Below are 54025 nucleotides of genomic sequence, written 5' to 3'. Positions count from 1 at the left end.
ATGGCGACCGGCAGGCCCACGTACCCCTGCTGGAAGATCAGCGAGATGAGGAACGACAGCCCCACCACACCCATGAACCGCCCGTCGCGCAGGACCGTCCCCATCCCGACCTCCGGCTCCACGGCCTTCCCGGGAGCGGACGGGGCCTGGGAGGGCCGCGACTCGGGCAGCTTGGCGTAGATCAGGACCGCGCAGGTCAGGGTCAGCACCGCCTCGCCGAGGAATCCCGCGAGGTAGCTGTACTCGGCGATGAACCCGGCGCCCGCGGCGGAGATGGCGAAGCCGAGGTTGATCGCCCAGTAGTTGAGCGAGAACGCCCGCATGCGGTCCTCGGGCCGGACGATGTCCGCCATCATCGCCTGCACGGCGGGCCGCGAGGCGTTGGACGCGGCGCCGACGAGGAAGGCGACGGCCGCGATGGCGGCCGGGTGCTGCATGAAGCCGAGGACGGCGACCGAGACGGCCGTCGACACCTGGGCGATCAGCAGCGTGGGGCGGCGGCCGAGCCGGTCGGTCATCACCCCGCCGGCGACCGACGATATGACGCCGCCCAGCCCGTGCAGGGAGGCGACGAGCCCCGCGTACGAGGCCGAATAGCCGCGGTCCAGGGTCAGGTACAGGGCCATGAAGGTCGCGACGAAGGCGCCGAGCCGGTTGATCAGGGTGCTGGCCCACAGCCACCAGAACGCCCGGGGAAGCCCCGAGACGCTCTCCCTCGCCGCCCGTTTGAGCGTGGTGATGGACATGCGTGACCCCCCGTAAGCGGCTGACCCGGTGATCGAAAATTACGGGCTGCCGAGGCGGGGGGCCACTGAATTGACGGGAGCCGTCAAGTGTCATCGGCGTCCATTAATCTCGTACGCATGGCCGACGCACCGTACAAGCTGATCCTCCTCCGCCACGGCGAGAGCGAATGGAACGCGAAGAACCTGTTCACCGGCTGGGTGGACGTCAACCTCACCGAGAAGGGCGAGAAGGAGGCCGTCCGCGGCGGTGAGCTCCTCAAGGACGCCGGTCTGCTGCCCGACGTGCTGCACACCTCGCTCCAGAAGCGCGCCATCCGCACCGCGCAGCTCGCCCTGGAGGCCGCCGACCGCCACTGGATCCCGGTCCACCGTTCCTGGCGCCTGAACGAGCGGCACTACGGCGCGCTCCAGGGCAAGGACAAGGCGCAGACGCTCGCCGAGTTCGGTGAGGAGCAGTTCATGCTGTGGCGCCGCTCCTACGACACCCCGCCGCCGGTCCTCGCCGACGACAACGAGTTCTCCCAGGCGGGCGACGCCCGGTACGCCACGATCCCGCCGGAGCTGCGCCCGCGCACCGAGTGCCTCAAGGACGTCGTCGTCCGCATGCTGCCGTACTGGTACGACGGCATCGTCCCCGACCTCCTGGCCGGCCGCACGGTCCTGGTCGCCGCCCACGGCAACAGCCTGCGCGCCCTGGTCAAGCACCTGGACGGCATCTCCGACGCCGACATCGCGGGCCTGAACATCCCGACGGGCATCCCGCTGGTCTACGAGCTGGACGCCGACTTCAAGCCGGTCAAGCCGGGCGGCACCTACCTGGACCCCGAGGCGGCCAAGGCGGCCATCGAGGCGGTCAAGAACCAGGGCAAGAAGTAGCCCGGGGCCGACTTCCCCTGTGATCGGGCTCCCTCACCCGCCCGGCCCGGGCGGGGCGAGGGAGCCGTTCGCGTCCGGGCCGTGGCACGGGCCGAGCCCCCTGGCGCGGCGGGCGCCGCCGGGGGCTCGTTCTCCTTTGCGACTTGGCGATTCGCGATTTCGCGACTTATGGCGGGTCGCACCGGTCAGTTGTGGCCGGGCGGTGCGTGGCCCGACGGGTTGCGGTTCTCGCTCTCCTGCACCAGGCCGCCGCCCTTGCAGGACGGCTGCTGGCCGCCGGGCTCCTGGCCGCCACGGTTCTCACAGGAGATGTCCACCTGCTGGATCTTCGCCTCGGCGATGCTCGCGCCGCCGAGCCCAAGGGCGAACGACGCCGCGACCGTGGCGATCGCCGCGCCCACGCGCTTTCTGGTCGAGGTCATATGACGCTCAGCCTCCTCGTTCCGTCTTCATGTGGGACGGACGATGCGGCGTCCGACGCTCACGCTTCCCCGGCCCCGCGGCCCTGTCAACAGCTCCCCATCGGTAACTACAAAATGGGCATTTCTCATGAACCGGGCGGTAGCGGCGCCGGGGTGGCCGCGGAGCGCCGAAGGGCCCCGTCCAGGACATGGACGGGGCCCTTGTGCGAACGCCCGGCGGGTCAGCCGCAGCAGCCGCCGCACTGACACGGCGCGCCCGACTGGCACCCGCAGCCGCAGCCCGAGCCGCAGCCGCAGGCGCCCAGCACGGGCAGGCGGAGCACTTCGACGGGTACTTCCTGCTCGCGGTCGGTCATGGGCGTATCTGCCATGGGTCCCTCCTCGAAGGCGTACGTTCCAAGGCGTACGTCGCCTCTCCCATTGCATGCCCAGCCGACAGGGCGCATCAACGGCGCACAGATGTGCGGGCGCCCGGCCCCGAGCGGGTCACGCGCCCTCGACCGGGGCCTCCGCCTGCTGGAGCTCGTCGGCGTGCTCGCCCGTGACCAGGTACACCACGCGCTTGGCCACCGACACCGCGTGGTCGGCGAAACGCTCGTAGTAGCGGCCCAGCAGGGTCACGTCGACGGCCGTCTCGATGCCGTGCTTCCAGCGGTCGTCCATCAGGTGCTGGAACAGCGTCCGGTGCAGGCGGTCCATCTCGTCGTCGTCGTGTTCGAGCTGGAGCGCCAGGTCGACGTCCTTGGTGATGATGACCTCCGCCGCCTTCGCCATCAGGCGCTGCGCGAGCTGGCCCATCTCCAGGATCGTGGCGTGCAGGTCGCGCGGCACCGCCGTGTCCGGGAAGCGCAGCCGCGCCAGCTTGGCGACGTGCTGGGCCAGGTCGCCGGAACGCTCCAGGTCGGCGCTCATCCGCAGCGAGGTCACCACGATCCGCAGATCCGTCGCGACCGGCTGCTGCCGCGCCAGCAGGGCTATCGCCCGGGCCTCCAGCTCGTGCTGGAGGTCGTCGACCTTCTGGTCGCCCGCGATCACGGCCTCCGCCAGCTTCAGATCCGCGTCGAGCATCGCGGTCGTGGCGCGCCCGACCGCCGACCCGACCAGCCTGGCCATCTCGACCAGACTTTCGCCGATCGAGTCCAGTTCCTCGTGGTACGCGTCCCGCATGGATGTCCCTCTCTCAGTGCGAACCTCAGGGGTCCGGGTGGGCTCGGCCCCCTACGCTCCCACGGTCCGAGTCCAAAAAGTCCGGGGCCTCCCTCACAAGTGAACCGTCACTTTCCCCTCGGTGAACTCTGGGCGACGACTGTTCGAGCACGGCCCCCGATGGCTGGGAGAGTGTCCGAGCACCCGCATAACCTGGATGCATGGACGTGAACGCGGCGGTCGCCGCCTTGGCCGCGATCGCCGGAGCGTGCACCGGTGTCATCGCCATGCTGGCGTTCCGCTGGAGCGAGCGCGACCAGGCCAGACCCACCCGGACCTCCCTCCACACGGACGCGGTACTGCCGCCCGGCGTGGACACGGTCCTGTCGGTCCTGCGCTCCTCGGCCGTGGTCCTCGACGAGAGCGACTCGGTCGTCAAGGCCAGCTCGGCGGCGTACGCGCTCGGACTCGTCCGCGGCGGGAAGCTCGCCGTCGAACCCATGCTCCACATGGCCCGCGACACCCGCCGCGACGGCGAGATACGGCAGGTCGAGCTGGACCTGCCCCGGCGCGGCACCGGCCGCGGCGAGGCCCTCGCCGTCTCCGCCCGGGTCGCCCCCCTCGGCTCCCGCCTGGTGCTGCTGCTGGTCGAGGACCTCACCGAGGCCCGCCGGATAGAGGCGGTACGCCGCGACTTCGTCGCCAACGTCAGCCATGAGCTCAAGACCCCGGTCGGTGCCCTGTCGCTGCTCTCCGAGGCGGTCATGGACGCCTCCGACGACCCCGAGGCGGTCATGCGCTTCGCCGGGCGCATGCAGATAGAGGCCACCCGGCTCACCAACCTCGTCCAGGAGCTCATCGACCTCTCCCGGGTGCAGAACGACGACCCGCTGGACGACGCCGAGCCCGTCCGGGTCGACGAGCTCGTCGCCGAGGCCGTCGACCGCTCCCGGCACACCGCCTCCACCAAGCAGATCACCATGGCCGCCGGCGGCACCGCCGACCTGCATGTGTGGGGCCACCGCGGCCAGCTCGCCGCCGCCCTCGGCAACCTCGTCGAGAACGCCGTGAACTACTCCCCGGCCCACACCCGCGTCGGCATCGCCGCCCGCCGCGTCACCGCGCCCGGTGGCGACCTCATAGAGATCGCGGTCACCGACCAGGGCATAGGCATCCCCGACAAGGACAAGGAGCGCATCTTCGAGCGCTTCTACCGCGTCGACCCCGCCCGCTCCCGCGCCACCGGCGGCACGGGGCTCGGCCTGGCCATCGTCAAGCACGTGGCCGCCTCCCACGGCGGAGAGGTCACCGTCTGGAGCACCGAGGGCCAGGGCTCCACCTTCACCCTCCGGCTTCCCGAGGCCGGCGCCGCACGGGGCCGCTCTTCCCGGGCCCACCACGACCACACCACCATCGAACCGCTCACAGCCCCGGAGGTCCTTCCGTGACCCGAGTGCTCGTCGTCGAGGACGAGGAATCCTTCAGCGACGCCCTGTCCTACATGCTCCGCAAGGAAGGCTTCGAGGTCGCCGTGGCGACCACCGGGCCCGAGGGGCTGGATGAGTTCGAGCGCAACGGCGCCGACCTCGTCCTGCTGGACCTCATGCTGCCCGGCCTGCCCGGCACCGAGGTCTGCCGCCAGCTCCGCGGCCGGTCGAACGTCCCGGTCATCATGGTGACCGCCAAGGACAGTGAGATCGACAAGGTCGTCGGGCTGGAGATAGGAGCGGACGACTACGTCACGAAGCCCTTCTCGTCCCGCGAGCTGGTCGCGCGCATCCGCGCGGTGCTGCGCCGCCGCGGAGAGCCGGAGGAGGTCACCCCGGCCGCCCTGGAGGCCGGGCCGGTCCGGATGGACGTGGACCGTCACGTGGTGACCGTGGCGGGCGGCAAGGTCGACCTGCCGCTGAAGGAGTTCGACCTGCTGGAGATGCTGCTGCGCAACGCGGGCCGGGTGCTGACCCGGATGCAGCTCATCGACCGGGTGTGGGGCGCGGACTACGTCGGCGACACCAAGACCCTCGACGTCCACGTCAAGCGCCTGCGCGCCAAGATCGAGCCCGACCCCGGCGCTCCCCGGTACCTGGTCACGGTCCGTGGGCTGGGCTACAAGTTCGAGCCGTAGGCCGCGGCGCGGACCGCGGCGGTCGCAGCGAAGGGGCGCCCCACGCAGTGCGGGGCGCCCCTTCGCATACGCGTGTGTCAGTGACCCGCGTCGTGCGAGGCCGAGGCGGAGTCGGAGGGGGACGCCGAGGCGTCGCCGCCGCCCGCCGGAGCGGCGGGGGAGTCGGCCGGGGAGGCCGTGGCGCTGTTGGTCGGCTCGCCCGACGGCGGCGCGGGCGGGAGCGACGTCGGGGTCTGCTCGCCCGGCTTCTGCGGGACCTCCTCGGGGCCGTAGCCCGCGAAGTAGCTGGTCGCCGGGACGACGAACGCCTTCATCCGCACGTCGCCGGTCTCGCTGAGCTTGAAGACGACTTCCTGGGCGCTGCCGTCCTTCGCGGCCTCGCGACCCTTGTCGATCACCGCGGAGGCGTTGCCCTTGCCGCCGAGGAGGACCGAGCCGCCCGCCGGGACGGTGATCGGGCCGGAGCCGCCGGCGGCGGTGAGCTTGACCGGGGCGTCGGAGCCGGGCAGCTCGATGGCCTCCAGCGTCTCCGCCTTGGCGCCGTTGTTGAAGAGCATCGCCGAGACGACGGCGGGGCCCTCCGCGTCGGGCTTCGGCTGCGTGACCACCACGGCGTTCTGGATCTTGATGTTGCCGACGGCGGTGGCGGCGTTGTCCGGCTTGACGCCGAGCGTCTGCGCGTCGTTGCCCGCACCGCAGGCGGAGAGCGAGGCGATCGAGAACACGATGGCGGTGGCGGCGAGGGCGCCGCGTCGAAGGCTGCGGCTCACGGCGGCGGCAACTCCTAGGACGTACGGACGGAGGGACGGGCACGGTGGGTGGTACTGGCTGTTCCGGCCTCCCCCGGGGGGCCCGGGGATCAGTCGGCGCGCTCAGGTTACCGACCCCGCAACCCCGCCCCGCACCCGACCCGCCCCACGGGCGGTGTCGGGGTCCCGGCACCCCGGGCGTACGCCGAGCGATCCCGGCGCTTCGTTCCGTGTTCACATAACCGCTCTTGATCAATTCCGGGACGGTCCCGCATTCCGCCGGAAAAGCCCTGCTCGATGAAGCTCCGTGATCACCGAGCGACCCGCACTCGGTCAATTTCGACAATGGTCCGGGGCGGCCGTCCGTACGAGTGAGCGGCCGCCGAACGGAGTACGGGAAGTTCACCTGCTGGAACCCGACAAACCGGGACGATCAGCCTCTTCGAACCACCCGGAGACGGGTGTGACGTACCGGTTTCAGGCCGCCCGCGCAGCCGCTCCGACCTGCGAATACCCCCTTCCGGAACCCCTCCGCAGCACGTTCGTGTCGCTGTTGTCAAGCCCCGAGATATGCCCTGACCTGCGAAAACGCCATTCAGAAGAAGCTGTATCCGTGTTACCCTGGATAGCCACGGAAGGGGTACCTGTCACATGACGTTCAAGGTTGGCGACACCGTGGTCTATCCCCATCACGGGGCCGCGCTGATCGAGGCCATCGAAACTCGCCAGATCAAAGGCGTGGACAAGACCTACTTGGTGCTCAAGGTCGCCCAGGGCGACTTGACGGTTCGTGTGCCAGCGGACAATGCGGAGTTCGTCGGCGTGCGCGATGTGGTCGGTCAGGACGGGCTGGACCGGGTCTTCGAGGTGCTGCGCGCACCGTACGCCGAGGAGCCGACGAACTGGTCGCGTCGCTACAAGGCAAATCTCGAGAAGCTCGCCTCCGGCGACGTCATCAAGGTCGCCGAAGTGGTGCGCGACCTGTGGCGCCGCGAGCGCGAGCGTGGACTGTCCGCCGGTGAGAAGCGCATGCTCGCCAAGGCGCGGCAGATCCTGGTGAGCGAGCTCGCCCTCGCGGAGAACACCAACGAGGACAAGGCCGAGGCCCTGCTGGACGAGGTCCTCGCGTCCTGACGTGTCGCACGACGCGTCTCACACAGAGCGCGTAGCTGATGTGAAGCGATGCCGCGGTGCCCGCTGACATGCTGTGACAGACAGCTTCGTCGCCGGGCGCTGCGGCATGTCCGGCTCCAGTACGCATACGCTGCGCCCGGGGAGCCGGCGCAGTTCGCTCAACCAGTGGTCACGGAAGGGTCCGGTCAAGGCGTACGCCCGCCCCGCTGAGGCCATACCCATGTCGGCCGAGTCAACAAACCTGCCGGAGTGCAATCCGATGTCTGACGCAGCAGCCCCTGCCCGCACCGCCGCGGTGATCCCCGCGGCCGGCCGGGGTGTACGGCTCGGCCCGGGCGCCCCCAAGGCGCTCCGCGCGCTGAACGGCACGCCCATCCTCATCCACGCGGTCCGCGCCATGGCGGCCTCCCGCGCGGTCTCCCTGGTCGTGGTCGTCGCCCCGCCCGACGGCGCCGGCGAGGTCAAGAACCTCCTCGACGCCCACGCCCTGCCCGAGAGGACCGACTACCTCGTCGTCCCGGGCGGCGAGACCCGCCAGGAATCCGTCCGCCTCGGCCTGGAGGCGCTGCCCGACGGCATCACCACCGTCCTCGTCCACGACGCGGCCCGCCCGCTCGTTCCCGTCGACACCGTCGACGCGGTCATCGAGGCCGTCCGCGACGGCGCCGTCGCCGTCGTCCCGGCCGTACCGCTCGCCGACACCGTCAAGCAGGTCGAGCCGCGCGAGAAGGGCGAGCCCGAGCCGGTCGTCACCACGCCCGACCGCGCCACCCTGCGCGCCGTGCAGACCCCCCAGGGCTTCGCCCGCGACACCCTGGTCCGCGCCCACGCCACCGTCACCGACAACGTCACCGACGACGCGAGCATGGTCGAGCAGCTCGGCGAGCCGGTCGTGGTCGTGCCCGGCCACGAGGAGGCGTTCAAGGTGACCCGCCCGCTCGACCTCGTGCTCGCCGAGGCCGTCCTCGCCCGCAGGAGGGCCAACGATGGCTTCTGACCTGCCGAGCGTCGGCATCGGCACCGACGTCCACGCCTTCGAGAAGGGCCGCGAGCTGTGGTGCGCGGGCCTGTTGTGGGAAGGCCCCGACAGCGACGGGTACGGGCTCGCCGGCCACTCCGACGGTGACGTCGCCGCCCACGCCGCCTGCGACGCGCTGTTCTCCGCCGCCGGCGTCGGCGACCTCGGCGCCCACTTCGGGACCTCCCGCCCCGAGTGGTCCGGCGCCTCCGGGGTGACCCTGCTCGCCGAGGCCGCCCGGATCGTGCGCGCCGAGGGCTTCGAGATCGGCAACATCGCCGTCCAGGTCATCGGCGTACGCCCGAAGATCGGCAAGCGGCGCGAGGAGGCGCAGAAGGCCCTGTCGGCGGCGGCCGGCGCGCCCGTGTCCGTCTCCGGCACGACGACCGACGGCCTCGGGCTGACCGGCCGCGCCGAAGGCCTCGCCGCCATCGCCACCGCCCTGCTCGTCCGTCACGGCTGAGACACCGGTTCTTCCGTACGGGCACGGGGCACTGGTACCGGCCCACTACCCTGGAGTGGTGACTATTCGTCTGTACGACACCAGCGCCCGGCAGATCCGCGACTTCACCCCGATCACGCCGGGCTGTGTCTCGATCTACCTGTGTGGCGCCACCGTGCAGGCGGCCCCCCACATCGGGCACATCCGGTCGGGGCTGAACTTCGACATCATGCGCCGCTGGTTCGCGTACCGCGGTTACGACGTCACGTTCGTGCGCAACGTCACGGACATCGACGACAAGATCATCGCCAAGTCCGCCGACCAGGGCCGCCCCTGGTGGTCGATCGGCTACGAGAACGAGCGCGCGTTCAACGACGGGTACCAGGCCCTCGGCTGCCTCCCGCCCACCTACGAGCCCCGCGCCACCGGCCACGTGCCCGAGATGATCGAGATGATGCGCGGCCTCATCGAGCGCGGCCACGCCTACGTCGCCGACGGCAGCGTCTACTTCGACGTCCGCTCCTTCCCCGCGTACCTGGCGCTGTCCAACCAGGACATCGACGACCTCCGCCAGCCCGACGAGGGCGTCGCGGGCAAGCGTGACCCCCGCGACTTCGCCATGTGGAAGGCGACCAAGCCCGGCGAGCCCGACTGGGAGACGCCGTGGGGCCGCGGCCGCCCCGGCTGGCACCTGGAGTGCTCCGCCATGGCGCACAAGTACCTGGGCTCCGCCTTCGACATCCACGGCGGCGGGATCGACCTGATCTTCCCGCACCACGAGAACGAGATCGCCCAGGCCAAGGCGTACGGCGACGAGTTCGCCCGCTACTGGGTGCACAACGCCTGGGTCACCATGAGCGGCGAGAAGATGTCCAAGTCGCTCGGCAACTCGGTCCTCGTCTCCGAGATGGTCAAGCAGTGGCGCCCCATCGTGCTGCGCTACTACCTCGGCACCCCGCACTACCGGTCGATGATCGAGTACAGCGAGGAGGCCCTGCGCGAGGCCGAGTCGGCCTTCGCCCGCATCGAGGGGTTCATCCAGCGGGTCGTCGAGAAGGCGGGCGCCGTCGAGCCCGCCGCCGAGGTGCCGCCGGCCTTCGCCGACGCCATGGACGACGACATGGGCGTCCCGCAGGCGCTGGCGATCATCCACACCACCGTCCGGCAGGGCAACAGCGCGCTCGCCGCCGACGACAAGGAAGCCGCCGTCGCGCGCCTCGCCGAGGTCCGCGCCATGCTCGGCGTCCTCGGCCTGGACCCGCTCGACCCGCACTGGGCGGGCGAGACCGACCGCGGCGAGGACCTCCACGGCGTCGTCGACAGCCTCGTCCGCATGGTCCTCGACCAGCGGGAGGCGGCGCGGTCGCGCAAGGACTGGGCGACCGCGGACGCGATCCGCGACCAGCTCGGCCAGTCCGGGCTCGCCATCGAGGACGGCCCCGAAGGGCCGAGGTGGACGCTCGGCGCGCGCTGAGCACCACGCTGGCACACTTCATATACACGTACGTACGACACGCATCGACAGAGCAGGTAAGTCATGGCCGGGAACAGCCAGCGCAGGAACCGCCGCACGTCCAACAAGAAGGGCGCGACGGTCGGCAGCGGTGGCCAGCGGCGCCGGGGCCTGGAGGGCAAGGGCCCCACGCCGCCCGCGTCCGCCCGCAAGGGCCATGTGAAGAACCGCGTCGCCAACGCCAAGGCCAAGCAGGCGCAGCGCCGCCAGGTCGCCCGGCGCGGCGGCAAGGGCTCCTCCGAGATGGTCGTCGGCCGCAACCCCGTCTTCGAGGCGCTGCGCGACGGCGTCCCGGCGTCGACGCTGTACGTCCAGCAGTTCATCGACAACGACGAGCGGGTCCGCGACGCGCTCAAGCTCGCGGCCGACCGCGGCGGCATCAACCTCATGGAGGCCCCGCGCGCCGAGCTCGACCGCATGACGAACGGCCTCAACCACCAGGGCCTCGTCCTCCAGGTCCCGCCCTACGAGTACGCCCACCCCGAGGACCTCGCGGCCGCCGCCTTCGACGACGGCGAGGACCCGCTGATCGTCGCCCTCGACGGCGTCACCGACCCGCGCAACCTCGGCGCCGTCGTCCGCTCCGTCTCCGCCTTCGGCGGCCACGGCGTCGTCGTGCCCGAGCGCCGCGCGGCCGGGATGACCGCCGGCGCCTGGAAGACCGCCGCGGGCACCGCCGCCCGCACCCCGGTCGCCCGCGCCACCAACCTCACCCGCGCCTTGGAGGCGTACCAGAAGGCCGGCATCACGGTCGTCGGCCTCGCTGCCGACGGCGACATGGAGGTCGGCGAGCTGGAGGCCCTCGGCGGGCCGGTCGTCATCGTCGTCGGCAGCGAGGGCAAGGGCCTGTCCCGCCTCGTCGGCGAGACCTGCGACCACCTGGTGCGCATCCCCATGCCGGGCGGCGCCGAGTCGCTCAACGCCGGCGTCGCCGCCGGTGTGGTGCTGTACGAGGCGGCCCGCCGCCGCGCCTGACCGCACGCGCTCCCCGGGACCCGTCATGATCTTGACGGGTCTCGGACATTTCCCACCCGTCAAGGCAGTGTCCTAAACCCACGTCACTCGGTTAGATGAGTGTGGACACCAGAACGCCCCGGCCCGGTTTCGACGATCAGCCTGCGCTGAGCATGGTCAAGGTGGATTGCGATCCCGCGCAGGTCATCGTGAACCACGCCAGTTTCCGTGTGCAGCTCGCCCCGGTGAACAAGCCCCGGCCGGACACCACCCGCGTGCCCGCCATGAGCGGCGCCGGCGGCACGGCCCGGCGGCGCGCCCCCGTCGTGTGGAGCGGGAAGTCCTCGCCCGGCGACCCCGGCGCGACCGGGCTGCTCCAGGCCGTGCGCGAATCGACCGCCGTCGGCACGCTCGACGCCGGCGCCACCCAGGTCATCCCCCGCGTCGACCTCTCCGACGACACCATGCCGACCCCCGTCGTGGGCGCCCAGCGCGGCCCCGACGCACCACCCCTCCTGCCGCCCATGCGCCGCGCCGTCGGCGCCTACGACGAGCAGCCCGGCGGATACGCCGACACCTACCGGGGCGACCCCGACGACACCCGCGCCGACGACCACGGCGACCGCGAGGCGGCCGGCGCGTACACCGGCCCCGCCCACCGGCACGCGTACTACCCCGGCCGCCGCATGAACCTCGGCGTCGTCCTGCTCCCGCTGCGCGTGTTCCTCGGCTTCATCTCCATCTACGCCGGCATGGGCAAGCTCTGCGACCCCGTCTACTTCGACGGCGGCGAACGCGGCTCCATGGTCAAGTGGCTCACCTCCCTGCACCCCTGGCCGCTCGCCGAGCCGCTGCGCGACTTCGCCCTCGCCCACCCCGTGGGCGCCGGCCTGACCGTCGCCTTCGCCCAGGTCGTCGTGGGCGTCCTCACCGTCCTGGGCCTGTGGCAGCGGGTCGCCGCCGTCTTCGGCGCGATGCTGTCCGCCGCGCTGATCCTGACCGTGAGCTGGAAGACCGTTCCCGTCTACGACGCGCCCGACATCATCTACCTCGCCGCCTGGTCGCCGCTGATCATCGCGGGCGCGCCCGTCTACTCCATCGACGGCCGCCTCGCCGGCGAGGCCTGGCGCACCCTCGGGCCCCGCTCGGCCCTGTGGGACCTGCGCCGCCGGGTGCTGCGCCGCGGCGTCGTCGTGGCCACCGTCGTGGTCGGCCTGACCCTGCTCATCGGCTCGCTCCTCGGCGGCGCCGTACGGTCCACGGAGATGGTCACCGTCCCCGGCCCCAACGACGACCCGACCAACCACCTGCCCGGCCGGCCGCTCCCCGAGGAGCCGGGCGAGCAGTCCCCGTCGGCCGGCGAGACCTCCAGCAGCCCCGAGCCCTCGGTGTCCGCGTCGGCCGGACCGACGGCCGAGGAACAGGCCTCCTCCCCGGCCGAGACGGCCGGCACCGGCGAGGAGGAGCGGATCGAGGAGGAGCGGCCCACGGCCTCCCAGGGCACCGGGCAGCAGCCCCCGGAGCAGTCCGAGCCCGTTCCCCCGCCGTCCTCCAGCGCCGGCCCGACCTCCACGGGCGGCAGCGGCAGCGGTGGTGGCACCGGCGGCGGGGACGGCGGCGACGACAGCGGCTCGGGCGGTTCCGGCGGCAACGACGGCGGCTCGTCCACCGGCGGCAACCGCAACCCGATCGGCGGCCTGCTCGGCTGACGGACGGCCCGGACGGCGTGAGGGGCGGTCACCGTGTCCACGGTGACCGCCCCTCCGTCATGCCCGCCTCGGCCGCTCAGGAGCGCGCCAGCTCCTTCGCCGCCTCCTGGAGGTCCTTCGCGGTGTCGATGGCCCTCCAGTACGCCCCGTGGGGCAGCGGGAAGCCCGCCAGACGCCGCGCACGGGCGAGCCGGGGGAAGGTGGTGCGCTCGTGGTCCCCGACGTCCGGGAGGAGGCGGGTGAACTCCGGGGAGAAGACGTACACGCCGGCGTTGATCAGGTACGGCGACGGCGGTGACTCGACGAAGTCGGTGATGTGCCCGAAGGTGTCCGTCTCGACGGCCCCCCAGGGGATACGGGGACGGGCCAGGGCGAGTGTCGCGGTGGCGTCGCGCTCGGCGTGGAAGGCGGCCATCTCGCGCAGCGAGAAACGGGTCCAGATGTCACCGTTCGTGGCGTACCACGGCTCGTCGGGGAGCGGCAGTCGCGCGGCCGCGTACTTCAGGCCGCCGCCGCGGCCCAGGGGCTCGGGCTCCACAACGGTGGTCACCCGCAGGGGCAGTTCGGCGGTCTCCAGCCACTGCTGGAGCACTTCGGCGAGGTGGCCGCAGGAGACGACGGCGTCGGTCACGCCCTCGGCGGCCAGCCAGGAAAGCTGATGGCCGATGATCGGGGTCCCGGTTCCCGGGATCTCGACCATCGGCTTGGGGCGGTCGTCGGTGTACGGGCGCAGTCGTGAACCCTGGCCGCCCGCCAGGACCACGGCCTGCGTCGGAGAGGTGTGCATACCGCGCACGATAGGCCCACCTCGGTGCTGGTGATACGCCTCAGCTCTCGTGGGCGACGCCGGTGGCGTAGGACGTGTCGCACACGGGGCGGGAGTACGTCTGGGCCTTCACGGGGCCGTAGTGCTGGACGGCGGCGCGGCCGAGCGCGCGGGCGATGGACATGCAGTGCCTGGCGAGCGACGGGCGCTCCTCCACGGCACGCTGGAGGTGCGTGAGGGCGACGCCCGGGTCCTTCTCCTGAAGTTCCGCCAGGAGCTTGTCGCGGAGAATATCCTGAGGGGCACGGGGCTTGGCCCGTACCGAGACGTTCTCCGAGGACGCGGTGAGCATCTGGGTCTGGGAGCTGCTGCCCGCCCACGGGACGCTGGTGACCGCGAGAGTTCCGGAGAGCACCAGGACGACGGGCAGGACGAGGGCGAGAGAGCGGCCGATTCGGCGTGCGGTGTGGGTCACGGACGTGAGCGTAGCGGCCAGTGATGATTTGGAGACATTTAGTCACCCCCACGGGGGATGGTTCGATGCTCCTTTTCGAATCAGGTGTTGACGAACAGGGTCCGAATTGACCCGTGTGCCGGGGTATTTGTCGACATCCCGGCGCCCCACGCGGGACGGCCCCGCACCGAAGTACGGGGCCGCGTACGCGTCTTGCCGAGGTCAGTCGCTGAGGCGCTCACCGGTCGAGGTCGAGAACACGTGGATCTCGTCCGGACGCGGCACGACGTGCAGCACGGAGCCCTTCTCCGGGATGGAGCGGCCGCCCACGCGGACCACCAGGTCCTTGTCCTCGCCGCCGACCCGGGCGGAGCCGTAGACGTACCCGTCGGCGCCCAGCTCCTCGACGACGTTGACCGACACGGCCACGCCCTGGTCGCTCTCGGCACCCGCGACGTCGAAGTGCTCGGGGCGGACGCCCACCGTCACGGTCCGGTCGCCCTTGTCGGCCGCGGCGGACAGCGCCTCGCGCGACACCGGCACGACGCTGTTGCCGAACTTGACGCCACCGTCGGTGATCGGGACCTCGACCAGGTTCATGGCGGGGGAGCCGATGAAGCCGGCGACGAAGAGGTTGGCCGGGCGGTCGTACATGTTGCGCGGCGTGTCCACCTGCTGGAGCAGGCCGTCCTTGAGGACCGCGACCCGGTCGCCCATGGTGAGGGCCTCGACCTGGTCGTGCGTGACGTACACGGTGGTGATGCCGAGCCGCCGCTGGAGGCTGGCGATCTGCGTACGGGTGGAGACGCGGAGCTTGGCGTCGAGGTTCGACAGCGGCTCGTCCATGAGGAACACCTGCGGCTCGCGCACGATGGCACGGCCCATCGCCACACGCTGCCGCTGACCGCCGGAGAGCGCCTTCGGCTTGCGGTCCAGGTACTCGGTCAGGTCGAGGATCTTCGCGGCCTCCTCGACCTTCTTGCGGATCTCCGCCTTGTTCACGCCGGCGATCTTGAGCGCGAAGCCCATGTTGTCGGCGACGGTCATGTGCGGGTACAGCGCGTAGTTCTGGAACACCATGGCGATGTCCCGGTCCTTCGGCGGCAGGTGCGTGACGTCACGGTCACCGATCCGGATGGCACCGCCGTTGACGTCCTCCAGGCCGGCGAGCATGCGCAGGGAGGTCGACTTGCCACAGCCGGACGGGCCGACGAGGACGAGGAACTCGCCGTCCGCGATCTCGATCTCGAGCTGGTCGACGGCGGGCTTGGTACCACCCGGGTAGATCCGGGTCGCCTTGTCAAAGGTGACAGAAGCCATGGTGATGCAGTCCCTTCACCGGCAGGAACGTGCCGGACGATCCGAGTAGAGGGAGAGATGGTCTGGTCCACGCGAGTGAACCTGGGGTGACGCTACCTGGCGAAATGGGGTCTGTCAGTAGATGGCGGGCGACGAAATTCTCGACCGGAGGCAGGTGGTGTCCGGTTACACTCGTGCGCAGTGCCTCCTTAGCTCAGTTGGCCAGAGCACCGCTCTTGTAAAGCGGGGGTCGTCGGTTCGAACCCGACAGGGGGCTCCAGCGCAAGGCCCCGGACAGTGGATGTCCGGGGCCTTTTGTGTGGGTCAGTGGCGGCCGGAGATGCGGTCGGCGAGGGTGGCGATGGGGTCCGTGGTGGGGGTGTGGGTGGACGCCTCGCGGTGGTCTGCGGTGCGGTAGGCGGCGTAGAGGGTGTGGACGCCGAGCCAGCGGAGGGGTTCGGGTTCCCAGCGGCGGACCTTGTGGCCGACCCAGGGAAGGGTGGTCAGGTCGGTGGGGCCGGACTGGCCCGAGTCCTGCTGGATCAGGTCGCGGAGGGTGCGGGCGGCGAGGTTGGCGGTGGCGACGCCGGAGCCGACGTAGCCGCCGGCCCAGCCGAGGCCGGTGGAGCGGTCGAGGGTGACGGTGGCGCACCAGTCGCGGGGGACGCCGAGGACGCCGGACCAGGCGTGGGCGATGGGCACTCCGGCGAGCCGGGGGAAGAAGCGGACGAGGATCTCGCGGAGGGCGTCGATGGTGGCCGCCTGGGTGCGGCCGTCGTTGTCGGTGCGCGAGCCGTAGCGGTAGGGGATGCCGCGGCCGCCGAGGGCGATGCGGTCGTCGGCGGTGCGCTGGGCGTACATGTAGGCGTGGGCCATGTCGCCGAGGGTCTCGCGGCCGGCCCAGCCGATCTCGTCCCAGATCTCGGGCGGGAGCGGTTCGGTGGCGATCATGGAGGAGTTCATGGGGAGCCAGGTGCGCTTGTGGCCCTTGATGGTCGGGGTGAACCCCTCGGTGCAGCGGAGGACGTAGGGGGCGCGGACCGTGCCGTACGGGGTGATGGCGTGCTTCGGCTTGATCTCGGTGACGGGTGTCGCTTCGTGGATGGTGACCCCGAGGGCCTCCACGGCGGCGGCCAGGCCGGTGACGAGTTTGACCGGGTGGATGCGGGCGCCGTGCGGGGTCCAGCTCGAGCCGACGGCGCCGGTGACGCGGACACGGTCGGCGGTCTCGCGGGCGCCGTACAGTTCGCGGTCCCGTTCGCCGAAGGCGACCTCGACGGAGTGGAACGCCTTGAGCCGGGCCAATTGGGCGGGCGTGTAAGCGACTTCGAGGACGCCGCCCTGGTGGATGTCGGCGTCGATGTTCTCGTCGGCCGCGGTCCTGACGACCTCGGTGACGGTGTCGTTCATCGCCTGCTGGAGGCGTACGGCGGCCTCGTGGCCGTGTGCCCTGGCGTAGCGGTCGCGGCCGGCGATGCCGTTGTAGAGCCAGCCGCCGTTGCGGCCGGAGGCGCCGTAGCCGCAGAACTTGCCCTCCAGGACGACGATGTTGAGGAAGGGGACGGCCTTCTTCAGGTAGTACGCGGTCCACAGGCCGGTATAGCCGCCGCCGACGACGCACACGTCGGCCGTGGTGTCGCCGGGGAGGGGCTCCCGGGGAGGGGGTGTGCCCTCCTGCGCGTACCAGAACGATATGCCGCCGTTGACGGTGCTCATGTGGTTCCTTGGGTCCAACGCCAGTGGGTGGGTGTGGACGTTAGCGGATGGGGTGTGGAGTGATCGAGGTCCCCGCGGAGCTGGTGCGGGTGCAGAGCGAGGCCAACGGGGAGGAGGGCCGGGCGTTCGTGGCGGGGCTGCCCGGGCGGGCGGAGCGTTTCCTGCGGGAGTGGGGGCTGCGCCGGACGGGGCCGGTGATGCACGGGTGGTCGTCGCTGGTGCTCCCGGTGGTGGCGGAGGACGGTACGCGGGCGGCGCTGAAGCTGGGGTTCTTGGACGAGGAGAGCGCGGGGGAGGGTGCCGCGCTGCGGGCGTGGGACGACGCCGGGGCGGTGCGGCTGCTGCGGGAGGACGCCGGGACGGGGACGCTGCTGCTGGAGTGGCTGGATCACCGGCGGTCGCTGGAGGACGTGGCGGACGCGCGGGAGGCGACGCGGGTCCTGGCGGAGCTGCTGGCGCGGCTGGTGGCCGTGGCGGCACCGGCCGGGATGCGGACCCTGGGCGGCATCGCGGCACGGATGCTCGACGACGTGCCGGCCGCCGTCCGGGAGCTGGAGAGGGAGGAGGACCGGCGGCTGCTGCGGGACTGCGCGGCGGCGGTGCGGGAGGTGGTGGGGGAGCCGGGGGACCGGCTGCTCCACTGGGACCTGCACTTCGGCAACGTCCTGGCGGCGGGGCGGGAGCCGTGGCTGGCGATCGACCCGAAGCCGCTGGCGGGGGACCCGGGCTTCGAGCTGCTGCCGTCGCTGTGCAACCGGTTCGACGCGGCGGAGGTGCGGTGGCGGTTCGACCTGCTGACGGAGGTGCTGGGGCTGGACCGGGAGCGGGCGCGGGCGTGGACGCTGGGGCGGGTGCTCCAGGACTGCCTGTGGGAGGTGGAGGACGGGGAGAGTGTGCTGGAGGGCGAGCGGGTGAGGGTGGGGCGGATGCTGCTGGGGCGGTAGTGCCCCGGGGGTACGGCGGGTCGTGTCGGGCCCCGCGGTCCGGGCGTGACCGGCAGGTCCTGGGCCGCGGGCATGCATACGAGTCGCTGGCGCGCGGCCGCGGGACGAGTGGACGGTGTACCGGCTGACCGGCGGGGCGCTCGCCGAGCTGGGCTCCTGATCACCCGGGGGCGCAGGTGACGGTGGGGCCGGTGAGCATTCCGCCGGTGCTCTCCTGGCCCTTGGGCGTCCAGTAGCCGAGCTTGGACACGATGGTGGAGCAGGCGGCCTTGAGGGTCGCGCGGACGGTGACCGTGGTGGGCCGGCCGGGCTGGAGGTCGGTGAGGGCGCAGTCCAGTGCGTACATGCCGCGGGTGGTGGAGGGATAGCGGCCGGGGAGCGGGTTGACGCACCGGGTGTCGGCTGAGGTGAGCGTGATGCCGGTGGACTCCTCGCCGATGAGGCCGAGGCGGGCGCTGCCGTCGCCGTGGTCGGCGACGCGGGCGACGGTGTAGGTGAGTGTGGTGCTGGCGCCGGGTTTCAGGGTGCTGTGGTGCGGGGTGACGTCGACGCGGTGGCTGGGGGCCGGCCGTGGTTCGGTGAGGGTGAGGGTGGCGCGCACCTCGCCGTGGAGGTCGGTGCCGGGCGGGTCGGAGCGTACGTGGACGGTGGCGCCGATGTCGTACGTGCCGGGGCCGGGGTAGTCGGCGCGGCCGGCGAGGGTCCCGGTGGCGGTGGGGCCGGTGGCGGGGTCGCCGTGGCGGTGGGCGGTCCAGGTGCCGGAGGTGCGGCAGGCGGGGCGGCCCCCGGTGGTGGCCCGGCGGCAGGTGGCGGCGGCCGTCACGGTCATGGTGGCGCCGGTGTGGGTGGCGCACAGGGCGATGTCGGCGTACTGGCCGTGCGGGCCGCGCAGGGTGCCGCCGGGGGCGCAGTGGGTGATGGGGCCGGTGGCCGGTGGGGCGGCCGGTGCGGCGGCGGGCGGGGTGCCGGGTGGGGTGTCGGGTGGGGTGTCGGGTGGGGTGGCGTGGGCCGTGGTGACGGTCCACAGCAGGAGCAGCGACAGGGCGCTCAGTGCGTACAGGGCGGTGGGGGGTTTGTCGGCGCGTGGCCGTGCGGGCATCATCCTTCGCCTCCAGTGGGGTGGGCCCGTGGGGTTTGGATGGTGCGGGAGCGGGGTGCCGCCCGGTCCCGCTCCACGCCGGGGACTGCGCCGGTTCCGTTACGCGGGTTCACCCGGCGGGGTCATGGGACCAGGACCACCTTGCCCATGGTGGCCCGGGTCTCCAGGGCGTGGTGGGCGGTTGCGGCCTCGGCGAGCGGGAAGCGCTGGACGGCGGGGCGGAGGCGGCCGGCGGCGGCTTCGGCGAGGGCGCGCAGCTCCAGGGTGCGGATGTCTCCGCCGGCCTTCTCCAGCATCACGGGGCCGAGTACGGAGCGGGAGGTGATGGCCCGTTCGGTGAGTTCCTCGTCGGTGAAGGTGAGGGGTTCGCCGTCGTGCGGACCCCGGCCGGCCCAGCCGTACACCAGGTGGTGTCCGCCCTTGCCGAGGAGGTCGACGGCGGCCCGGCCGGTGGCGCCGCCGACGGAGTCGAAGACCACGGTGGCCGCGGCGTCCCCGAGGTGGGCGCGGACGTGGTCCGCCCAGTCGGGGCGGGTGTAGTCGACGGCGAGGTCGGCGCCGTTGGCCCGGACGCGGGCCACCTTCTCGGGGCCGCCGGCGAGGCCGACGACGGTGGCGCCGGCGTTCTTGGCGTACTGGACGAGGAGCGTGCCGATGCCGCCGGCCGCCGCGGTGACCAGGACGGCGTCGGCCGTGCCGAGTTCGGCGAACTGGACGATGCCCATGGTGGTGCGGCCGGTGCCGATCATGGCGACGGCCTCGGCGTCGTCGAGCGTGGGCGGGATCTCGTGGAGCCGGGCGGCGTCGGTGACGGCCAGTTCGGCGTAGCCCCCGGGGACCATGCCGAGGTGGGCGACGACGCGCTTGCCGAGCCAGTGGGGGTCGGTGCCCTCGCCGAGCGCGTCCACCGTGCCGGCGACTTCGCGGCCGGGGACGGTGGGCAGTTCGGTGGGGGCGGGGAACGGGCCGGGCGCGCCCTGGCGCAGTGCGGTGTCCAGGAGGTGTACACCGGCCGCCGTGACGGCGATGCGGACCTGGCCGGGGGCGGGGGTGGGGTCGGGGACCTCCTCGTGGATGAGGTTCTCGGCGGGGCCGAAGGCGTGGAGGCGGATGGCACGCATGGGGGGCTCTCCTCTGCTCGGGGCTGGTGAGGAGAGCCTTCAGCCTCAAGCATGCTTGAGGTCAAGCGGTGTGTCCGTGCCCCGCCGGGGCCGGTTCGCCACGTTCTTCAGGTTCTGCAGGGCCAGGGAGGCCGCGCCGATGGCGCTGGTGAAGGACACCTCGGACAGCACGCCGGGCGCCGCCACCTGATCGCCCGCCAGGTAGACGCCGTCGCCCCGGTCGACGGCGGGGCGGTCGCGCCAGGTCGTGCCGGGCAGGTCGACCGCTCCCGTACGGCCGTTGGCGAGGGCCTCGCGGCGCCACAGGGTGCGGTCGCGCCAGCCCGGGAAGCCCTGGTCGAGCAGCCGTTCCGCGTGGGCGACGCCGTCCGCCTTGGACTGGTGCGGGGCGATCGGGAACTGCCCCTGGAGCAGGGACTGGCCGGCCGGGGCGAGCGACGGGTCCTGGGCGGTGAACCGTTCCAGCCAGCCCGGGGCGTCCAGGTCGGAGATGATGAACGGGTCGCCCCGGCGGGTGCGGAGCGCGAGGTCGACCAGGACGGTGCGGCCGCTGGGCCAGGTGAGGCCCGGGTCGTCCAGCAGGCGGCGGGCGGCCTCGAGGGAGGTGGCGACGATGACGGGACCGTCGCGGTCGGGCAGGGCGTCCACGCGGGCGGAGGTCTCGACGCGTACGCCCAGGTTCCGGGCGTGGGCGGCCATCCGCTCGATGACCTGGCCCCAGCCGCCGAGCGGGTAGTGGGCCTCGGGCGGCAGGCTGGTGGCCCGGCGGAGCCGCTCCTGCACGAACCGGGCGGACAGCGAGCCGGGGTCGTGGTGGAACAGTGCCACGCTCGCGTAGTTCGTGGCGGCGCGGGAGGTGGACCAGTTGGCGAAGTCGCCGTCCACCGGGGCGTCCTGCGCCCTGCGGCGCGCCTGCCGGAGCAGGCTCAGGGGCGGGGTGCGGCGCAGTTCGCCGTCCAGATGGAAGCGGAAGCGGGCGGCTTCCAGCGGCGGGACGGCGGCCATGGGGCCGAGCAGGCCGCGCTGCCGGAGCCATGCCCAGTGCGGGCCGCGGTGGTAGAGGGCGTGGGGGCCTTCGTTGGTGCGGTACGGGCCCTCGGCGGTGCGGGCCCGTCCGCCGAGGGTGCGGTGGGCCTCGTGGAGGGTGACCCCGGCCCCGGCTTCGGCGGCGGTGATGGCGGCGGTGAGGCCGGCGAAGCCGCCGCCGATGACGGTGATGCGGTCGCTCATGGCGTTCTCTCCCTGGAGTGCGTGTGTGGTGCTCTGCCAGGGGGACGGACGGGGGTGCCCGATGTGTGACACGACGGGTGGGGCGGGGGGAGGGGGGCAGGGCCGGTGCGCCGGATCGGGGGCGGCGGCGGGTCGGGGGCGGCGGCGGGTCGTGGGCCGGTGCGCGGGAGCGGGGGCGGCGGCCGGTCATGGGGCGGGGGCGCCGGGTCAGGGGCGGCGGCCGGTCGTGGGGCGGGTGCCGGAACACGGAAGCCGCCGGGCAGGGCGCGCGGCAGGGGGCCGGCGCGGTCGGTGCTCAGGGCACGCGGGGGAAGCGGGACTGGAGGGTCCAGATCGCCGGGTTGTCCGCCAGGCCCTCGTGCATGTCGGTGAGGTCGGCGATCAGGTCGTGCAGGAAGTCGCGGGCTTCCCGGCGCAGCAGGGTGTGGCTGAAGGTGAGCGGCGGTTCCTCGGCCGGCATCCAGTCGGCCTCGATGTCCACCCAGCCGAACCGGCGCTCGAAGAGCATCCGGTCGGTGGACTCGGTGAAGTCCAGTTCGGCGTACTGCGGCCGGGCGGACCGGCTGCCGCGAGGGTCGCGGTCGAGCCGCTCGACGATGTCGCACAGCGCCCACGCGAAGTCGAGCACCGGCACCCATCCCCAGGCCGTGGAGATCTCGCGGTCGGCCTTGGTGTCCGCGAGGTACACGTCGCCGCAGAACAGGTCGTGCCGCAGTGCGTGGACGTCCGCGTGGCGGTAGTCCGTCTGCGGCGGGTCGGGGAAGCGGCGGGAGAGGGAGTAGCCGATGTCGAGCACGGGGTCGATGGTGTCACGCCACCTGCGGAAACGTCACCGCTCGCACGTTCGGATGAATGGGCTCGGGAATCCCGGAGTGGCGGTGGGCACACGCTGACAGTGTCGCGTTGAGCGAAGGAGGCCACGGTGGCGCTGCCCGTTCCGGAGTACGAGTACGACTGCGAGCAGTACGAGTACGACCACGAGAAGAACAGGCGAAGGGCCCGTCTGGTGGATGAGCCGGAGCCCGGGCCCGAGCTGTACCACGCCGAGGACGACGACTCCGACTACTGGGTCCCGCTGAGGGCACTCAGCGGCCGGCTGCCGTGCCTGGACGTGGGAAAGGCCTTCGACGTGTTCAATGCGGTCGCCCCGGAGGGGTGGCGCGTGGAATTGATCGAAGGGGATATTCACGTGACGCCTCCGCCCAATGGCGAGCATGAGGAGATTCTGGCCGAGGTGAGCCACCAGGTGATGCCCAGGCTGCCCGACAAGCGGCTACGGACCTATACGGGAATCGGTCTCAACGTCCCCGGCGCCTCCATGACCGGACACGTCGAACCGGACCTCGCGATCGCGCCGAGGGGCAGCTTCGCCCCCGAGGCGTACTACCACGACCCCTCCCGGGTGCTGCTCGTCTGCGAAGTCACCTCCCGCTCCACCGCCGCCAACGACCCTGCCACGAAGATCCTCGGCTACGCCCGCGCCGGAATCCCGGTCCACCTGCTCATCGACCGGCAGGTGGAGGGCGGAGCGATCGTCGTGTACTCCAAGCCCGAGGGCGACACGTACACGCGCCAGGACAAGTACACGTTTTCGCAGATGGTCCCCCTTCCCGAGCCCCTCGGCTTCGAGATCGACACCAGCGCGTTCTGACCCCTCACGGCAGCAGCCGCTGCTCCTTGGCCTTCGCCACCGCGCCCGCCCGGGTGTCGACGCCCAGCTTCGCGTAGACACGGCCGAGGTGGGTCTTGACCGTGGCCTCGCTGATGAACAGGGCCCGTGCGATCTCCCGGTTGCTCAGTCCCCGGGCGAGCTGGCCCAGGATGTCCAGCTCGCGGTGGGTCAGGGCCGGGGCGCGGTCACGCGGGACGACGCGGCTCAGGGCCCGGCGGCCCTCCGCCGCCGCGTGGATGGCGGCGAACAGCTCCTCGGGGCGCTCGGCCTTCAGCAGGTAGCCGGTGGCGCCCGCGCCGATGGCCCGGGTGACGTCGGCGTCCGTGTCGTACGTGGTGAGGACCAGCACCCGGACCCCGGGCAGCGTGGTGGTGATGCGGCGCGTGGCCTCCACGCCGTCGATGCCGGGGCCGAGCTGGAGGTCCATCAGGACGACGTCCGGCCGCAGCTTGGCGGCCGTCGCCACGGCCTCCTCGCCGCTGCCCGCCTCGCCCACCACCTCGATGCCGGGCGCGCTGCCCAGGAGCGCGAGCAGTCCGGCGCGTACGACGGCGTGGTCGTCGCACAGCAGGATGCGTACCTCGGTCATGGGGCCCCCAGGGGGATCGACACGGACAGGACCGTGCCCTCGCCGGGCGCGGACTCGACGGTCAGGGTGCCGCCGAGCTGCTCGGCGCGGGCCCGGATGGCGGGCAGGCCGTGTCCGCGGGCGTCGGGCTGCGGCACGGCCCCGGGGCTGAACCCGCGCCCGTCGTCGGCGACGTCCAGGACGACCTGGTCGTCCAGGTAGGTGAGGGTCAGCGCGGCGGACGTGGCACCGGCGTGCTCCCGTACGTTGGCGAGGGCGCCCTGCGCGATCCGCAGCAGGGCCGACCCCACCCGGTCCGGCAGCGGCACGGGCGGGCCGTCCACCCGGACGCCGACGGGGAGGTCCGCCGACGCGCGGGCGGCCAGTGTGCGCAGCGCCTCCGCGAGGCCGCCGCCCCCGGCGAGGTCGGCGGGCGCCAGGTCGTGCACGAACCGGCGGGCCTCGGTCAGGCTGTGCTCGGCGATCGAGGCGGCCGTACGGACGTGGCGGCGGGCGGCCGCCGGGTCGGCCTCCCAGGTGCGGTCGGCGGCCTGGAGCAGCATCCGCTGGCTGGACAGGCCCTGGGTCAGGCTGTCGTGGATCTCCATCGACAGGCGCTGCCGTTCGGCGAGGACGCCCTCGCGCCGCTCGGTGGCGGCCAGCCGCTCGGCCTGCCGCTGGGCGTGCACGAACACGGCGGTGGCGATGGCCGCCACGGCGGGCGGGGCGACCAGCAGGTTCGGGTCGAGCGCGCCGTCCGCGAGCTGGAGCTGCGCCGCCACCACGAACACCGTCAGCAGGGCGACCAGCACCAGCGCGGCGCGCGGCGGCAGCGTCCGCAGCCCCGTGTAGAAGAGGGGGACCGCGCACCACGCGAAGCTCGGCGCCAGCACCACCAGCACCATCCACACGGCGACGACCACGCACAGCCAGACCAGCCTGCGCGGCACCGGCAGCACGTACAGCACCGCCAGCGCCGCCGACAGCGCCACCACCCACGGCCCCAGGTCCAGCCACGGGTGCCGCAGCAGGAACCGCGCCAGGGAGGCGCCCAGCAGCGCGAAGAACGCGGCGTGCATCACCCGGGCCAGCCAGCGGGCGTCGGGGTCCTGCTCCACGTCCACCACTCCTCGTACCGGATTTTCCGGTCCCATCCTCACCCGCGCGGCCCGCCCCGGCATCAACCGATCGGCTGACCCCGTGCCCCCGGTCCCGCCCCCAGGATCGAAGGCATGACGAAGCACACCAAGAAGTCGATGTCGCTGCGCGCCCGCCTCCTGACCGGCACGGTCGCCGCCGCCGCGCTGGGCGCCGGCACCTTCGGCGCCCTGTCCGCGAACGCCGCCGAGCCCGCCCAGGCACCCGCCGCGGCCGCCGCCGGCACCACCGCCCACCCCCGGGACCTGACGCAGTCCACGCACCTGACGATCGACGCCGCCACCCGGGCCGCCCAGGCCGCCCTGGACGCCGCCGAGGCGGAGAACCAGCGCGTCACGGTCGCCGTGGTCGACCGCAACGGCAGCACCGTCGTCACCCTGCGCGGCGACGGCGCCGGCCCGCAGTCCTACGAGTCGGCCGAGCGCAAGGCGTTCACCGCCGTGTCCTGGAACGCGCCCACGTCCGAGCTGGCCAAGCGGCTGGAGAGCGCCCCGAACCTCAAGGACATCCCCGGCACCCTGTTCCTGGCGGGCGGCGCCCCCGTCACCGCCAAGGGCGCGCCGATCGCCGGCATCGGCGTGGCCGGTGCGCCGAGCGGCGCCCTGGACGAGAAGTTCGCGCAGGCGGGTGTGGCCGCGCTCAGCCGCTGATCCCTCCGTACGATCACGGAGTGGACCTCCGCCGCCCCCGGGCCCTCGCCGCCGTCGCCGTGCTGCTCGCCGCCGCCCTGACCGGCTGCACCGGTGACGGCGGCCGCGACGGGGGCGGTGAGCCGGGGGCGGCCGGGCTGCGCGACCCGTACTTCCCGCAGCTCGGCAACGGCGGCTACGACGTACGCCACTACGCCCTGACGCTCGCCTACGAGCCGCGCACCGGCCGCCTCACCGGCACGGCCGACATCACGGCCCGCGCCACCCAGGCGCTCAGCGCCTTCAACCTCGACCTCACCGGGCTCACCGTCCACGGCGCCACCGTCGACGGTGAGCCCGCCGCCGTCCACCGCGAGGGCGCCGAGGTCACGCTGCGGCCGAAGGGCGACGTGCGGCACGGCGCCACCTTCCGCACCGTCGTCCGCTACTCCGGCACGCCCGCCACGATCACCGACGAGGAGGGCGCCCGGGAAGGGTGGCTGCGGACCGCCGACGGGGCGGTCGCGCTCGGCGAGCCGACTGGCTCGACGGCCTGGTTCCCGGGCAACCACCACCCGTCCGACAAGGCCACCTACCGCGTCACCGTCACCGTGCCCGAGGGCCTTGAGGCCGTGTCCAACGGCGAACCGGTGAACCGGCGGACCGGCGGCGGCCGCACCACCTTCACCTGGCGCTCGGCCGAGCCGATGGCGAGCTACCTGGCGACGCTCGCCATCGGCCGGTACGAGACGAGGACGGCCCGTACCGACTCCGGCATCCCCGTCCACACCGCCGCGCGGGGCAACCCGGCGCTCCTCGCCCGCATCCCCGAGCTGCTGGAGTGGGAGGCGGAGATGTTCGGCCCCTACCCCTTCTCGTCCGCCGGGGCGATCGTGGACCCGGGGCTGGACGCCGGGTACGCGCTGGAGACGCAGAACAGGCCGTTCTTCGGCACCGGCACGTTCGACGCCTCCACGCTCGTCCACGAGATCGCCCACCAGTGGTACGGCAACTCGGTGTCGCCCGCGTCGTGGCGGGACATGTGGCTGAACGAGAGCTTCGCGACGTACGCCGAGTGGCTGTACGCCGAGGACTTCGGGGACAAGCCGGTCCAGGAGAGCTTCGACGAGGCGTTCGCGGAGGAGGAGAACTGGGCGTTCCCGCCCGCCGACCCGCCCACGGCCGCCGACATCTCCGGCCCGCCCGTGTACGGCCGGGGCGCGATGGTGCTGCACCGCGTCCGCCTGGCCGTCGGCGACAAGGCGTTCTTCCGCGTCCTGCGGGGCTGGCCCGCCGCGCACCGGCACGGCAACGCCTCGACGGACGACTTCGTGCGGTACGTGGAGGAGACGGCGGGCCGGGACCTGACGGAGGTGTGGGACACCTGGCTGTACGGCCGGGGCCGCCCCGCGGGGCCGGGCGGGTGACGGCCGGCCTACAGGGCCTTGCGCATGACGACGCAGTCGCGGCCGCGCTGCCGGTCCGGGCGGCGGTCGACCTCCTCGTAGCCGAGGGCCGCCCAGAAGGCGATGGCGCTGGGGTTGTCGGCCAGGACGGCGAGCTTGACGCCCCGTCTGCCCTTCTCGCGGAAGCGCTTCTCGACGATGTCCGCCAGCTCGCGGCCGAAGCCGACGCGGTGGTCGCGGGCGTGCACCATGAGCAGCCCGATCCACGGGTCGGGGTCGTCGGGGTCGGGGTGGTGGGCGCGGGTCACCGAGACGCCGATGACGTGCCCGGCCGAACGGGCCAGCAGCACCTCGGTGTCCGGGTGGGACAGCTCCTCGGCGAGCGAGGCGGCGACCTGCTCCGGCCGGATGTCGTCGGGGTCCGGGAAGTCCCCGCTGAGCTGGTGGAACTCCCGGTTGGACGCGTACAGCTCGGTGAGCTCGGTGAGGAGCGGGCCGGGCAGGGCGCCGCCCGCGCCGACTTCCAGCGGTTCGACGATCATGCGGAAACAGTAGGGCCCCGGCGGGCTGTGCGCCGCCGGGGCCACCACGGGTGCGCGGACGTCAGATGTTGACGCCGAAGTCGCGGGCGATGCCCTCGAGGCCGGAGGCGTAGCCCTGGCCGACGGCGCGGAACTTCCACTCGGCGCCGTGGCGGTACAGCTCGCCGAAGACCATGGCGGTCTCGGTGGCGGCGTCCTCGCTCAGGTCGTAGCGGGCGATCTCGGCGCCGCCGGCCTGGTTGACGATGCGGATGTAGGCGTTGCGGACCTGGCCGAAGTTCTGCGAGCGGCTGACCGCGTCGTAGATGGAGACCGGGAAGACGATCTTCTCGACGTTGGCCGGCAGGGCCGACAGGTTCACGTTGATCTGCTCGTCGTCGCCGCCGCCCTCGCCGGTGCGGTTGTCACCGGTGTGGACGATGGTCTGGTCCGGGGTGGACTTGTTGTTGAAGAAGACGAAGTGCGCGTCGGACGCGACCTTGCCCGCGCCGTCCACGCCGATGGCGGAGGCGTCCAGGTCGAAGTCGGTGCCGGTGGTGGTACGGACGTCCCAGCCGAGGCCCACAGTGACGGCGGTCAGACCCGGCGCCTCCTTGGTCAGCGAGACGTTGCCGCCCTTGGACAGGCTTACAGCCATTGGAAGAGTCCCTTTCGTCGTCCGTACGTCGTTGGGGATAACGCGCCGGGCGGCGGCCTGGTTCCACGATCGGAAAACGGGGTGACGTGACCGCGTCGGGCCGGGGACCATGGGGGCATGTCCGGTCCCCATGTCATCCGCGGTTCGGTCTGCCTGCCGGAGGCCGAGCTCATGTGGCGTTTCTCCCGGTCGTCCGGGCCGGGCGGGCAGCACGTGAACACCAGCGACTCCCAGGTGGAGCTGCGTTTCGACCTGGCGCGCACCGAGGCGCTGCCACCGGTGTGGAAGGAACGCGCGCTGGAGCGGCTGGGCCCGCGCCTGGTCGGCGGGGTGCTCACCGTCCGCGCCTCCGAGCACCGCTCGCAGTGGCGCAACCGCGAGACGGCGGCGGTGCGGCTCGCGTCGCTGCTGGCCGAGGCGACGGCCCCGCCGCCCAAGCCGCGCCGCCCGACGAAGATCCCGCGCGGCATCAATGAGCGCCGGCTGCGCGAGAAGAAGCAGCGGTCCGAGACCAAGCGCGGCCGTTCCGCCCGCGACTGGGGCTGAGCGGCAGGCGTCAGGACAGGTGCCGGTAGTTGCCGCGGAAGTAGGTGAGGGGCCCGGCGGCGTCCGCGTGGGGGAAGGCGACGGACAGCACCCGGGCGACGACCAGGGTGTGGTCGCCCGCCGCGACGCGCTGTTCCGTGCGGCACTCCAGCGTCGCCAGCGCCCCGTCGACCAGCAGCGCGCCGGACGCCCCGCCCCGCGTCGTGGGCAGGTCGGCGAAGAGCAGCCGGTCGCTGACCCGGCCCTTCATGGCGAACCGGCCCGCGACCTGACGCTGGCCCTCCGCGAGGATCGACACGCCCCACAGCGGCTGCTCCGCGAGCAGGTCGTCCATGCGGGAGCCCTCGCGCAGGCTCACCAGCACCAGGGGTGGGTCCAGCGACACCGACAGGAAGGACGTGGCCGTCATGCCGACGTCCTCGCCCCTGGGGCCCTCGTCGGGGTCGTGGGCCGTCACCAGCACCACGCCGGCGGCCAGCCGGGACATCGCGGCACGGAACTCGTCGTTGCTCACCCCCTCAGCATGAGGGACGGCGGGGGCGGGAGGCTGGGTGGTCGGCAACACACCCGGAACGCTAACCTCGCCCCCACCGCGCCCGCATCGGGCCGGAGGACCAGCCGCTGGTCCTAGGACCCCCGGCCGGGCCGACGGGTTACCCGTGGTTCGTACGGCCGCGGGAGCAACATCATCCTTTTGTGACTTGAGTCACAGAGCGCAGGTTTTGTTGACCCTGTGTACCTGGGGCACAGCTCGCTGTGATTCAGTGGCGTGGACAGTGCAACACGAGCGCCGATGAGAACCCTGGAGTTGCTGTCGAGGTCTCGGGGAGAGCGAACAATGGAGACCGAGTCGGAGCCGTACGTCCGTCTTGCGACCCTGCGGCAACTACACCAGGTCGTCGCCAACCTCAACACGGCCCGAAGCCTGGCCGACACGCTGCAGACCGTCGCCGACGGCGTCACGGCCGGGCTCGGCTACGAGCTGGCCTGTGTGAACCTGGTGCGCCCCGACGGTGACCTGGTCGTCGCCGCGTTCTCCGGCAGCCCCGCCGCCGAGGCCCTCATCACCGGCCGGGTCGGCTCCCGCGCCTCCTGGGAACGCCGCCTGAGCATGGGCGAGGCGTGGGGCGAGCTCCGGTTCATCCCGCACACCGAGGGCTGGGTCCTGATAGAGGACGACGTGCCCCAGTGGCACACCGACGGGCCCGAGCCGCGCTTCGAGGACGAGTGGCACCCGCGCGACCGCCTCTACGCCCCCATGTACGCCTCCGGGAGCGGGCGCGAGCTGCTGGGCGTGATCTCCGTGGACCGGCCCCGCAACGGCCGCCGCCCCGGCCCCTGGGGCCAGGAGGCGCTCCAGATGTACGCCTCGCAGGCCGCCATCGCGATCAGCAACGCCCGGCTGCGGGCCAACATGCAGCGCGCCCTGGTCCGCCTGGAGCGCGAGCAGCAGGCGCTGAGAGCCAGCGAGGAGTCGTTCCGGCAGGCGTTCGAGTACGCGCCCTCCGGGATGGCCATCGCCGAGATGGGCGGCGACCAGCACGGCCGGCTGCTGCGCGCCAACGACGCGCTGTGCCGGCTGCTCGGCCGCCCCTCCTCCGTGATGCGCCGGTACTCCTTCGCCGACCTGGTCCACCCCGAGGACATCGGCACCCTGCTGCGCACCTCCGCCGAGGGCGGCCGCGCCGAGCTGCGCCTGGCCCGCCGCGACGGCACCTACGTGTGGGTGTCCCTGCGGAACTCGGTGGTGGCCGACACCGCCGACGGGCCGCGTTTCCTGCTCACGCACGTCGAGGACATCGAGGAGCGCAAGCGCCACGAGCTCCAGCTCGCGCACCGCGCCTCGCACGACGCGCTCACCGGTTTGCCCAACAGCGCCGAGCTGCGCGCCCGGCTCAGCTCGCGGCTGTGCTCCCGCCCGCACGCGGTGCGCTCGACGGCCGCCGGGCCGCACGGCGCCGACGGCTACGCCGACAGCTACGACAGCGGTGAGTACGAGTACGGCGAGCACGCCTACCGGGGTGACGGGTTCGACTTCGACGCGGCCGCGGACGGTGGCGCGTACGACCACCATGTGCACGCCGTCGCGCCGGACAGCGAGGTCGACGACGGGACGAAGGGCCTCGCCGTCCTCTTCTGCGACCTGGACGGCTTCAAGTCGATCAACGACCGGTTCGGGCACCACACCGGTGACGCGGTGCTGATCGAGGTGGCGCGCCGGCTGACCGCCGGGGTGCGGGACGGCGACACGGTGGCCCGGCTGGGCGGTGACGAGTTCGTCGTCCTCGCCGACGGGCTCGGTGCCGCCGACGCCGCCGACCTGGCGGTCCGCCTCCGCAACGCGATCATCCCCCCGATCCGGGTGGACGGCCGCGCGGTGCGCGTGGGGGCCAGTTTCGGCATCGGCTGGGCGGAATGCGGCATGTCCGTCGAAGAGGTGCTGAACTCCGCTGACCAGCGCATGTACATCGAGAAGCGCTCCCGTGCGAAGGTTCACCGCCGGGCGGGGTAGACCGTTCGGGGTAGGCTCGCCCGGGTCGGTGACCGCTGGCTAGCAGCGATGAGGAGTGACCAGGGATGGCTGCCGGTAATAACGGCAACGGCGCGGGCACGCCCGAGGACGACGATCCGTTCGGCTACCTGTACGCGGACGGGCAGGCGGCGGGCGCGCAGGCGCCGCAGGGCGGCGGCTACGGCTATCCGGGTCCGGCCGCTCAGCCGGGTGTGCCCAGAAGGTCGTACAACCAGGTCAGGGCGGTCGGCGAGCGCCAGTACGGCCAGGTGCCGCAGCAGCAGTACGCCCAGCCGAGCCCCCAGTACGCGGCCCCCGAGACCTACCCGGGCGCCGACCGCGCCCGGCCGGCGCCCCCGGCCCAGCCCCCGCGCGGCGGCGGCCGCGGCGGCGGCCCGAACACCAAGGGCCTGCTGATCGGCGCGCTCGCGGTGGTCGCGGTCGTGGTGACCGGAATCACGGTCGCCGTACTGACGAACACGGGCTCGGACGACAAGAAGACCAACGCGGGCGGCCAGTCCCCCGCGCCCACGGCGGTCAAGGAGTCCCCCACCCCCAAGCCCTCCGACTCCGCCGACCAGCCCGTCGAACTCCCCAAGCAGGACGCGGCGACGCTCCAGCTCGGTGCGCCCGCGATGCTCGCCAAGGACGTGAAGGGCGCCGAAGGCACCGACGGCGCCTACGTGACGGGCTTCAACGCCGTGGGCGCCTCCGTCACGTGGAAGGCGGACGTCCCGGAGAAGGGCGACTACAAGCTGTACGTGCGGTACGCCATCCCGGCGAAGGACGCCAACGCGACCCTGACCGTCAACGGCAAGGCCAACTCCAATCCGCTCGGTCTGAAGAACTTCATCCACTCCACGGACCCGAACCTGGAGAAGAACTGGCAGACCACCTGGGCGCCGGTCACCCTCCAGAAGGGCGAGAACGAGCTCAAGATCTCCTGCGAGCAGGGCAACCAGTGCGACGCCCTGCTCGACTGGCTGGAGGTCCGGGCCGACTGACGCGCCGGAGGCGGCTCAGGAGGCGATCACCGCGAGGAAGTGCGCCACCGTCGAGGTCATCGCCTCGCGGGCGGTGGTGAGGTAGGTGCGGGGGTCGACCACCGTGGGGTGGGCGGCCAGGTGGTCGCGGACCGTGGTGGTGAAGGCCGTGTTCAGGGCCGTGCCGATGTTGATCTTGGTCATGCCGGCCGCGACGGCCGCGCGCAGTTCGGGGTCCGGGACACCCGAGGAGCCGTGCAGGACCAGGGGGACGGGGACGGCGGCGCGGAGGGAGGCGATCAGGGTGTGGTCCAGGGTCGCCGTGCGGCGGGTCATCGCGTGGGTGGAGCCGACCGCGACGGCCAGCGCGTCCACGCCCGTGTCCGCGACGTACGCGGCGGCCTCGGCCGGGTCCGTGCGGACGCCCGGGGTGTGGGCGTCGAGGGGTGGTTCGCCGTCCTTGCCGCCGACCCTGCCCAGCTCGGCCTCCACCCAGACGCCGCGTTCGTGGCCCCAGCGCACCGCCTCGGCCGTGGCCTTGACGTTGTCCCCGTAGGAGAGCTTCGAGGCGTCGAACATCACGGAGCTGAAGCCCTCGCTGTGCGCGGCGCGCAGCAGGTCGGGGGAGACCACGTGGTCCAGGTGCAGGCCGAGCGGCGCGGTGGACCCGCGGGCGACGGCGGCCGCCGCGGCCGCGATCGCGGACAGGTCGCCGCCGTGGAACTTCACCGCGTTCTCGGAGATCTGGAGGATCGCGGGCCGCCCCACCCGTTCGGCCCCCGCCGCGATGGCCTCCGCGTGCTCCAGCGTGATGACGTTGAACGCGGCGACGGCGCCGCCCGCGGACCGGGCCCGGGCGATCAGTTCGCCGGTGGGGACGAGGGGCATGTGCGGTACCTCCATCAAGCGGCCGTGGCGTGCTCCGTCACCGTGACGCGGGAGAGGGTTTCCCGGTACGTCGTCATGTCGAACTCGCCCGCCGCCGGTGCCAGCACCGTCGCCGTGGACAGCGCCACCGCCCGTGCCAGCCGCTCCGGCCACGGCGCGCCCTCCACCAGGCCGGCCAGCAGGCCCGCCACCGCTGAGTCGCCCGCGCCGGTCGGATTGCCCTTCACCGCCGCCGGCGGGGCCGCCCGCCAGGTGCCGTCCGGGGTGACCGCGAGCAGCCCCTCCGGCCCGAGCGAGGCGACCACGGCGTGCGCGCCCCGGCGGCGGGCGTCGCGTGTCGCGCGCAGCGGTTCGCGGGCGCCGGTGAGCCGGGCCAGTTCGTCGGCGTTGGGCTTGACCAGGTCGGGCCGGGCGGCGATGCCCCGGCGCAGCGGCTCGCCGCTGGTGTCCAGCAGGACCGGCACGGACGCGGCGCGGGCGCGGCGCACCAGCTCCGCGTACGCCCCGACGTGGATGCCGGGCGGCAGGCTGCCGCACAGGGCGACGGCGTCGGCCTGCCGTACCAGCTCCTCGTACACGGTGACGAAGGCGGACCACTCGGCGGGGTCGAGCGTCGGGCCGGGCTCGTTGAGCTGCGTGGTGTCGCCGGTCGACGCGTCCACGACCGCGACGGTGCGGCGGGTGGTGCCGGCGACGGGGACGAGCGCGTCGCGCACGGGCAGGGGCGCTAGCAGGGTGCGCAGGACGTCGCCGGTGGGGCCGCCCGCGAAGCCGGTGACCACGGTGTCGTGGCCGAGGGCGGCGAGGACGCGGGCGACGTTGACGCCCTTCCCGCCGGGGCGTTCGGCGACGTCGGTGACGCGGTGGGAGGCGTGCGGGGTGAGGGCGTCGACCTTGTAGGTGATGTCGAGCGCGGTGTTGAGCGTGACCGTCAGGATCACCCGTAACACCCCCGAGACGTGCGCGTCCGCTTCCGCTTCCGGGCCCTGATCATGCCAAACCGAAGGCGGTTGGCCCAGTCCCCCGGCCCAACCGCCTTGCAGTAATTCGATCAAAAATCAGCGCAGTTGGGGCTCAATCACCCATTCGCCCTTACGCATGACACCCACCAGGGTGAACGTGTCGTCGAGGATCACCAGATCGGCGTCCTTGCCGGGTTCGAGAGAGCCGACCCGGTCGTCCACGCCGAGCAGTTTCGCCGGGTTGGCGGAGACCGCGCGCACGATCGACTCGACGGGCAGCCCGTCGATGGTCGCGGCCCGCTTGAACGCGGTGTCGAGGGTGAGCGTGGACCCCGCGATCGAGCCGCCCTCCACCAGCCGGGCGACGCCCTCGCGGACCTCCACCTCCAGCGGGCCCAGGTGGTAGACACCGTCGCCGAAGCCCGCGGCGTCCATGGCGTCCGTGATGAACGCGACGCGCTCCGGGCCCGCGTGATGGAACGCCAGTTCCAGGGCGGCGGGGTGCAGATGGGTGCCGTCGTTGATGAGCTCGACGGTGACCCGCTCGTCCTCCAGCAGCGCGGCGATCGGGCCGGGCGCGCGGTGGCCGAGGGCGGGCATCGCGTTGTAGAGGTGCGTGGCGACGGTGGCGCCCGCGTCGATCGCCTCGACGGTCTGCTCGTACGTGGCGTCCGTGTGCCCGATCGCGGCGATGACGCCGTGCTCGGCCAGCAGGCGTACGGAGTCGATGCCGCCGGGCAGTTCGGTGGCGAGGGTGACCATCCTGGCGTGGCCGCGCGCCGCGTCGATCAGCTTGCGCACCTCGGCCGGGTCCGGGTCGCGCAGCAGCGCCTCGCTGTGGGCGCCCTTGCGGCACGGCGAGATGAACGGGCCCTCGAAGTGGATGCCCGCGATGTCGCCCTGCTCGGCGAGCTCCGAGAGCTCCCCGGCGCGGTGCGCGAGGAAGTCCATCTCGCCGGTGACGGTGGAGGCGACGATCGTGGTCGTGCCGTGCAGGCGGTGGGTGTGGACGCCCTTGAGGACCTCCCCGACCGTGCCGGAGGTGAACGAGGCGCCCCCGCCGCCGTGGTTGTGCATGTCGACGAACCCGGGCACCACCCAGTGGCCGGTCAGGTCGACGGCCGGCCCGGAGGCGTCGCCCGCCGGGGCGTGGCCCGCGCCGCCCGGCGCGGTACCGGCCGGTGCGGCGGGCCCGGCCGGGGTCACCCCGGTGATCCGGCCGCCTTCGACGATCACCCGCCCGTCGTCCACGATCCCGGTCGGCAGCACCACGCGGGCGCCGGCGAGAACCTTGCGATCGGCCATCAGGCGGATACCTCCGAACTGGCGAGTAGGTCCCAGGCGAGGAGGCCCGCGCCCAGGCATCCGGCGGTGTCCCCGAGGGCCGCCGGCACGATGGCGGGCAGCTTCTGGAACGTCACGCGCTCCTCGACGGCCGCCCGAAGGGGTGTGAACAACGTTTCCCCCGCCTCCGCGAGGCCGCCACCGATGATGAGCGTGCGCGGGTCCAGCAGGGTGAGCGCCGTGACCAGCCCGTCGGCGAGCGCGTCCACCGCCTCCCGCCACACCCCCACGGCCCGTTCGTCGCCCGACTCGACGGCCTTGGCGCAGTCCGCCGCGTCCGCCCCGGCGTCACCGCTGGCCGCCGCCCAGGCCCGCGACACGGCCGAGGCCGAGGCGAGCGTCTCCAGGCAGCCGCGCTGCCCGCAGCCGCAGGCCGGCCCGCCGGGGCGCACCACGATGTGGCCGATCTCGCCCGCGTACCCGTGCGCGCCCGCCTCGATGGCGCCGCCGATGCCGATGGCGCCCGCGATGCCGGTGCCCAGCGGCACGAAGAGGAACCGGTCGGCGCCGCGCCCGGCCCCCACCCGGCCCTCGGCCAGCCCGCCGGTGCGGACGTCGTGCCCGAGGGCGACCGGCAGGCCGCCGAGCCGCTCGCCGAGCAGGGCGCGCAGCGGGACGTCCCGCCAGCCGAGGTTGGCCGCGTACACGGCGAGGCCCCGCTCCGGGTCGACGATCCCGGGCACGGCGACACCGGCGGCGACGGCACCCGTGCCGTACCGCTCGCGGCCGTGCGCGTACAGCTCGGCGGCGAAGCCGAGGATGGACTCCACGACCGCGTCGGGGCCGCGCTCCCGGCCGGTCGGGCGGCGCGCCTCGTACAGCAGGGCCCCGTCGGTTCCGACCAGGGCGGCCTTCATCCCGGTGCCGCCCACATCGAGGGCGATGACGTGTCTCACGGGAGACAGTGTCGCTCGTGAACCCGTGAAAGGTCTAGTCCACTTCCGTGGATTGTTGCCGCTGCATACAAATGGGCTACGGGGCTACGGGGCACGAGGCCACACGCTGGGGCTACGGGGCCAGGATCACGCTGCGCGTGAGGTTGCGCGGCCGGTCCGGGTCGTACCCCTTCGCCTCGGCGACCGCCACCGCCAGCCGCTGCGCCCGGACCAGGTCCGCCATCGGGTCGGCGCCCGGGTGGGCGTGGAGCGTGCCGCCGACCCGCTCCACCTCGCCCGCCAGCCCCTCGGGCACCGCGCCGAAGACCCACGCCACCCGCCCCGGGCCGGTGATCGCGATCGGGCCGTGCCGGTACTCCATCGCCGGGTACGCCTCCGTCCAGGCCCCCGCCGCCTCCCGCATCTTCAGCGCCGCCTCCAGCGCCAGGCCGTAACCCCAGCCCCGGCCCAGGAACGTCCACTGCTCGGCGCCCCGCACCGCCTCCGGCAGCGGGTCCGCCACCGCCGCCTCCGCGTCGGCGGCCGCCTCGGCGACCGTCTTCACCCCCGCCACGCCCCGGACGTCACCCAGCGCGGCCCGCAGGAACGCCAGCGCCGTCGTCGCGAACCGGGTCTGCACGACCGACTCCTCGTCCGCCCAGTCCAGCACCGCCACCGCGTCCGCCGCGTCCATCACCGGCGTCTTCGGGTCCGCCGTCAGCGCCAGCGCGGGCACCTTCCCGCGCAGTCGCGCCAAGAGGTCCAACACCTCCGTCGTCGTACCCGACCGGGTGATCGCCACGACCCGGTCGTACGCACGCGACGACGGGAACTCCGAGGACGCGAACGCGTCCGTCTCGCCCTGTCCCGCCGCCTCCCGCAGCGCCGCGTACGCGATGGCCATGAACCACGACGTCCCGCACCCCGTCACGGCGACCCGCTCGCCCGGGCGGGGCAGCCCCTCCCCGAACGACCCCGCCGCCTCGGCGGCCCGGCGCCAGCTCGCGGGCTGGGTGGCGATCTCTGCTGCGGTACGTGACATGGGCCGTGTGCTCCTACTGCTGCGGAGAAGGTGTGTTGGCCAAGCGATACCCAGGTGGTGTAGACCTCATCCCCGCTGTGGGAAAATCACGGTTCACACAGGAATCAAAGGTGGGGAAGAGTTGTGCAGCGCCGCTACACGGGCCGCCGTACGGGACTGATCGCGGCCGTGGCCGCACTGGGCATGGCGGCAACGTTGTCAGGCTGCGGTGCCGGTGACAGCGGCGACGACGTGACCCTCAAGCTGGTCGCCGCCGACTACGGCAGCAACCAGAACAACAGCTCCCAGAAGTACTGGGACGGCGTCGCCCGCTCGTTCGAGCAGAAGCACCCCGGCATCAAGGTCGACGTCGACGTCAAGTCCTGGAAGGACGTGGACCGCGAGGTCGCCGACATGGTCAAGAACGGCCAGGCACCGGACCTCGCGCAGATCGGCGCGTACGCGGACTACGCCGCCGCCGGCCAGCTCTACCAGGTCGACGAACTCCTCCCCATCCCCACGCAGGCCAACTTCCTGCCCCTGCTCAGCCGGGCCGGCCAGGTCGACCGCGCCCAGTACGGCATGCCGTTCGCCGCCAGCACCCGGCTCCTCTTCTACAACAAGGGCCTGTTCGAGAAGGCCGGCGCCAAGCCGCCCAAGACCTGGGACGACATCCGCGCCGCCGCCGAGAAGCTCAAGGGCGAAGGCGTCCCGTACCCCTTCGCACTGCCGCTCGGCTCCGAGGAGTCCCAGGCCGAGACCATGATGTGGATGCTCGCCGGAGGCGGCGGCTACCGCGACACCAGCGACATCTCGTACGACATCAACTCCAACGCCAACGTCACCACCTTCACCTGGCTGAAGAACAACCTGGTCGGGCGCGGGCTGACCGGCCCCGTCGCCCCCGGCGAGCTCGACCGCCAGGAAGCCTTCGACGCCTTCGTCCGCGGCGACGTCGGCATGCTCAACGGCCACCCCACCCTGATGGAGGCCGCCGAGAAGGCCGGCGTCGAGGTCGGCATGGTGCCGCTGCCCAGCCCGGACGGCGAATCCAGGCCCGCGATGGGCGTGGCCGACTGGATGATGGCGTTCAAGCAGAACGAGCACCGCAAGGAGATCGGCGCGTTCCTCACCTACGTGTACGAGGACAAGAACGTGCTGGCCTTCTCCGACCAGTACGACATCCTCCCCGTCACCACCACCGCCAGCACCGCCATGCGCGCCGACGCCCGGCACAAGGACCTGTGGCCGTTCCTCGAGGAGCTGCCCACCTCCGAGCTGTACCCCGTGGGCCAGACCTCCTGGGCCAAGGTGAGCGAGAGCGTCAAGCAGAACATCGGCAAGGCCGTCGCCCCCGGAGGCGACCCGGACACCGTGCTGTCCGGCATACAGCGGGACGCCGAGGACGCCGAAGCGGCCGAGTAACTATGTTGCTCATATGACCGCCGAGCCACTCACCGACCGGGACCGGGCCGTCCTCGCCATGGAAGGGCGCTCCTGGCCCGGCCCCGGCGCCAAGGAACGCGCGATACGCGAGCAACTGGGGCTGTCGCCCACCCGCTACTACCAGCTTCTCAACGCGCTCCTCGACGACCCGAGGGCCCTCCGGCACGACCCCGTCACCGTCAACCGCCTGCGGCGCGTACGGGCGTCACGGGAGGCGCGGCGCTGAGGTGTGCGCGGGCGGGGCCCTGGATAGGTTCCGTTGCATGGGCACCCCACCGGATTCCATGCCGCACTCCTTGCCGCGCCCGGCCACGGCCGCCGGCCGCGAGGGCCTCGCAGCCTTCCTGGACCGCCCCGCGCGGGCGGTCGTCGCCCTCGACTTCGACGGCACCCTCGCCGACATCGTCGACGACCCCGAGCAGGCCCGGGCCCACCCCGGCGCCGTCCCCGCCATCGCCGCGCTCGCCCCGCGCGTCGCGTCCGTCGCGGTCATCACCGGCCGCCCGGCCGGCGTGGCCGTACGGTACGGCGGCTTCGCCGGCGTCCCCGGCCTCGAACACCTGGTGGTCCTCGGCCACTACGGTGCCGAACGGTGGGACGCCGTCACCGGCACGGTCCGGGCCGCGCCCGAGCACCCGGGCGTCGCGTCGGTCCGCGCCGAACTGCCCGGGTTCCTGGACCGGGCCGGGGCGTGGCCCGGCACCTGGATCGAGGAGAAGGGCCGCGCGGTGGCCGTCCACACCCGGCGCGCCGAGGACCCGCAGGGTGCCTTCGACGCCCTGCGGGCCCCGCTCGCCGACCTCGCCACCCGGCACGGGCTCGTCCTGGAACCCGGCCGCATGGTCCTGGAGCTGCGGCCCCCGGGCGTCGACAAGGGCGTGGCGCTCATGGACTACGTCCGGGAGACCGGCGCGGAGGTGGTCGTGTACGCGGGCGACGACCTGGGCGACCTGCCGGCGTTCGCGGCGGTGGAGAAGCTCCGGTCGGACGGGGTGCCGGGGCTGCTGGTGTGCAGCGGCAGCGACGAGGTCGCGGAGGTCGCCCAGCGCGCCGACCTCCAGGTCCCGGGCCCCCACGGCGTGGTCACCCTGCTCTCCGCCCTGGCGGCCGCGACCACCTGACGCGCCCCGTCCGCGGGTCGCCCACCCGTTGTGGGCAGACGTCCCGTCCCCGTTGTGGGCAGTCGTCCCGCTGGGGGTCCCCCCCAGGACAAAGTCCTAGGGGGGGGACGGGTGGGCACAACGGGCTGGGGCGGTGCTCATTGCTGGTCGCGTCCGGGGGCGGTGCCTGTCCGGTGGGTGGGGGCGTGGCCCCTCCGGGCTCGCCTCCTCGAGGCCGGCGGCCTCGGGTCACGGGCCTGGGCCTCTGCGGGGGCGACCCTGCACGGCCCCGCCCGGGCCGGGGGCCGTCTGCGGGTGGCGGGTGGTGCGCACGGCCCCGGCCGGCCGTCAGGGACGCAGGGCGTTCAGTTGGTCCAGGAACCAGCGCGTGGGCGGCAGCGACGTCGCCGCCGCCGCGAGGCGCTTGGTGCGTTCGGCGCGCTCGGCGGCGGGCATGGACAGCGCCTCGTGCAGCGCGTCCGCCGTGCCGACCACGTCGTACGGGTTCACCGTGATCGCGTCCTCGCGCAGCTCCTCGTGCGCGCCGGCCTCCCGGGACAGCACGAGGGCGCAGCCCGCGTCGGAGACCACCGGGACCTCCTTGGCGACGAGGTTCATGCCGTCGCGGATGGGGTTGACCAGGGCGACGTCCGCCAGGCGGTACGCGGCCAGGGAGCGGGCGAAGTCGTCCTCGACGTGGAGGATGACGGGCGTCCAGCCGTCGGCGCCGTACTCCGCGTTGATCTCGTCCGCGAGCTCGGAGACCCGCGCCGTGTACTCGCGGTAGACCGCCAGGTCCTGGCGGGAGGGGTACGCGAAGGCGAGGTGCACCACCCGTTCGCGCCACTCCGGGCGCTCGGCGAGCAGATGCCGGTAGGCGAGCAGGCCGCGCACGATGTTCTTGGACAGCTCCGTGCGGTCGACCCGCACGATCGTGCGGCGGTCGGGGCCGATCTGGTCGCGGAGCATCGCCATCCGGTCGTCCACGTCCGGGCGCCGGGAGCGCTCGCGCAGGAAGTCGGCGTCGGCGCCGAGGCCGTGCACGCCCAGCTCGGTGTGGCGGGGGCGGCCGTGCGTGGAGACCTCGACGGTCGGCGGGAGGTCCTTGGCCCAGGTGGTGCGGACGTCCATGTCCCGCAGCGAGGTCGCGCAGCAGGACTGGAACGCCTTCAGCCAGCGCCAGGTCAGGAAGCCGAGCCGGTCCGCGCCGAGCATGCCGAGGAGGAGCTCCTCGGCGATGTCGCCGGGGAGCATCGAGAAGTACTCCGGCGGCGCCCACGGGGTGTGCGAGAAGTGCCCGATCCGCAGGTCCGGGCGCAGCTCGCGGAGCATGCCGGGGACGAGGGCCAGGTGGTAGTCCTGCACCAGGACGGCCGCGCCGTCGGCGGCCTCCTCGGCGAGGGCCTGGGCGAACGCCTTGTTGTAGAGGCGGTAGGCGACCCACTGGCGGCGGAACTCGGCGTCGAAGACCGGCTCCAGCGGGGTCTGGTACAGCATGTGGTTCACGAACCACAGCACCGAGTTCGCGATGCCGTTGTACGCGTCCGCGTGCACGCGTGCGTCGATGTCCAGCATCTTCACGCCCGGCTCGGCCACGGCCCCCTGCCGCACCGCCTGCCGGTCGCCGTCGCTCAGGGCGGCGCACACCCACAGCGCGCCCGCGTCCGGCCCGATCGCGGAGAGCCCCGAGACCAGGCCGCCCCCGCCGCGCCGGGTGTCGAACGTGCCGTCCTCGCGGGGGACGTAGCTGACCGGACCGCGGTTGGAGGCGACGAGAATCTGGGCTGCCATGGAGACGAACCTAGCCCGTAGCGGAAACGCTCAAACGTGCGGCCGTCAGGCCACCCGGCGGCGCCGTGCGTACTCGGCCACCTCGATCATCGGCGGCCGCTCCTCGGTGTCGACCTCGTGCGTGCGCGGCACGAAGCCGTCGTCGCCCCGGTCGAACTGGGTCAGCCGGGGCCGCACCAGGTGCCCGCGCGACAGCCGGAGCTGGGCCGTCCGGTAGATCGCCGCCGCCATCCGGCCCAGTGCCCGCTCGTCCTGGTGCCGGTGCTTGCGCACGCCCACGTCCACCTGGGCGAGGGCGTCGAGGCCCACGGTGTGCAGGGCGTCCACGAGGAGGCCCAGCTCCACCCCGTACCCGACGGGGAAGGGCAGCCGTTCCAGGAGCGAGCGGCGGGCCGCGTACTCGCCGCCCAGCGGCTGGACGAACCCGGCGAGCTGCGGCCAGTGCAGGTTCAGCAGCGGCCGTGCCACCAGCTCGGTCACCCGCCCGCCGTGGCCGGCGACGCCCGCGAGGGGCCGGTCGTACATGGCCTTGACGAAGTGGACGGACGGGTCGGTCAGGAGCGGGCCGACGATGCCGGTGACGAAGTCGGCCGAGAAGTCGCGCAGGTCGGCGTCGACGAAGCAGACGATGTCGCCGCTGGTGGCGAGGAGGGAGCGCCACAGCACCTCGCCCTTGCCGGGCAGGGCGGGTATCCGGGGGAGTACGGCGTCCCGGTGCACCACGCGCGCACCGGCCGCGGCGGCCACCTCGGAGGTGCGGTCCGTTGAGCCCGAGTCGATCACCACGAGTTCGTCGACGAGCGGGGCGGCGGGTGACATGAGGTCGCGGCGGATGGTGGTGACGATGTCGCCGACCGTCGCCTCCTCGTTCAGCGCGGGCAGGACGACACTGACGGTCGTACCGTGCTTGGCCGCGAGCAGCCGGTCGAGCGGGCGGTCGGCCACGGACCAGGACCGCCGTTCGAGCCAGCGCTCCACCTCTTCCAGCACGTGATCTCCATCTCGCGTTTCGGACGACCATCTCAAGCGTCCGGGGGTTCGGTTACAGTCTTGAACAACGCGGATGACCATCGCATGTCGGGTCCCCCGCGCGGACAATCACATACCGCTCATCCAGAGGGGCAGAGGGACACGGCCCGTTGAAGCCCCGGCAACCCTCCAGCCGGCACTCGCAGATCTCGCGCGAGGCCCCGGCTAGGGAAGGTGCCAAATCCGTCTCATGGCGAAGTGCGCCATGAGGAAGATGAGGAGAAAGGGCCTCGCCTCCATGGCTGTACAGACTGTCGCCACCGCCAAGAACGTCGATCTCGGGCCTGCTGCCGCCCTCTCCTGCCGCGAATGCGGCGAGCGCTTCGACCTCGGTCCCATTTTCGCCTGTGAGCTGTGTTTCGGGCCCCTGGAGATCGCGTACGACCTGCCGACGGGCGATCCCGAGGGGCTGCGCAAGCGGATCGAGGCCGGTCCCGCGAACATCTGGCGGTACGCGCCGCTGCTCCCCGTCCCGGCGGACGTGACGGAGAAGCCGAACCTGAACCCGGGCTGGACCAAGCTCGTCCAGGCCGACAACCTGGGCCGTGAGCTGGGCGTCGAGCCGGGCAAGCTGTTCGTCAAGGACGACTCCGGCAACCCGACGCACTCGTTCAAGGACCGGGTCGTCGCCCAGGCCCTGGAGGCCGCCCGCGCCTTCGGCTTCACCACCCTGTCCTGCTCCTCGACGGGCAACCTGGCGGGTGCGGTGGGCGCCGCGGCGGCGCGGGCCGGTTTCCGCTCGTGCGTGTTCATCCCGCACGACCTGGAGCAGGGCAAGGTCGTCATGGCCGCGGTCTACGGCGGTGACCTCGTCGGCATCGAGGGCACCTACGACGACGTGAACCGTTTCTGCTCGGAGCTGATCGGCGACCCGCTGGGCGAGGGCTGGGGCTTCGTCAACGTCAACCTGCGGCCGTACTACGCCGAGGGCTCCAAGACGCTGGCGTACGAGATCTGCGAGCAGCTCGGCTGGAAGCTGCCCGATCAGCTCGTCATCCCGATCGCGTCCGGCTCGCAGCTCACGAAGATCGACAAGGGGCTTCAGGAGCTGATCAAGCTGGGCCTGGTCGAGGACAAGCCGTACAAGATCTTCGGCGCCCAGGCGGAGGGCTGCTCGCCGGTGTCGGCGGCCTTCAAGGCCGGTCACGACGTCGTACGGCCGCAGAAGCCGAACACCATCGCCAAGTCGCTGGCGATCGGCAACCCGGCCGACGGCCCCTACGTCCTGGACATCGCGCGCCGGACGGGCGGCGCGGTGGAGGACGTCGACGACGAGCAGGTCGTCGAGGCGATCAAGCTGCTGGCCCGGACGGAGGGCATCTTCGCCGAGACGGCGGGCGGGGTGACCGTGGGCGTGACGAAGAAGCTGATCGAGGCGGGTGTCCTGGACCCCTCGCTGACCACGGTCGTGCTCAACACGGGTGACGGCCTGAAGACCCTCGACGCGGTGGCCCCGACGACGGGCCCGACCGCGACGATCCGCCCGAGCCTGGACGCGTTCCGCGACGCCGGCCTGGCCTGACCCGACCCCGAAAGGCACCACGACATGAGCGTCAACGTCCGCATCCCCACCATCCTCCGCACCTACACGGGCGGTCAGGCCGAGGTCTCGGCGGAGGGCGCGACCCTCTCCGAGGTCATCGCGTCGCTGGAGAAGAACCACCCGGGGATCGCCGCCCGCGTCCTGGACGACCAGGGCAAGCTCCGCCGCTTCGTGAACGTGTACGTCAACGACGACGACGTCCGCTTCGAGCAGGGCCTGGAGACCGCCACCCCGAACGGCGCCGGCGTGTCCATCATCCCGGCCGTCGCGGGCGGCTGTTGACGTACGCAGCGTCACCGCCATTGCCCCCTCCGCGAGAGAAGCGGAGGGGGCAATTCTGCATGGTTGAGCGCGGTAGAGTTGGGGAAGTCCCCGCCGCTGCCTGTGCCGCCCGCATATGAGAATGGGGCGAGGCGGCGACAAGATGCAGTCAATGTGAGCTCGAGAGTTGCGCCATTTGCGCACTTTGCCGGGCCCGACTTGCCCGGGATTCTGGCCAATTCAGCCATATTTTCCGTTCACGCGTGCTCGGAATTCTCGTCCGATTGACCTGTTGCAGACGGCAGTTGGGCAGATACATTCAGCGGCGGTCGACGCGTTCCGGCGCACGCCCGCACCTGTCAGCGGGTGAGGTCTGACCCGGGTCCGCGAAGTGCGGTCCTGTGCAAGGGCCAGTAATAGGGGAGTTAGGCATGGCTCAGGGCACCGTCAAGTGGTTCAACGCGGAGAAGGGGTACGGCTTCATCGCGGTCGACGGTGGTGCGGATGTTTTCGTCCACTACAGCGCGATCCAGATGGACGGGTACCGCACCCTTGAAGAAGGTCAGCGAGTCGAGTTCGAGATCTCGCAGGGCCAGAAGGGTCCGCAGGCGGACATGGTCAAGCTCGCCGCCGGCTGAGAGCCGCGTCGCGATCGACCGACCATCGACTGTCGACATCACGAGCGCCGAGGGGTCCGCGTCCCAGGGGGATGCGGGCCCCTCCCGCATGTCCGGACCCGTGCCCTGTATGCGAGAGGCGCTTGCACTCGCAGGGGTCGAGTGCTAATCATTGGCGTTAGCACTCTGAAGGTGAGAGTGACAACGAAGGACCGGGTCGGTGAGGTCCGCAGGCCGGTGGGGCAAGGAACCACAGGGGCATGCAGGCCGTCCGTCGCGGGCGCCAGCGCGGTCCGGAGCATCCACCCCAGTCCGGGAGGACCACTTCACATGGCCAAGATCATCGCGTTCGACGAGGAGGCACGGCGCGGCCTCGAGCGCGGCATGAACCAGCTCGCCGACGCCGTCAAGGTGACCCTGGGCCCCAAGGGTCGCAACGTCGTCCTCGAGAAGAAGTGGGGCGCCCCCACGATCACCAACGATGGTGTCTCCATCGCCAAGGAGATCGAGCTCGAGGACCCGTACGAGAAGATCGGCGCCGAGCTGGTCAAGGAGGTCGCCAAGAAGACGGACGACGTCGCCGGTGACGGTACGACCACCGCGACCGTCCTCGCCCAGGCGCTCGTCCGCGAGGGTCTGCGCAACGTCGCCGCGGGTGCCAACCCGATGGCGCTGAAGCGCGGCATCGAGACCGCCGTCGAGGCCGTCTCCGGCGCGCTGCTCGAGCAGGCGAAGGATGTCGAGACCAAGGAGCAGATCGCTTCCACGGCCTCCATCTCCGCCGCCGACACCCAGATCGGTGAGCTCATCGCCGAGGCCATGGACAAGGTCGGCAAGGAAGGCGTCATCACCGTCGAGGAGTCCCAGACCTTCGGTCTGGAGCTGGAGCTCACCGAGGGTATGCGCTTCGACAAGGGCTACATCTCGGCGTACTTCGCCACCGACATGGAGCGTATGGAGGCGTCGCTCGACGACCCGTACATCCTGATCGTCAACTCGAAGATCTCCGCGGTGAAGGACCTGCTCCCGCTGCTGGAGAAGGTCATGCAGTCCGGCAAGCCGCTGCTGATCATCGCCGAGGACGTCGAGGGCGAGGCCCTGTCGACCCTGGTCGTCAACAAGATCCGCGGCACCTTCAAGTCCGTCGCCGTCAAGGCCCCGGGCTTCGGCGACCGCCGCAAGGCCATGCTGAACGACATCGCCATCCTCACCGGTGGCCAGGTCATCTCCGAGGAGGTCGGCCTCAAGCTCGAGAACGCCGGCCTGGACCTGCTGGGCCGCGCCCGCAAGGTCGTCATCACCAAGGACGAGACCACGATCGTCGACGGTGCCGGTGACAGCGACCAGGTCGCGGGCCGCGTCAACCAGATCCGTGCCGAGATCGAGAACTCCGACTCGGACTACGACCGCGAGAAGCTCCAGGAGCGTCTGGCGAAGCTGGCCGGCGGCGTGGCCGTCATCAAGGCCGGTGCCGCCACCGAGGTCGAGCTCAAGGAGCGCAAGCACCGCATCGAGGACGCGGTGCGCAACGCCAAGGCCGCCGTCGAGGAGGGCATCGTCGCCGGTGGTGGCGTGGCCCTGCTCCAGGCCTCCTCGGTCTTCGAGAAGCTCGAGCTGGACGGTGACGAGGCGACCGGCGCCAACATCGTCAAGCTGGCGCTCGAGGCCCCGCTGAAGCAGATCGCCGTCAACGGTGGTCTCGAGGGCGGCGTCATCGTCGAGAAGGTGCGCAACCTGCCCGTCGGCCACGGCCTGAACGCCGCGACCGGTGAGTACGTCGACATGATCGCCGAGGGCATCATCGACCCCGCCAAGGTGACGCGCTCCGCGCTGCAGAACGCGTCCTCCATCGCGGCGCTGTTCCTCACCACCGAGGCCGTCATCGCCGACAAGCCGGAGAAGGCCGCGGCCGGTGCTCCGGGCGGCATGCCGGGCGGTGACATGGACTTCTGATCCTCGCGGATCGGACACGTCCTTCCGTTCCGAGGGCGGTACCCCTTCTCCCAGGGGGGTGCCGCCCTCGGGCGTTCCCGGACCCCGTCGACCCGATCCGTGCCTACGCGGTCACGCGGTCACGCGGTCCAGCAGTGCGTCGAGTCCGGCGGACAGCTCGGCGAGGCCGCCCTGTCCGGCGAGGGACACGGCACCCGCCCGCAGCCGGGGGAAGTCCTGGGCGGGCAGGCGGTGCAGGCCCAGGCGGAACGCCGGATCGGGCTCCTCGGGCGCGTCGACCATGGCCCGCAGGTCCACCAGCAGGTACCCGAGCAGCCAGGCCGTGACGGCGCGGTGCGCGGCCGCCGCGGCCGGCCCGTCGAGGCCCCCCTCGTGCAGCAGCCGCAGAATCCGCTCGTCCACGCGCAGCACCGCGGCGGGCCGGCGGGCCAGGGGCACGCTCAGCATCCGGGTCGCGAGCAGCGGCACCACCTCGGGATGGCGCAGTCCGACGGCGTAGGTGGCGTGGGCGAGCCGCTGGAGGCCGGCACGCCAGGCCGGGCCCGGGTACGGCAGGGTCTCCGCCACGGGGAGCAGGCGCTCCTCCACCTCCTGGTGCAGGGCCTCCACCAGGCCGTCGAGCAGGGCGCCCTTGCCCGGCAGGTACCGGTACAGCGACATCGCCTCCACGCCCAGTTCGGAGCCGAGGCGCCGCATGCTCAGGGCGGACAGCCCCTCGGCGTCGACCACGCCGAGGGCGACGGTCAGGACGCGCTCCCGCGTCAGCCTCCCGTAACGGCCCTTGTCGCTCGCGCGTCGCCCCGTCGCGTCCCCAGCAGGCACCGTGCTCACCGCTTCCGTTCCGTGGTCGGCCCCCGGACAGGTATGCCCGGTACGCCGGGGAGGTCTGTACGCCGCACGTGTACGCCGTAAATGACCCGCGTATCCGTTCCCTGTACGCGTACGCGCGAGTAGGGCTTGACGAGACGACAGGACAAGTCGGACACTATACGCATACGGCGTAAACATACATCGGTGGGTCAGTCCGCATCTGGCACCTTCGGTGAGCGGACGGCCCCGCGGGCGCCCTCAGAGCGCGCCCCCTCTCTCTGCACCGCCTTCACGGAAACCCGGCACCGTCATGTATGGCTCACTCGCGCACACCGGCATCTCCTGGCCCCTCTACGCCATCGTCGGCATCATCGCCGCCGTCACCGGCAAGCTGCTGTACTGGTTCAGGGGCAAGTGATGGGCCCCACGGCCACCGTCACGCCCAAGGACCTCACGGCGGCCCCCGAACACCGGCCCCCGGCGGACCGCCTGTCCGTCACCGCCCTGGTCCCGGCGCACAACGAGGAGGAGGGACTCGGCGACACGCTGGAGTCCCTCCTCCGGCAGACCGACCCGTTCGACGAGATCATCGTCGTCGACGACTGCTCCACCGACCGCACCGGTGACGTCGCCCGCTCCTACGGGGTCACCGTCGTCAGGCCCGAGCGCAACCGGGGCAGCAAGGCGAAGGCCCAGAACTACGGGCTTCCGCACGTGCGCACCGACCTCGTCCTGCCCGTGGACGCCGACACCCTCCTCGCCCCCGACTACGTCGAGCTGGTCAAGGAGCCCTTCCACAACGAGGACGTGGCGGTCGCCGCCGGCTGCGTCCAGACCCGGTTCGACCAGACCGCGACCGAGCGGGGCCGCTGCATCGAGTACCTCTTCGGCTTCCACTTCCAGCGCCCGATCCAGAACGCCGCCAACAGCCCGGTCGTCTGCTCCGGCTGCTGCTCCGCCTTCCGCACCGACGAGCTCCGCCGCTTCGGGGGCTTCCCCGAGCGCACCATCGTCGAGGACATGGACTACACCTGGAGCAAGCAGGTCGAGGGGCGCCGCGCGGTCTACGTCGGTGACGCCGTCGCCTGGGCCGCCGACCCCTCCGACATCACCTACCTGCGCAAGCAGGTGTGGCGCTGGATGGCCGGCTTCTTCCAGAACGTGCGCCTCCACAGCAAGGAGATGGCCCTCCACAAGCCGCTGCTGATGCTGTGGGTGCTCGTCGCCTGCTGGGACATCGTCACCGCACCGCTCTGGTACGTGATGCCCTTCTTCCTGATCTTCGTCCTCCACCAGGACGTCGGAACGACGCTCATGTGGTGGCTGGGCTTCGAGATGGTGCTGATGTGGCTGCCGCTGATCTACGCGATAAGACGGCGCCACCTGTCCTGGCTGCGCATCCTGTGCAACTTCCCGTTCGTGTACATGAACAAGATGGTGAACGTCTTCTACGCCTGGAAGGCCCTGCTGGTGGAGCTGATCGGCGTCCCGCTGGGGCTCACGCGGGGCCTGGTCACCTACGAGAAGGGGCGCGCCTGAGCGGCACTTCAGTGGGCGAAGTCCTTGAGCTTCTCGGTGTCGAGGGTGATGCCAACGGGGTCGGGGAGCGTGACGGTGTCGCCGTAGTTGTACGAGACGTTCTTCTGGTACGTCCCGTGTGACGGTTCGCTGTGGACGGTGACGGTGTCGGAGCCGCGGTCGATGAGCAGGAAGACCGGGATGCCCGCCTGGGCGTAACCGGTGCCCTTCTCCTTGCGGTCCCGGCTGTCGGTGTCGGAGTCGAAGGACGTGACCTCCACGGTCATGAGGACGCCCGCCGGGTCCGCCCAGTCGCCGTGGCCCGCGAAATATCCCACGGGCGCGAGCGCGCCGTCCGGCTTGGCCCGCCCCTTGCGGTAGCCCTCGACCAGCAGGCCCTGCTCGGGATAGAGGTTCAGCTCCGGACGCTGCTGCATGCAGTGCCGGAGCAGCCACATGACGATCTCTCCGTGGTCGCCGTCGGGCACGGGCTTGACCTTCAGCTTTCCGTTGATGAATTCGAGCGTGACGGTTTCCGGGGCGGTGCGGGCGAGCTCCTCGAAGTCCTCGACGGGCATCTGCGCGGGCCCTTCGCTGCCAGGGGTCATGTGAGTGCCTCCTCCCCGACATCGTGCCCTGCTCCGGGCGTGCGTGGTCATACGTGACTCCCTTCGAGTCCTCGGGTCGCCGCCGCCCTGGCCTGGGCGGCGCGAGCATGGACCTGGGCGGGCGGGAGGGCCGTGCGGGGCGGCGGGGGTGCCTGGCCCCGGCAGGCGGCGCACTCGCCCGCCACGAGGGTTTCCGGACGGGCCGGGCCGCCGCACCTGGCACACTCCAGGACGCGCCGGGGCGGGGGGTCCGTCCTGATCGGTACGGGCGGGATCTTGCCGGTCAGGCGGGTCCGGGCCAGCGCGAACGGGCGGTGGACCCTGGACGGGAGGCCCGCCGTCAGCGCGTGCATCAGATGCCGCTCGTCGGCGCCCCGGTCGAACCACTCGGTGACCAGCGGGGCGAGCGCGGCGCACTCGGCGTCGGACAGCGCCATCATGGGCGCCTCGCGCCCGAGGGCGGCCAGCAGGATGAACGCCCGCGAGCGGGTTTGGCGGCGCGGGGGCGTGTCCTCGGGCACGTCGCCCCGCTGGAAGGCGGCCCACCAGTCGTCGTCCCGCGCGGTCCGCGACCACCAGGTGCGGGTCACCCAGTGCTCGGTGCCGGACGCCGAGACCAACTGCTCCCGCCCCCGCCGCAAGTGGCCGGCCCGCACGAGGTTGTTCAGCGCCGTGCTGACCGCGCGCTGGCCGTACAGCGGGAGGACCTCGGCCAGCGTCTTGTAGGAGATGTCCGAGCCGTCCGTCAACCTGTCGATGTAGCCCGCGATACTCCGCTCGCGGGGCGGCAGTTGGACGAAGTCACTGGCGGAGGGCGGCCGCTGGCCGGGAGCGGAGCGCTTGCCGTAGCCGGGCTTGGCGAGGGGGTGCGGAGCGGGACTAAGCTGTTCGTCAGCCATGGATCGAGTCCGTTTCGATCTGGTTGGTGAGGCCCCCGCAGGTGTTCCCGCACCGGCGGGGGCCGTTTCGTTTATCGGGACGCTAGAGCCTCATCACCGTACGTGGCAAATTCACTGCGCATAGTCATACCGGCGACAACTCGCCGGGTGGGCGGGCGGGTTGATACCTGACCCAGAAGTGCCCATCACTGTTAAGAAGGCTCGGCGATCGGCACTTGAGTTTCGGGCCTACGCTGGGGATATGGCCGTCGACGTCCTGACAGAGACGGTGATCGGCGCCCCGTGCGACATCGTCGCCGCGTACGTCGCCGATCCGTCGAACGCGCCCGAGTGGTACGTCAACATCGTCTCGGTGGAGTGGGAGACCGAGTCGGAGGTCCGGGTCGGCGCCCGGGCCGCCTTCGTCGCCCGCTTCCTGGGCCGGCGGCTCGTCTACACGTACGAGATCGTCGCGTACGAGCCGGGGCGCCGCCTGGTCATGCGGGCCGACCAGGGGCCCTTCCCCATGGAGACCACCTACACCTGGGAGCCCTACGGCCCCGAGGGCGACCACACACGCATGACGCTGCGGAACCGGGGCGGTGGGGGCGGCCGCGTCCTGGCCGCCGCCATGCGCCGCGCCAACCGCAAGGACCTCGCCATGCTGCGGCACCTGCTGGAGACGCGGTACGGCCCCGGGGCGTGAGGCTCGAGCTCCGGGGCCGTACGCGGCTGCGCCTATCGCTTCAGGTCCGCCACGAACGCGGACCAGGCGGCGGCCCGGAACACGAGCTTCGGGCCGGTGGGGTTCTTGGAGTCACGGACGGGGACGAGGTCGGCGTGGCCGTCGGCCACTTCGAGGCAGTTGCCGCCACTGCCGTCGCTGTAGCTGGACTTGCGCCACGTGGCCACTTCGAGGCAGTTGCCGCCGTCGCCGCCGCTATAACTCGACTTGCGCCACTCAATGATCTCGATCTTCATGGGCGTAATCCTCCGCCACTGATTCGATCAGGGCCAGGGATTCTTGGGGTGACAGTGCGCTGGCCCCGAGCAGATCGTAGGACAAGTCGTAGTGTTTGACGGTGGCGGGGTCGTCCTCCAACTGCCCTGTACCTGGGCCCTCGAAGTAGGCCAGTGTCGGTGCGTCGTCGAAGGCCATGAGCTTGAGCGCGCCACCCATGGATGTGTGCGCCCCCACCGAGAACGGCAGCACCTGCACGATCAGCCGGTGGCGTCGGCCCAATCCCGCGATGTGCCGCAACGCCTCCGCCATCACCGCCGGTCCGCCGACCTTGCGTCGTAGTACGGCTTCGTCCAGGACTGCCCACAACAGCGGCTTCGTTGGATCAGCGAGGATCTGGGCGCGGGCCAGCCTCGCCTCGACCAGCCCGTCGATGACGTCCTCCGTCGCCGTGGGCTGGTACGCGCGGAACACCTCCCGCGCATACCGCTCCGTCTGCAGCACGCCCGGGATCAGCAGGGGCGCGTACTCCTTGATCGCCGTGGCGACCGCTTCCGCCTCCGCCGCCTCGGCGAAGTGATCCGGGTACCTCGACTTGTTGGCGGCCGTGCAATTGCGCTGGAAGAAGCCGTTCGTGCCCAGTATGTCGTCGATCTTGGCCGCGATCTCGGGCTGCATCCGTCGTGTTCCCGACTCCAATTGGCCGATGAACGAGCCGCTCACGAAGAGCCTCTCACCCAGCGCGTCCTGGCTGAGACGGGCGTTTTCGCGGGCATGGCGCAGTTCGGCGCCAAGAAGTGCCCTGGGTGAGGAAGACGGGTCGAGATCCTTTGGACCGGGCATGTGTCAACTCCCGTTAGCACAGATGGGGTTGTTGGGCCGCCTTTGTGTTCAGACTAGCCGCCAATCGACCACGCTGTGTACAGAACCCGAACACTCAGCGTGGAGGTGCCTGGTCATGGGGATGCTGTCGGCCGAGCAAGTGGTGGCGCAACTGCGGGACGAGCTCCGGAGGGTGGGTGTGGTCCTGCCGTCCCTGCGGGTCGACCCGGTGTCGGCCGCGAACGACGTGCCGTACTCGCTGGTGGAGCTCGGCCGGTGCAACCTGGACACGGCCATGCGGCTGGTCGCCGTGCTGCGCGGGGCCGGCCGATGAGCGCGCCCCAGTACATGATCGACGCCCGGGACGGGCGGATCGGTGAGGTCATGGGTCAGGTCGGCGGCTACGTGCAACTGCGTCCGCTGGGCGGCGGGCGGGAGTGGGACTGCCCGCCCGAGGCGCTGACCCCGGCACCGCCCGGTGAGGTGCTGCGAGCGCGTGTTCGAGAGTTGAACAGACAAGCTCGCCTGCCTTGACCTGCCTGGTCCGTGCACCGCTCACACGATCGTGGGACGCTGAGGAAAGGGACGCTTCCCCAGCGCCCCGTCGATCTACATTCGCGTTCCTCAGGCCACGGGAGAAGGGACCCGCGATGACAGCCGCGACGGTCGAGAACGACCCGGCCCCCGAGACCCCCCCGACGTGGGAATTCATGCTGGACGCATGGCGCGAGCTGGATGTGCCCGAGGGCTGGCGCGCCGAGATCGACAAGGGGAAGATTTTCTTGGTCCCGCCGCCGCACGCGCACCACAACGGCATCGCCGAGGTCGTGCAGCGCCGCCTTTACAGGGGGCTGCCCGACGAACTGGGCATCTACCAGACTCTCGGGGTGCACATCGCGCCGCTCGACAAACTGTACGTTCCCGACTTGGTCGTGATGCCGACCGAGTGGATCGTCGCCGCCGACCCGGACACCTACGACCCCGTCGACGCGTCCGAGGCCCTGCTGATCGTGGAGATCACCTCCAAGAACAACGCCACCGACGACCGGACCAGGAAGTACCACGCCTACGCGCGTGCCCTGGTCCCGATGTACCTGCTCATCGACCGGTACGACACCCGTGGCGCGATGGTCACCCTGTTCACGGAGCCGCAGGACGGCACCTACAAGCACTCCGAACATGTGCCGTTCGGGAAGGTGCTGACCCTGCCCGAGCCGTTCGGGGTCGCGCTGGACACGGCGGCGTTCCCGGGGGGCGAGGCGGCCGGGACGTGACGTCCGGGTCGCTTCTCATGCGACTCTCACCGGCGCCTTAACCCCCCATCACGCCGCGTCCATAGCTTTCGCGGCATGTTCTTCACCTATCTCCGGCGCGAGTTGCGCCGACGGCGGAAGGCGGCGTTCGTCGTCGCCTCGGGGCTTGCCCTCGGAATCGCGCTGGTCATCGTCGTCACCTCGGTCACGGCCGGGATGAAAGACGCGC

At 72.0% G+C, this 54025-nt stretch carries 60 protein-coding genes, 1 tRNA gene, 1 pseudogene and 1 riboswitch (2 of these 63 only partly in view); of the genes and pseudogenes, 32 read left to right on the top strand and 30 right to left on the bottom strand.

The genetic code is table 11. From position 1 onward, the window contains the following. Nucleotides 1-746, bottom strand: partial view of an MDR family MFS transporter gene (locus E2B92_RS09980; RefSeq protein WP_126884737.1) — the 5' portion only. It extends 520 nt beyond the left edge of the window; only the first 746 of its 1266 coding nucleotides appear in the window; its start codon is at nucleotides 744-746; its stop codon lies beyond the left edge, outside the window. A gap of 117 nt (nucleotides 747-863) precedes the next feature. On the opposite strand from E2B92_RS09980, the gene E2B92_RS09975 reads away from it, so the two are divergent. Further along, nucleotides 864-1622, top strand: coding sequence for a phosphoglyceromutase (locus E2B92_RS09975; RefSeq protein ID WP_126884736.1), 759 nt, complete (start codon nucleotides 864-866; stop codon nucleotides 1620-1622). Nucleotides 1623-1807: 185 nt separating this feature from the next. On the opposite strand, the gene E2B92_RS09970 is transcribed toward E2B92_RS09975, so the two are convergent. The 3 genes from E2B92_RS09970 to phoU all read right to left on the bottom strand — a co-directional run bounded on the left by E2B92_RS09970 (nucleotide 1808) and on the right by phoU (nucleotide 3211). Then, the gene (locus tag E2B92_RS09970) at nucleotides 1808-2044 is read right to left on the bottom strand and encodes a hypothetical protein (protein ID WP_126884735.1); all 237 of its coding nucleotides are present in this window, start codon (nucleotides 2042-2044) and stop codon (nucleotides 1808-1810) included. A 221-nt stretch (nucleotides 2045-2265) separates the two neighbouring features. Further along, nucleotides 2266-2415: a hypothetical protein gene (locus tag E2B92_RS32935; protein ID WP_185923559.1), complete on the bottom strand. Its 150-nt coding sequence runs from the start codon at nucleotides 2413-2415 to the stop codon at nucleotides 2266-2268. A 115-nt stretch (nucleotides 2416-2530) separates the two neighbouring features. Further along, nucleotides 2531-3211: a phosphate signaling complex protein PhoU gene (gene phoU, locus E2B92_RS09965; RefSeq protein ID WP_126884734.1), complete on the bottom strand. Its 681-nt coding sequence runs from the start codon at nucleotides 3209-3211 to the stop codon at nucleotides 2531-2533. 200 nt (nucleotides 3212-3411) lie between these two features. Between phoU and E2B92_RS09960 the strand changes: the two genes are divergently transcribed. Together E2B92_RS09960 and E2B92_RS09955 are read left to right on the top strand one after the other, a co-directional pair. Continuing rightward, nucleotides 3412-4638 (top strand): sensor histidine kinase, encoded by a 1227-nt coding sequence (locus E2B92_RS09960; RefSeq protein WP_126884733.1) that lies wholly within the window; start codon nucleotides 3412-3414, stop codon nucleotides 4636-4638. Continuing rightward, a complete protein-coding gene (locus E2B92_RS09955; RefSeq protein WP_126884732.1) occupies nucleotides 4635-5315 on the top strand; it encodes a response regulator transcription factor in 681 nt (226 codons plus the stop codon). The genes E2B92_RS09960 and E2B92_RS09955 overlap by 4 nt, the downstream gene beginning before the upstream one ends. 77 nt (nucleotides 5316-5392) lie before the next feature. Here E2B92_RS09955 and E2B92_RS09950 read toward each other — a convergent pair whose 3' ends face one another. After that, nucleotides 5393-6085 (bottom strand): DUF461 domain-containing protein, encoded by a 693-nt coding sequence (locus tag E2B92_RS09950; protein ID WP_126884731.1) that lies wholly within the window; start codon nucleotides 6083-6085, stop codon nucleotides 5393-5395. A 630-nt stretch (nucleotides 6086-6715) separates the two neighbouring features. On the opposite strand from E2B92_RS09950, the gene E2B92_RS09940 reads away from it, so the two are divergent. The 6 genes from E2B92_RS09940 to E2B92_RS09915 all read left to right on the top strand — a co-directional run bounded on the left by E2B92_RS09940 (nucleotide 6716) and on the right by E2B92_RS09915 (nucleotide 12834). Next, a complete protein-coding gene (locus E2B92_RS09940) occupies nucleotides 6716-7198 on the top strand; it encodes a CarD family transcriptional regulator (RefSeq protein WP_003953493.1) in 483 nt (160 codons plus the stop codon). A 259-nt stretch (nucleotides 7199-7457) separates the two neighbouring features. Next, nucleotides 7458-8195: a 2-C-methyl-D-erythritol 4-phosphate cytidylyltransferase gene (gene ispD / locus E2B92_RS09935; protein WP_126884730.1), complete on the top strand. Its 738-nt coding sequence runs from the start codon at nucleotides 7458-7460 to the stop codon at nucleotides 8193-8195. Then, the gene (ispF, locus tag E2B92_RS09930; protein ID WP_126884729.1) at nucleotides 8185-8679 is read left to right on the top strand and encodes a 2-C-methyl-D-erythritol 2,4-cyclodiphosphate synthase; all 495 of its coding nucleotides are present in this window, start codon (nucleotides 8185-8187) and stop codon (nucleotides 8677-8679) included. The genes ispD and ispF overlap by 11 nt, the downstream gene beginning before the upstream one ends. A 58-nt stretch (nucleotides 8680-8737) precedes the next feature. Beyond that, a complete protein-coding gene (gene cysS, locus E2B92_RS09925) occupies nucleotides 8738-10132 on the top strand; it encodes a cysteine--tRNA ligase (RefSeq protein WP_126884728.1) in 1395 nt (464 codons plus the stop codon). A 63-nt stretch (nucleotides 10133-10195) separates the two neighbouring features. Then, nucleotides 10196-11146, top strand: coding sequence for a 23S rRNA (guanosine(2251)-2'-O)-methyltransferase RlmB (gene rlmB / locus E2B92_RS09920; protein ID WP_126884727.1), 951 nt, complete (start codon nucleotides 10196-10198; stop codon nucleotides 11144-11146). A gap of 95 nt (nucleotides 11147-11241) precedes the next feature. Beyond that, nucleotides 11242-12834, top strand: a complete 1593-nt coding sequence (locus E2B92_RS09915) for a DoxX family protein (protein WP_126884726.1) — start codon at nucleotides 11242-11244, stop codon at nucleotides 12832-12834. A 76-nt stretch (nucleotides 12835-12910) separates the two neighbouring features. Here the strand turns inward: E2B92_RS09915 and E2B92_RS09910 are convergent, their stop codons facing one another. From E2B92_RS09910 to E2B92_RS09900, 3 genes are all read right to left on the bottom strand, one after another. Beyond that, nucleotides 12911-13621 carry a nucleotidyltransferase family protein gene (locus E2B92_RS09910; protein WP_126884725.1) on the bottom strand — a complete coding sequence of 237 codons (711 nt, stop codon included), beginning with the start codon at nucleotides 13619-13621 and terminating at the stop codon, nucleotides 12911-12913. A gap of 40 nt (nucleotides 13622-13661) precedes the next feature. After that, complete coding sequence (locus E2B92_RS09905; protein ID WP_126884724.1) at nucleotides 13662-14075, bottom strand: hypothetical protein; 414 nt, start codon at nucleotides 14073-14075, stop codon at nucleotides 13662-13664. A 201-nt stretch (nucleotides 14076-14276) separates the two neighbouring features. After that, on the bottom strand, nucleotides 14277-15374 hold the full coding sequence (locus E2B92_RS09900) for an ABC transporter ATP-binding protein (RefSeq protein WP_126884723.1): 1098 nt from the start codon (nucleotides 15372-15374) through the stop codon (nucleotides 14277-14279). A 182-nt stretch (nucleotides 15375-15556) separates the two neighbouring features. On the opposite strand from E2B92_RS09900, the gene E2B92_RS09895 reads away from it, so the two are divergent. After that, nucleotides 15557-15633 (top strand) — tRNA-Thr (locus E2B92_RS09895). Nucleotides 15634-15677: 44 nt separating this feature from the next. On the opposite strand, the gene E2B92_RS09890 is transcribed toward E2B92_RS09895, so the two are convergent. Next, on the bottom strand, nucleotides 15678-17069 hold the full coding sequence (locus E2B92_RS09890; protein ID WP_133087472.1) for an NAD(P)/FAD-dependent oxidoreductase: 1392 nt from the start codon (nucleotides 17067-17069) through the stop codon (nucleotides 15678-15680). Nucleotides 17070-17128: 59 nt separating this feature from the next. On the opposite strand from E2B92_RS09890, the gene E2B92_RS09885 reads away from it, so the two are divergent. Both E2B92_RS09885 and E2B92_RS34090 read left to right on the top strand, forming a co-directional pair. After that, on the top strand, nucleotides 17129-18013 hold the full coding sequence (locus tag E2B92_RS09885) for an aminoglycoside phosphotransferase family protein (protein ID WP_235023749.1): 885 nt from the start codon (nucleotides 17129-17131) through the stop codon (nucleotides 18011-18013). Nucleotides 18014-18101: 88 nt separating this feature from the next. Continuing rightward, nucleotides 18102-18173: pseudogene (locus E2B92_RS34090) on the top strand (GNAT family N-acetyltransferase); the annotation flags it as partial. Here E2B92_RS34090 and E2B92_RS09875 read toward each other — a convergent pair. The 4 genes from E2B92_RS09875 to E2B92_RS09860 form a co-directional block, all read right to left on the bottom strand. Beyond that, nucleotides 18174-19115: a hypothetical protein gene (locus E2B92_RS09875; protein WP_235023748.1), complete on the bottom strand. Its 942-nt coding sequence runs from the start codon at nucleotides 19113-19115 to the stop codon at nucleotides 18174-18176. 119 nt (nucleotides 19116-19234) lie between these two features. Further along, entirely contained in the window at nucleotides 19235-20233 is a 999-nt protein-coding gene (locus E2B92_RS09870) for a zinc-binding dehydrogenase (RefSeq protein ID WP_133087470.1), read from the bottom strand. Between the two features lie 45 nt (nucleotides 20234-20278). Next, complete coding sequence (locus tag E2B92_RS09865) at nucleotides 20279-21463, bottom strand: NAD(P)-binding protein (RefSeq protein ID WP_126889626.1); 1185 nt, start codon at nucleotides 21461-21463, stop codon at nucleotides 20279-20281. 295 nt (nucleotides 21464-21758) lie between these two features. Then, nucleotides 21759-22259: a hypothetical protein gene (locus tag E2B92_RS09860; protein ID WP_126887539.1), complete on the bottom strand. Its 501-nt coding sequence runs from the start codon at nucleotides 22257-22259 to the stop codon at nucleotides 21759-21761. Nucleotides 22260-22385: 126 nt separating this feature from the next. Between E2B92_RS09860 and E2B92_RS09855 the strand changes: the two genes are divergently transcribed. Further along, a complete protein-coding gene (locus tag E2B92_RS09855) occupies nucleotides 22386-23114 on the top strand; it encodes a Uma2 family endonuclease (protein WP_235023747.1) in 729 nt (242 codons plus the stop codon). A gap of 4 nt (nucleotides 23115-23118) precedes the next feature. On the opposite strand, the gene E2B92_RS09850 is transcribed toward E2B92_RS09855, so the two are convergent. Next, a complete protein-coding gene (locus E2B92_RS09850; RefSeq protein ID WP_126887538.1) occupies nucleotides 23119-23724 on the bottom strand; it encodes a response regulator in 606 nt (201 codons plus the stop codon). Then, nucleotides 23721-24857, bottom strand: coding sequence for a sensor histidine kinase (locus tag E2B92_RS09845; protein WP_126887537.1), 1137 nt, complete (start codon nucleotides 24855-24857; stop codon nucleotides 23721-23723). Before E2B92_RS09845 ends, E2B92_RS09850 begins: the two co-directional genes overlap by 4 nt. A 78-nt stretch (nucleotides 24858-24935) precedes the next feature. Between E2B92_RS09845 and E2B92_RS09840 the strand changes: the two genes are divergently transcribed. Beyond that, a complete protein-coding gene (locus E2B92_RS09840) occupies nucleotides 24936-25511 on the top strand; it encodes a GlcG/HbpS family heme-binding protein (protein ID WP_126887536.1) in 576 nt (191 codons plus the stop codon). Nucleotides 25512-25531: 20 nt separating this feature from the next. Next, nucleotides 25532-26917 (top strand): M1 family metallopeptidase, encoded by a 1386-nt coding sequence (locus E2B92_RS09835; protein ID WP_126887535.1) that lies wholly within the window; start codon nucleotides 25532-25534, stop codon nucleotides 26915-26917. Between the two features lie 8 nt (nucleotides 26918-26925). On the opposite strand, the gene E2B92_RS09830 is transcribed toward E2B92_RS09835, so the two are convergent. Together E2B92_RS09830 and E2B92_RS09825 are read right to left on the bottom strand one after the other, a co-directional pair. Then, on the bottom strand, nucleotides 26926-27438 hold the full coding sequence (locus E2B92_RS09830; protein WP_126887534.1) for a GNAT family N-acetyltransferase: 513 nt from the start codon (nucleotides 27436-27438) through the stop codon (nucleotides 26926-26928). A 61-nt stretch (nucleotides 27439-27499) separates the two neighbouring features. Next, complete coding sequence (locus E2B92_RS09825; protein WP_126887533.1) at nucleotides 27500-28075, bottom strand: TerD family protein; 576 nt, start codon at nucleotides 28073-28075, stop codon at nucleotides 27500-27502. A 117-nt stretch (nucleotides 28076-28192) separates the two neighbouring features. On the opposite strand from E2B92_RS09825, the gene arfB reads away from it, so the two are divergent. Then, nucleotides 28193-28621 carry an alternative ribosome rescue aminoacyl-tRNA hydrolase ArfB gene (gene arfB, locus E2B92_RS09820; RefSeq protein ID WP_126887532.1) on the top strand — a complete coding sequence of 143 codons (429 nt, stop codon included), beginning with the start codon at nucleotides 28193-28195 and terminating at the stop codon, nucleotides 28619-28621. A gap of 10 nt (nucleotides 28622-28631) precedes the next feature. Here arfB and E2B92_RS09815 read toward each other — a convergent pair whose 3' ends face one another. Continuing rightward, complete coding sequence (locus E2B92_RS09815; RefSeq protein ID WP_235023746.1) at nucleotides 28632-29186, bottom strand: flavin reductase family protein; 555 nt, start codon at nucleotides 29184-29186, stop codon at nucleotides 28632-28634. Between the two features lie 273 nt (nucleotides 29187-29459). On the opposite strand from E2B92_RS09815, the gene cdgB reads away from it, so the two are divergent. Both cdgB and E2B92_RS09805 read left to right on the top strand, forming a co-directional pair. Beyond that, on the top strand, nucleotides 29460-31133 hold the full coding sequence (cdgB, locus tag E2B92_RS09810) for a diguanylate cyclase CdgB (protein WP_126887531.1): 1674 nt from the start codon (nucleotides 29460-29462) through the stop codon (nucleotides 31131-31133). A gap of 65 nt (nucleotides 31134-31198) precedes the next feature. Beyond that, entirely contained in the window at nucleotides 31199-32137 is a 939-nt protein-coding gene (locus E2B92_RS09805) for a CBM35 domain-containing protein (RefSeq protein ID WP_126887530.1), read from the top strand. 15 nt (nucleotides 32138-32152) lie between these two features. Here E2B92_RS09805 and E2B92_RS09800 read toward each other — a convergent pair whose 3' ends face one another. The 5 genes from E2B92_RS09800 to E2B92_RS09780 form a co-directional block, all read right to left on the bottom strand. Beyond that, nucleotides 32153-33004: a class II fructose-bisphosphate aldolase gene (locus E2B92_RS09800; protein WP_126887529.1), complete on the bottom strand. Its 852-nt coding sequence runs from the start codon at nucleotides 33002-33004 to the stop codon at nucleotides 32153-32155. Between the two features lie 14 nt (nucleotides 33005-33018). Next, nucleotides 33019-33945, bottom strand: a complete 927-nt coding sequence (locus tag E2B92_RS09795; RefSeq protein ID WP_126887528.1) for a 1-phosphofructokinase family hexose kinase — start codon at nucleotides 33943-33945, stop codon at nucleotides 33019-33021. 117 nt (nucleotides 33946-34062) lie between these two features. Continuing rightward, nucleotides 34063-35271 (bottom strand): N-acetylglucosamine-6-phosphate deacetylase, encoded by a 1209-nt coding sequence (gene nagA, locus E2B92_RS09790; protein WP_126887527.1) that lies wholly within the window; start codon nucleotides 35269-35271, stop codon nucleotides 34063-34065. After that, entirely contained in the window at nucleotides 35271-36206 is a 936-nt protein-coding gene (locus E2B92_RS09785) for an ROK family protein (RefSeq protein ID WP_126887526.1), read from the bottom strand. The genes nagA and E2B92_RS09785 overlap by 1 nt, the downstream gene beginning before the upstream one ends. A 112-nt stretch (nucleotides 36207-36318) precedes the next feature. Beyond that, complete coding sequence (locus tag E2B92_RS09780; protein WP_126887525.1) at nucleotides 36319-37227, bottom strand: SIS domain-containing protein; 909 nt, start codon at nucleotides 37225-37227, stop codon at nucleotides 36319-36321. A gap of 123 nt (nucleotides 37228-37350) precedes the next feature. Between E2B92_RS09780 and E2B92_RS09775 the strand changes: the two genes are divergently transcribed. The 3 genes from E2B92_RS09775 to otsB are packed head-to-tail and all read left to right on the top strand — an operon-like array spanning nucleotide 37351 to nucleotide 39773. Further along, on the top strand, nucleotides 37351-38631 hold the full coding sequence (locus tag E2B92_RS09775) for an extracellular solute-binding protein (protein WP_399432131.1): 1281 nt from the start codon (nucleotides 37351-37353) through the stop codon (nucleotides 38629-38631). A 13-nt stretch (nucleotides 38632-38644) separates the two neighbouring features. Beyond that, a complete protein-coding gene (locus E2B92_RS09770) occupies nucleotides 38645-38878 on the top strand; it encodes a DUF3263 domain-containing protein (RefSeq protein WP_126887524.1) in 234 nt (77 codons plus the stop codon). A gap of 37 nt (nucleotides 38879-38915) precedes the next feature. Further along, nucleotides 38916-39773, top strand: coding sequence for a trehalose-phosphatase (gene otsB, locus E2B92_RS09765; RefSeq protein ID WP_126887523.1), 858 nt, complete (start codon nucleotides 38916-38918; stop codon nucleotides 39771-39773). A gap of 327 nt (nucleotides 39774-40100) precedes the next feature. On the opposite strand, the gene E2B92_RS09760 is transcribed toward otsB, so the two are convergent. Both E2B92_RS09760 and E2B92_RS09755 read right to left on the bottom strand, forming a co-directional pair. Next, nucleotides 40101-41543 (bottom strand): alpha,alpha-trehalose-phosphate synthase (UDP-forming), encoded by a 1443-nt coding sequence (locus E2B92_RS09760; protein WP_126887312.1) that lies wholly within the window; start codon nucleotides 41541-41543, stop codon nucleotides 40101-40103. Nucleotides 41544-41588: 45 nt separating this feature from the next. Continuing rightward, nucleotides 41589-42533, bottom strand: coding sequence for a glucosyl-3-phosphoglycerate synthase (locus tag E2B92_RS09755; protein WP_126887311.1), 945 nt, complete (start codon nucleotides 42531-42533; stop codon nucleotides 41589-41591). Between the two features lie 116 nt (nucleotides 42534-42649). Next, nucleotides 42650-42793, top strand: a riboswitch (SAM riboswitch). Here E2B92_RS09755 and thrC point away from each other — a divergent pair. The 4 genes from thrC to groL all read left to right on the top strand — a co-directional run bounded on the left by thrC (nucleotide 42787) and on the right by groL (nucleotide 46946). Then, a complete protein-coding gene (gene thrC / locus E2B92_RS09750; protein WP_126887310.1) occupies nucleotides 42787-44094 on the top strand; it encodes a threonine synthase in 1308 nt (435 codons plus the stop codon). Its footprint overlaps the riboswitch before it by 7 nt. A 24-nt stretch (nucleotides 44095-44118) precedes the next feature. Next, nucleotides 44119-44397, top strand: a complete 279-nt coding sequence (locus E2B92_RS09745; protein ID WP_126887309.1) for a ubiquitin-like small modifier protein 1 — start codon at nucleotides 44119-44121, stop codon at nucleotides 44395-44397. Between the two features lie 410 nt (nucleotides 44398-44807). After that, nucleotides 44808-45014, top strand: coding sequence for a cold-shock protein (locus E2B92_RS09740; RefSeq protein ID WP_008743607.1), 207 nt, complete (start codon nucleotides 44808-44810; stop codon nucleotides 45012-45014). A 309-nt stretch (nucleotides 45015-45323) separates the two neighbouring features. Continuing rightward, nucleotides 45324-46946, top strand: coding sequence for a chaperonin GroEL (gene groL / locus E2B92_RS09735; RefSeq protein ID WP_126887308.1), 1623 nt, complete (start codon nucleotides 45324-45326; stop codon nucleotides 46944-46946). Nucleotides 46947-47057: 111 nt separating this feature from the next. On the opposite strand, the gene E2B92_RS09730 is transcribed toward groL, so the two are convergent. Further along, on the bottom strand, nucleotides 47058-47777 hold the full coding sequence (locus tag E2B92_RS09730; protein WP_399432061.1) for a TetR/AcrR family transcriptional regulator: 720 nt from the start codon (nucleotides 47775-47777) through the stop codon (nucleotides 47058-47060). A 289-nt stretch (nucleotides 47778-48066) separates the two neighbouring features. Between E2B92_RS09730 and E2B92_RS09725 the strand changes: the two genes are divergently transcribed. Then, entirely contained in the window at nucleotides 48067-48174 is a 108-nt protein-coding gene (locus tag E2B92_RS09725; RefSeq protein WP_126887306.1) for an LPXTG cell wall anchor domain-containing protein, read from the top strand. After that, entirely contained in the window at nucleotides 48174-49295 is a 1122-nt protein-coding gene (locus E2B92_RS09720) for a glycosyltransferase family 2 protein (protein WP_126887305.1), read from the top strand. The genes E2B92_RS09725 and E2B92_RS09720 overlap by 1 nt, the downstream gene beginning before the upstream one ends. 8 nt (nucleotides 49296-49303) lie before the next feature. Here E2B92_RS09720 and E2B92_RS09715 read toward each other — a convergent pair whose 3' ends face one another. Further along, entirely contained in the window at nucleotides 49304-49882 is a 579-nt protein-coding gene (locus tag E2B92_RS09715; protein ID WP_126887304.1) for a Uma2 family endonuclease, read from the bottom strand. 47 nt (nucleotides 49883-49929) lie between these two features. Next, nucleotides 49930-50781: a hypothetical protein gene (locus E2B92_RS09710; RefSeq protein WP_133087469.1), complete on the bottom strand. Its 852-nt coding sequence runs from the start codon at nucleotides 50779-50781 to the stop codon at nucleotides 49930-49932. Between the two features lie 241 nt (nucleotides 50782-51022). Between E2B92_RS09710 and E2B92_RS09705 the strand changes: the two genes are divergently transcribed. Further along, nucleotides 51023-51466, top strand: a complete 444-nt coding sequence (locus E2B92_RS09705) for an SRPBCC family protein (protein WP_126887303.1) — start codon at nucleotides 51023-51025, stop codon at nucleotides 51464-51466. Nucleotides 51467-51498: 32 nt separating this feature from the next. Here E2B92_RS09705 and E2B92_RS09700 read toward each other — a convergent pair whose 3' ends face one another. Next, on the bottom strand, nucleotides 51499-51741 hold the full coding sequence (locus E2B92_RS09700) for a DUF397 domain-containing protein (RefSeq protein WP_126887302.1): 243 nt from the start codon (nucleotides 51739-51741) through the stop codon (nucleotides 51499-51501). Next, nucleotides 51722-52564 carry a helix-turn-helix domain-containing protein gene (locus tag E2B92_RS09695; protein WP_126887301.1) on the bottom strand — a complete coding sequence of 281 codons (843 nt, stop codon included), beginning with the start codon at nucleotides 52562-52564 and terminating at the stop codon, nucleotides 51722-51724. The genes E2B92_RS09700 and E2B92_RS09695 overlap by 20 nt, the downstream gene beginning before the upstream one ends. Before the next feature lie 115 nt (nucleotides 52565-52679). On the opposite strand from E2B92_RS09695, the gene E2B92_RS09690 reads away from it, so the two are divergent. The 4 genes from E2B92_RS09690 to E2B92_RS09675 all read left to right on the top strand — a co-directional run. Continuing rightward, nucleotides 52680-52877, top strand: a complete 198-nt coding sequence (locus E2B92_RS09690) for a hypothetical protein (protein ID WP_126887300.1) — start codon at nucleotides 52680-52682, stop codon at nucleotides 52875-52877. Continuing rightward, nucleotides 52874-53077, top strand: a complete 204-nt coding sequence (locus tag E2B92_RS09685) for a hypothetical protein (protein ID WP_126887299.1) — start codon at nucleotides 52874-52876, stop codon at nucleotides 53075-53077. Before E2B92_RS09690 ends, E2B92_RS09685 begins: the two co-directional genes overlap by 4 nt. Nucleotides 53078-53193: 116 nt before the next feature. After that, complete coding sequence (locus E2B92_RS09680) at nucleotides 53194-53817, top strand: Uma2 family endonuclease (RefSeq protein WP_126887298.1); 624 nt, start codon at nucleotides 53194-53196, stop codon at nucleotides 53815-53817. 75 nt (nucleotides 53818-53892) lie between these two features. Then, on the top strand, nucleotides 53893-54025 hold the 5' portion of the coding sequence (locus E2B92_RS09675) for an ABC transporter permease (protein WP_133087468.1). 1304 nt of this gene lie beyond the right edge of the window; only the first 133 of its 1437 coding nucleotides appear in the window; the start codon lies at nucleotides 53893-53895; the stop codon falls past the right edge of the window.

Origin of the sequence: Streptomyces sp. WAC05374, assembly GCF_004353505.1 — a bacterium.
Lineage (GTDB): Bacteria > Actinomycetota > Actinomycetes > Streptomycetales > Streptomycetaceae > Streptomyces.
Note: the sequence above shows the minus strand (reverse complement) of the source record. Positions and strands in the feature narration are given on the sequence as shown.

Bases quoted from the DNA above. Each gene is read 5' to 3' on its own strand.
- E2B92_RS09890 (WP_133087472.1), bottom strand. From the start codon at position 17,069: ATGAGCACCGTCAACGGCGGCATATCGTTCTGGTACGCGCAGGAGGGC.
- E2B92_RS09745 (WP_126887309.1), top strand. From the start codon at position 44,119: ATGAGCGTCAACGTCCGCATCCCCACCATCCTCCGCACCTACACGGGC.
- E2B92_RS09875 (WP_235023748.1), bottom strand. From the start codon at position 19,115: ATGATGCCCGCACGGCCACGCGCCGACAAACCCCCCACCGCCCTGTAC.
- E2B92_RS09825 (WP_126887533.1), bottom strand. From the start codon at position 28,075: ATGGCTGTAAGCCTGTCCAAGGGCGGCAACGTCTCGCTGACCAAGGAG.
- E2B92_RS09970 (WP_126884735.1), bottom strand. From the start codon at position 2,044: ATGACCTCGACCAGAAAGCGCGTGGGCGCGGCGATCGCCACGGTCGCG.
- E2B92_RS09700 (WP_126887302.1), bottom strand. From the start codon at position 51,741: ATGAAGATCGAGATCATTGAGTGGCGCAAGTCGAGTTATAGCGGCGGC.
- E2B92_RS09900 (WP_126884723.1), bottom strand. From the start codon at position 15,374: ATGGCTTCTGTCACCTTTGACAAGGCGACCCGGATCTACCCGGGTGGT.
- E2B92_RS32935 (WP_185923559.1), bottom strand. From the start codon at position 2,415: ATGGCAGATACGCCCATGACCGACCGCGAGCAGGAAGTACCCGTCGAA.
- rlmB (WP_126884727.1), top strand. From the start codon at position 10,196: ATGGCCGGGAACAGCCAGCGCAGGAACCGCCGCACGTCCAACAAGAAG.
- arfB (WP_126887532.1), top strand. From the start codon at position 28,193: ATGTCCGGTCCCCATGTCATCCGCGGTTCGGTCTGCCTGCCGGAGGCC.
- E2B92_RS09680 (WP_126887298.1), top strand. From the start codon at position 53,194: ATGACAGCCGCGACGGTCGAGAACGACCCGGCCCCCGAGACCCCCCCG.
- E2B92_RS09975 (WP_126884736.1), top strand. From the start codon at position 864: ATGGCCGACGCACCGTACAAGCTGATCCTCCTCCGCCACGGCGAGAGC.
- E2B92_RS09865 (WP_126889626.1), bottom strand. From the start codon at position 21,463: ATGAGCGACCGCATCACCGTCATCGGCGGCGGCTTCGCCGGCCTCACC.
- E2B92_RS09830 (WP_126887534.1), bottom strand. From the start codon at position 27,438: ATGATCGTCGAACCGCTGGAAGTCGGCGCGGGCGGCGCCCTGCCCGGC.
- E2B92_RS09725 (WP_126887306.1), top strand. From the start codon at position 48,067: ATGTATGGCTCACTCGCGCACACCGGCATCTCCTGGCCCCTCTACGCC.
- otsB (WP_126887523.1), top strand. From the start codon at position 38,916: ATGGGCACCCCACCGGATTCCATGCCGCACTCCTTGCCGCGCCCGGCC.
- E2B92_RS09705 (WP_126887303.1), top strand. From the start codon at position 51,023: ATGGCCGTCGACGTCCTGACAGAGACGGTGATCGGCGCCCCGTGCGAC.
- nagA (WP_126887527.1), bottom strand. From the start codon at position 35,271: ATGGCCGATCGCAAGGTTCTCGCCGGCGCCCGCGTGGTGCTGCCGACC.
- E2B92_RS09760 (WP_126887312.1), bottom strand. From the start codon at position 41,543: ATGGCAGCCCAGATTCTCGTCGCCTCCAACCGCGGTCCGGTCAGCTAC.
- E2B92_RS09940 (WP_003953493.1), top strand. From the start codon at position 6,716: ATGACGTTCAAGGTTGGCGACACCGTGGTCTATCCCCATCACGGGGCC.
- E2B92_RS09780 (WP_126887525.1), bottom strand. From the start codon at position 37,227: ATGTCACGTACCGCAGCAGAGATCGCCACCCAGCCCGCGAGCTGGCGC.
- E2B92_RS09915 (WP_126884726.1), top strand. From the start codon at position 11,242: ATGAGTGTGGACACCAGAACGCCCCGGCCCGGTTTCGACGATCAGCCT.
- E2B92_RS09720 (WP_126887305.1), top strand. From the start codon at position 48,174: ATGGGCCCCACGGCCACCGTCACGCCCAAGGACCTCACGGCGGCCCCC.
- ispF (WP_126884729.1), top strand. From the start codon at position 8,185: ATGGCTTCTGACCTGCCGAGCGTCGGCATCGGCACCGACGTCCACGCC.
- E2B92_RS09740 (WP_008743607.1), top strand. From the start codon at position 44,808: ATGGCTCAGGGCACCGTCAAGTGGTTCAACGCGGAGAAGGGGTACGGC.
- E2B92_RS09715 (WP_126887304.1), bottom strand. From the start codon at position 49,882: ATGACCCCTGGCAGCGAAGGGCCCGCGCAGATGCCCGTCGAGGACTTC.
- E2B92_RS09695 (WP_126887301.1), bottom strand. From the start codon at position 52,564: ATGCCCGGTCCAAAGGATCTCGACCCGTCTTCCTCACCCAGGGCACTT.
- E2B92_RS09770 (WP_126887524.1), top strand. From the start codon at position 38,645: ATGACCGCCGAGCCACTCACCGACCGGGACCGGGCCGTCCTCGCCATG.
- thrC (WP_126887310.1), top strand. From the start codon at position 42,787: ATGAGGAGAAAGGGCCTCGCCTCCATGGCTGTACAGACTGTCGCCACC.
- E2B92_RS09960 (WP_126884733.1), top strand. From the start codon at position 3,412: ATGGACGTGAACGCGGCGGTCGCCGCCTTGGCCGCGATCGCCGGAGCG.
- phoU (WP_126884734.1), bottom strand. From the start codon at position 3,211: ATGCGGGACGCGTACCACGAGGAACTGGACTCGATCGGCGAAAGTCTG.
- E2B92_RS09805 (WP_126887530.1), top strand. From the start codon at position 31,199: ATGGCTGCCGGTAATAACGGCAACGGCGCGGGCACGCCCGAGGACGAC.
- ispD (WP_126884730.1), top strand. From the start codon at position 7,458: ATGTCTGACGCAGCAGCCCCTGCCCGCACCGCCGCGGTGATCCCCGCG.
- cdgB (WP_126887531.1), top strand. From the start codon at position 29,460: ATGGAGACCGAGTCGGAGCCGTACGTCCGTCTTGCGACCCTGCGGCAA.
- E2B92_RS09845 (WP_126887537.1), bottom strand. From the start codon at position 24,857: ATGGGACCGGAAAATCCGGTACGAGGAGTGGTGGACGTGGAGCAGGAC.
- E2B92_RS09850 (WP_126887538.1), bottom strand. From the start codon at position 23,724: ATGACCGAGGTACGCATCCTGCTGTGCGACGACCACGCCGTCGTACGC.
- E2B92_RS09870 (WP_133087470.1), bottom strand. From the start codon at position 20,233: ATGCGTGCCATCCGCCTCCACGCCTTCGGCCCCGCCGAGAACCTCATC.
- E2B92_RS09840 (WP_126887536.1), top strand. From the start codon at position 24,936: ATGACGAAGCACACCAAGAAGTCGATGTCGCTGCGCGCCCGCCTCCTG.
- E2B92_RS09710 (WP_133087469.1), bottom strand. From the start codon at position 50,781: ATGGCTGACGAACAGCTTAGTCCCGCTCCGCACCCCCTCGCCAAGCCC.
- E2B92_RS09690 (WP_126887300.1), top strand. From the start codon at position 52,680: ATGGGGATGCTGTCGGCCGAGCAAGTGGTGGCGCAACTGCGGGACGAG.
- E2B92_RS09800 (WP_126887529.1), bottom strand. From the start codon at position 33,004: ATGCCCCTCGTCCCCACCGGCGAACTGATCGCCCGGGCCCGGTCCGCG.
- E2B92_RS09685 (WP_126887299.1), top strand. From the start codon at position 52,874: ATGAGCGCGCCCCAGTACATGATCGACGCCCGGGACGGGCGGATCGGT.
- groL (WP_126887308.1), top strand. From the start codon at position 45,324: ATGGCCAAGATCATCGCGTTCGACGAGGAGGCACGGCGCGGCCTCGAG.
- E2B92_RS09910 (WP_126884725.1), bottom strand. From the start codon at position 13,621: ATGCACACCTCTCCGACGCAGGCCGTGGTCCTGGCGGGCGGCCAGGGT.